Source organism: Pedococcus sp. NPDC057267 (assembly GCF_042668795.1).
Lineage (GTDB): Bacteria > Actinomycetota > Actinomycetes > Actinomycetales > Dermatophilaceae > Pedococcus.
Map to the genome: position 1 here is coordinate 1 of NZ_JBHUYG010000005.1, position 56,450 is coordinate 56,450.

Annotated in this window: 56 protein-coding genes and 1 tRNA gene; 31 read left to right on the plus strand and 26 right to left on the minus strand. The window is 68.8% G+C overall.

The window, feature by feature from the left end:
• Window positions 1-25 precede the first annotated feature (25 nt).
• The 5 genes from mscL to ACFUC1_RS02315 all read right to left on the minus strand — a co-directional run bounded on the left by mscL (window position 26) and on the right by ACFUC1_RS02315 (window position 4,272).
• Entirely contained in the window at window positions 26-385 is a 360-nt protein-coding gene (gene mscL / locus ACFUC1_RS02295) for a large conductance mechanosensitive channel protein MscL (protein WP_379116291.1), read from the minus strand.
• A 117-nt stretch (window positions 386-502) separates the two neighbouring features.
• Window positions 503-1,192, minus strand: coding sequence for an SAF domain-containing protein (locus tag ACFUC1_RS02300; RefSeq protein ID WP_379116293.1), 690 nt, complete (start codon window positions 1,190-1,192; stop codon window positions 503-505).
• Between the two features lie 10 nt (window positions 1,193-1,202).
• Window positions 1,203-2,051: an S-methyl-5'-thioadenosine phosphorylase gene (locus tag ACFUC1_RS02305; RefSeq protein ID WP_379116294.1), complete on the minus strand. Its 849-nt coding sequence runs from the start codon at window positions 2,049-2,051 to the stop codon at window positions 1,203-1,205.
• A gap of 108 nt (window positions 2,052-2,159) precedes the next feature.
• Complete coding sequence (locus ACFUC1_RS02310) at window positions 2,160-2,456, minus strand: FmdB family zinc ribbon protein (protein WP_379116295.1); 297 nt, start codon at window positions 2,454-2,456, stop codon at window positions 2,160-2,162.
• An 88-nt stretch (window positions 2,457-2,544) separates the two neighbouring features.
• Window positions 2,545-4,272 carry a potassium/proton antiporter gene (locus tag ACFUC1_RS02315; RefSeq protein ID WP_379116296.1) on the minus strand — a complete coding sequence of 576 codons (1,728 nt, stop codon included), beginning with the start codon at window positions 4,270-4,272 and terminating at the stop codon, window positions 2,545-2,547.
• A gap of 48 nt (window positions 4,273-4,320) precedes the next feature.
• On the opposite strand from ACFUC1_RS02315, the gene ACFUC1_RS02320 reads away from it, so the two are divergent.
• A complete protein-coding gene (locus ACFUC1_RS02320; RefSeq protein WP_379116297.1) occupies window positions 4,321-7,011 on the plus strand; it encodes a penicillin acylase family protein in 2,691 nt (896 codons plus the stop codon).
• A gap of 24 nt (window positions 7,012-7,035) precedes the next feature.
• Here ACFUC1_RS02320 and ACFUC1_RS02325 read toward each other — a convergent pair whose 3' ends face one another.
• Window positions 7,036-7,581: a 5-formyltetrahydrofolate cyclo-ligase gene (locus ACFUC1_RS02325; protein ID WP_379116298.1), complete on the minus strand. Its 546-nt coding sequence runs from the start codon at window positions 7,579-7,581 to the stop codon at window positions 7,036-7,038.
• Window positions 7,582-7,610: 29 nt separating this feature from the next.
• Between ACFUC1_RS02325 and ACFUC1_RS02330 the strand changes: the two genes are divergently transcribed.
• From ACFUC1_RS02330 to ACFUC1_RS02355, 6 genes are read left to right on the plus strand one after another with little or no spacing between them, the layout of a single operon-like run.
• Window positions 7,611-9,020 carry a UTP--glucose-1-phosphate uridylyltransferase gene (locus ACFUC1_RS02330; protein ID WP_379116299.1) on the plus strand — a complete coding sequence of 470 codons (1,410 nt, stop codon included), beginning with the start codon at window positions 7,611-7,613 and terminating at the stop codon, window positions 9,018-9,020.
• Window positions 9,017-10,237: a gephyrin-like molybdotransferase Glp gene (gene glp / locus ACFUC1_RS02335; RefSeq protein WP_379116300.1), complete on the plus strand. Its 1,221-nt coding sequence runs from the start codon at window positions 9,017-9,019 to the stop codon at window positions 10,235-10,237. The genes ACFUC1_RS02330 and glp overlap by 4 nt, the downstream gene beginning before the upstream one ends.
• Window positions 10,234-10,731 carry a cyclic pyranopterin monophosphate synthase MoaC gene (gene moaC / locus ACFUC1_RS02340; RefSeq protein WP_379116301.1) on the plus strand — a complete coding sequence of 166 codons (498 nt, stop codon included), beginning with the start codon at window positions 10,234-10,236 and terminating at the stop codon, window positions 10,729-10,731. Before glp ends, moaC begins: the two co-directional genes overlap by 4 nt.
• Entirely contained in the window at window positions 10,728-11,225 is a 498-nt protein-coding gene (locus ACFUC1_RS02345) for a molybdenum cofactor biosynthesis protein B (protein WP_379116302.1), read from the plus strand. Before moaC ends, ACFUC1_RS02345 begins: the two co-directional genes overlap by 4 nt.
• Entirely contained in the window at window positions 11,225-11,905 is a 681-nt protein-coding gene (locus tag ACFUC1_RS02350; RefSeq protein WP_379116303.1) for a GNAT family N-acetyltransferase, read from the plus strand. Before ACFUC1_RS02345 ends, ACFUC1_RS02350 begins: the two co-directional genes overlap by 1 nt.
• 10 nt (window positions 11,906-11,915) lie before the next feature.
• Window positions 11,916-13,022 carry a hypothetical protein gene (locus ACFUC1_RS02355; protein WP_379116304.1) on the plus strand — a complete coding sequence of 369 codons (1,107 nt, stop codon included), beginning with the start codon at window positions 11,916-11,918 and terminating at the stop codon, window positions 13,020-13,022.
• Window positions 13,023-13,147: 125 nt separating this feature from the next.
• Here ACFUC1_RS02355 and ACFUC1_RS02360 read toward each other — a convergent pair whose 3' ends face one another.
• Entirely contained in the window at window positions 13,148-13,594 is a 447-nt protein-coding gene (locus ACFUC1_RS02360; protein WP_379116305.1) for a DUF2231 domain-containing protein, read from the minus strand.
• A gap of 118 nt (window positions 13,595-13,712) precedes the next feature.
• Here ACFUC1_RS02360 and ACFUC1_RS02365 point away from each other — a divergent pair, with 118 nt between their 5' ends.
• The 3 genes from ACFUC1_RS02365 (at window position 13,713) to ACFUC1_RS02375 (ending at window position 15,307) form a co-directional block, all read left to right on the plus strand.
• Window positions 13,713-14,225 (plus strand): sigma-70 family RNA polymerase sigma factor, encoded by a 513-nt coding sequence (locus ACFUC1_RS02365; protein ID WP_379116306.1) that lies wholly within the window; start codon window positions 13,713-13,715, stop codon window positions 14,223-14,225.
• Entirely contained in the window at window positions 14,222-15,052 is an 831-nt protein-coding gene (locus ACFUC1_RS02370) for an anti-sigma factor family protein (RefSeq protein ID WP_379116307.1), read from the plus strand. The genes ACFUC1_RS02365 and ACFUC1_RS02370 overlap by 4 nt, the downstream gene beginning before the upstream one ends.
• A 182-nt stretch (window positions 15,053-15,234) precedes the next feature.
• Window positions 15,235-15,307: transfer RNA gene (locus tag ACFUC1_RS02375), tRNA-Ala, on the plus strand.
• 52 nt (window positions 15,308-15,359) lie between these two features.
• Here ACFUC1_RS02375 and ACFUC1_RS02380 read toward each other — a convergent pair.
• From ACFUC1_RS02380 to ACFUC1_RS02405, 6 genes are read right to left on the minus strand one after another with little or no spacing between them, the layout of a single operon-like run.
• Window positions 15,360-16,451: a tyrosine-type recombinase/integrase gene (locus tag ACFUC1_RS02380; RefSeq protein WP_379116308.1), complete on the minus strand. Its 1,092-nt coding sequence runs from the start codon at window positions 16,449-16,451 to the stop codon at window positions 15,360-15,362.
• Window positions 16,448-16,702 carry a helix-turn-helix transcriptional regulator gene (locus ACFUC1_RS02385; protein ID WP_379116309.1) on the minus strand — a complete coding sequence of 85 codons (255 nt, stop codon included), beginning with the start codon at window positions 16,700-16,702 and terminating at the stop codon, window positions 16,448-16,450. Before ACFUC1_RS02385 ends, ACFUC1_RS02380 begins: the two co-directional genes overlap by 4 nt.
• A 31-nt stretch (window positions 16,703-16,733) precedes the next feature.
• Window positions 16,734-18,146, minus strand: a complete 1,413-nt coding sequence (locus ACFUC1_RS02390) for a hypothetical protein (RefSeq protein ID WP_379116310.1) — start codon at window positions 18,144-18,146, stop codon at window positions 16,734-16,736.
• On the minus strand, window positions 18,143-18,472 hold the full coding sequence (locus ACFUC1_RS02395) for a hypothetical protein (protein ID WP_379116311.1): 330 nt from the start codon (window positions 18,470-18,472) through the stop codon (window positions 18,143-18,145). The genes ACFUC1_RS02390 and ACFUC1_RS02395 overlap by 4 nt, the downstream gene beginning before the upstream one ends.
• A gap of 16 nt (window positions 18,473-18,488) precedes the next feature.
• A complete protein-coding gene (locus tag ACFUC1_RS02400) occupies window positions 18,489-19,961 on the minus strand; it encodes a CHC2 zinc finger domain-containing protein (RefSeq protein ID WP_379116312.1) in 1,473 nt (490 codons plus the stop codon).
• The gene (locus ACFUC1_RS02405) at window positions 19,958-20,614 is read right to left on the minus strand and encodes a hypothetical protein (protein WP_379116313.1); all 657 of its coding nucleotides are present in this window, start codon (window positions 20,612-20,614) and stop codon (window positions 19,958-19,960) included. Before ACFUC1_RS02405 ends, ACFUC1_RS02400 begins: the two co-directional genes overlap by 4 nt.
• 400 nt (window positions 20,615-21,014) lie before the next feature.
• On the opposite strand from ACFUC1_RS02405, the gene ACFUC1_RS02410 reads away from it, so the two are divergent.
• The 7 genes from ACFUC1_RS02410 to ACFUC1_RS02440 all read left to right on the plus strand — a co-directional run bounded on the left by ACFUC1_RS02410 (window position 21,015) and on the right by ACFUC1_RS02440 (window position 26,239).
• Window positions 21,015-21,353 carry a hypothetical protein gene (locus tag ACFUC1_RS02410; RefSeq protein ID WP_379116314.1) on the plus strand — a complete coding sequence of 113 codons (339 nt, stop codon included), beginning with the start codon at window positions 21,015-21,017 and terminating at the stop codon, window positions 21,351-21,353.
• A gap of 6 nt (window positions 21,354-21,359) precedes the next feature.
• Complete coding sequence (locus tag ACFUC1_RS02415; RefSeq protein ID WP_379116315.1) at window positions 21,360-21,779, plus strand: hypothetical protein; 420 nt, start codon at window positions 21,360-21,362, stop codon at window positions 21,777-21,779.
• Between the two features lie 55 nt (window positions 21,780-21,834).
• Entirely contained in the window at window positions 21,835-22,284 is a 450-nt protein-coding gene (locus ACFUC1_RS02420; RefSeq protein ID WP_379116316.1) for a hypothetical protein, read from the plus strand.
• On the plus strand, window positions 22,281-23,903 hold the full coding sequence (locus ACFUC1_RS02425; protein WP_379116317.1) for a hypothetical protein: 1,623 nt from the start codon (window positions 22,281-22,283) through the stop codon (window positions 23,901-23,903). Before ACFUC1_RS02420 ends, ACFUC1_RS02425 begins: the two co-directional genes overlap by 4 nt.
• Before the next feature lie 62 nt (window positions 23,904-23,965).
• Window positions 23,966-24,550, plus strand: a complete 585-nt coding sequence (locus ACFUC1_RS02430; protein ID WP_379116318.1) for a sigma-70 family RNA polymerase sigma factor — start codon at window positions 23,966-23,968, stop codon at window positions 24,548-24,550.
• Complete coding sequence (locus ACFUC1_RS02435; RefSeq protein ID WP_379116319.1) at window positions 24,543-25,244, plus strand: helix-turn-helix domain-containing protein; 702 nt, start codon at window positions 24,543-24,545, stop codon at window positions 25,242-25,244. The genes ACFUC1_RS02430 and ACFUC1_RS02435 overlap by 8 nt, the downstream gene beginning before the upstream one ends.
• Window positions 25,241-26,239, plus strand: coding sequence for an ImmA/IrrE family metallo-endopeptidase (locus tag ACFUC1_RS02440; protein ID WP_379116320.1), 999 nt, complete (start codon window positions 25,241-25,243; stop codon window positions 26,237-26,239). Before ACFUC1_RS02435 ends, ACFUC1_RS02440 begins: the two co-directional genes overlap by 4 nt.
• Before the next feature lie 386 nt (window positions 26,240-26,625).
• On the opposite strand, the gene ACFUC1_RS02445 is transcribed toward ACFUC1_RS02440, so the two are convergent.
• Entirely contained in the window at window positions 26,626-27,447 is an 822-nt protein-coding gene (locus ACFUC1_RS02445) for a hypothetical protein (protein WP_379116321.1), read from the minus strand.
• A gap of 174 nt (window positions 27,448-27,621) precedes the next feature.
• Here ACFUC1_RS02445 and ACFUC1_RS02450 point away from each other — a divergent pair, with 174 nt between their 5' ends.
• Complete coding sequence (locus ACFUC1_RS02450) at window positions 27,622-28,167, plus strand: hypothetical protein (protein ID WP_379116322.1); 546 nt, start codon at window positions 27,622-27,624, stop codon at window positions 28,165-28,167.
• A gap of 193 nt (window positions 28,168-28,360) precedes the next feature.
• On the plus strand, window positions 28,361-28,696 hold the full coding sequence (locus ACFUC1_RS02455; protein ID WP_379116323.1) for an Lsr2 family protein: 336 nt from the start codon (window positions 28,361-28,363) through the stop codon (window positions 28,694-28,696).
• Window positions 28,697-29,547: 851 nt separating this feature from the next.
• Here ACFUC1_RS02455 and ACFUC1_RS02460 read toward each other — a convergent pair.
• The 7 genes from ACFUC1_RS02460 to ACFUC1_RS02490 all read right to left on the minus strand — a co-directional run bounded on the left by ACFUC1_RS02460 (window position 29,548) and on the right by ACFUC1_RS02490 (window position 37,680).
• Window positions 29,548-31,263, minus strand: coding sequence for a TraM recognition domain-containing protein (locus tag ACFUC1_RS02460; RefSeq protein ID WP_379116373.1), 1,716 nt, complete (start codon window positions 31,261-31,263; stop codon window positions 29,548-29,550).
• A gap of 134 nt (window positions 31,264-31,397) precedes the next feature.
• A complete protein-coding gene (locus ACFUC1_RS02465; protein WP_379116324.1) occupies window positions 31,398-32,627 on the minus strand; it encodes an ATP-binding protein in 1,230 nt (409 codons plus the stop codon).
• Window positions 32,628-32,781: 154 nt separating this feature from the next.
• Window positions 32,782-34,236 carry an SCO6880 family protein gene (locus ACFUC1_RS02470; RefSeq protein WP_379116325.1) on the minus strand — a complete coding sequence of 485 codons (1,455 nt, stop codon included), beginning with the start codon at window positions 34,234-34,236 and terminating at the stop codon, window positions 32,782-32,784.
• A complete protein-coding gene (locus ACFUC1_RS02475; RefSeq protein WP_379116326.1) occupies window positions 34,236-35,345 on the minus strand; it encodes a hypothetical protein in 1,110 nt (369 codons plus the stop codon). Before ACFUC1_RS02475 ends, ACFUC1_RS02470 begins: the two co-directional genes overlap by 1 nt.
• A gap of 74 nt (window positions 35,346-35,419) precedes the next feature.
• Entirely contained in the window at window positions 35,420-35,806 is a 387-nt protein-coding gene (locus ACFUC1_RS02480) for a hypothetical protein (RefSeq protein ID WP_379116327.1), read from the minus strand.
• 437 nt (window positions 35,807-36,243) lie between these two features.
• A complete protein-coding gene (locus tag ACFUC1_RS02485; protein WP_379116328.1) occupies window positions 36,244-36,528 on the minus strand; it encodes a DUF6112 family protein in 285 nt (94 codons plus the stop codon).
• 78 nt (window positions 36,529-36,606) lie between these two features.
• The gene (locus ACFUC1_RS02490; protein WP_379116329.1) at window positions 36,607-37,680 is read right to left on the minus strand and encodes a C40 family peptidase; all 1,074 of its coding nucleotides are present in this window, start codon (window positions 37,678-37,680) and stop codon (window positions 36,607-36,609) included.
• 98 nt (window positions 37,681-37,778) lie between these two features.
• Between ACFUC1_RS02490 and ACFUC1_RS02495 the strand changes: the two genes are divergently transcribed.
• Window positions 37,779-38,276, plus strand: a complete 498-nt coding sequence (locus ACFUC1_RS02495; protein ID WP_379116330.1) for a hypothetical protein — start codon at window positions 37,779-37,781, stop codon at window positions 38,274-38,276.
• Here the strand turns inward: ACFUC1_RS02495 and ACFUC1_RS02500 are convergent.
• Window positions 38,248-38,640: a hypothetical protein gene (locus tag ACFUC1_RS02500; RefSeq protein WP_379116331.1), complete on the minus strand. Its 393-nt coding sequence runs from the start codon at window positions 38,638-38,640 to the stop codon at window positions 38,248-38,250. The genes ACFUC1_RS02495 and ACFUC1_RS02500 overlap by 29 nt on opposite strands.
• Window positions 38,637-39,221, minus strand: a complete 585-nt coding sequence (locus ACFUC1_RS02505; protein ID WP_379116332.1) for a hypothetical protein — start codon at window positions 39,219-39,221, stop codon at window positions 38,637-38,639. The genes ACFUC1_RS02500 and ACFUC1_RS02505 overlap by 4 nt, the downstream gene beginning before the upstream one ends.
• A 140-nt stretch (window positions 39,222-39,361) precedes the next feature.
• Between ACFUC1_RS02505 and ACFUC1_RS02510 the strand changes: the two genes are divergently transcribed.
• Window positions 39,362-40,633, plus strand: coding sequence for a hypothetical protein (locus tag ACFUC1_RS02510; RefSeq protein ID WP_379116333.1), 1,272 nt, complete (start codon window positions 39,362-39,364; stop codon window positions 40,631-40,633).
• Between the two features lie 33 nt (window positions 40,634-40,666).
• Here the strand turns inward: ACFUC1_RS02510 and ACFUC1_RS02515 are convergent, their stop codons facing one another.
• Window positions 40,667-40,981, minus strand: coding sequence for a hypothetical protein (locus ACFUC1_RS02515; RefSeq protein ID WP_379116334.1), 315 nt, complete (start codon window positions 40,979-40,981; stop codon window positions 40,667-40,669).
• A gap of 511 nt (window positions 40,982-41,492) precedes the next feature.
• Here ACFUC1_RS02515 and mobF point away from each other — a divergent pair.
• A complete protein-coding gene (gene mobF, locus ACFUC1_RS02520) occupies window positions 41,493-44,711 on the plus strand; it encodes a MobF family relaxase (protein WP_379116335.1) in 3,219 nt (1,072 codons plus the stop codon).
• 486 nt (window positions 44,712-45,197) lie between these two features.
• Here the strand turns inward: mobF and ACFUC1_RS02525 are convergent, their stop codons facing one another.
• Entirely contained in the window at window positions 45,198-46,685 is a 1,488-nt protein-coding gene (locus ACFUC1_RS02525) for an NCS1 family nucleobase:cation symporter-1 (protein ID WP_379116336.1), read from the minus strand.
• Window positions 46,686-47,189: 504 nt separating this feature from the next.
• Between ACFUC1_RS02525 and ACFUC1_RS02530 the strand changes: the two genes are divergently transcribed.
• From ACFUC1_RS02530 to ACFUC1_RS02570, 9 genes are all read left to right on the plus strand, one after another.
• The gene (locus ACFUC1_RS02530; protein ID WP_379116337.1) at window positions 47,190-48,203 is read left to right on the plus strand and encodes a LacI family DNA-binding transcriptional regulator; all 1,014 of its coding nucleotides are present in this window, start codon (window positions 47,190-47,192) and stop codon (window positions 48,201-48,203) included.
• Window positions 48,204-48,292: 89 nt separating this feature from the next.
• On the plus strand, window positions 48,293-49,234 hold the full coding sequence (locus ACFUC1_RS02535; RefSeq protein WP_379116338.1) for an N-carbamoyl-D-amino-acid hydrolase: 942 nt from the start codon (window positions 48,293-48,295) through the stop codon (window positions 49,232-49,234).
• An 11-nt stretch (window positions 49,235-49,245) separates the two neighbouring features.
• The gene (locus tag ACFUC1_RS02540) at window positions 49,246-49,989 is read left to right on the plus strand and encodes an aspartate/glutamate racemase family protein (protein ID WP_379116339.1); all 744 of its coding nucleotides are present in this window, start codon (window positions 49,246-49,248) and stop codon (window positions 49,987-49,989) included.
• Between the two features lie 89 nt (window positions 49,990-50,078).
• Window positions 50,079-51,506, plus strand: a complete 1,428-nt coding sequence (gene hydA, locus ACFUC1_RS02545) for a dihydropyrimidinase (protein WP_379116340.1) — start codon at window positions 50,079-50,081, stop codon at window positions 51,504-51,506.
• The gene (locus ACFUC1_RS02550) at window positions 51,503-52,744 is read left to right on the plus strand and encodes a hydantoinase/carbamoylase family amidase (RefSeq protein WP_379116341.1); all 1,242 of its coding nucleotides are present in this window, start codon (window positions 51,503-51,505) and stop codon (window positions 52,742-52,744) included. Before hydA ends, ACFUC1_RS02550 begins: the two co-directional genes overlap by 4 nt.
• 9 nt (window positions 52,745-52,753) lie before the next feature.
• Complete coding sequence (locus tag ACFUC1_RS02555; RefSeq protein ID WP_379116343.1) at window positions 52,754-53,602, plus strand: nitrilase-related carbon-nitrogen hydrolase; 849 nt, start codon at window positions 52,754-52,756, stop codon at window positions 53,600-53,602.
• Entirely contained in the window at window positions 53,580-54,602 is a 1,023-nt protein-coding gene (locus ACFUC1_RS02560; RefSeq protein WP_379116345.1) for an asparaginase, read from the plus strand. Before ACFUC1_RS02555 ends, ACFUC1_RS02560 begins: the two co-directional genes overlap by 23 nt.
• 42 nt (window positions 54,603-54,644) lie before the next feature.
• A complete protein-coding gene (locus ACFUC1_RS02565; RefSeq protein ID WP_379116346.1) occupies window positions 54,645-55,526 on the plus strand; it encodes a polysaccharide deacetylase in 882 nt (293 codons plus the stop codon).
• 128 nt (window positions 55,527-55,654) lie between these two features.
• Entirely contained in the window at window positions 55,655-55,867 is a 213-nt protein-coding gene (locus tag ACFUC1_RS02570) for a hypothetical protein (protein WP_379116347.1), read from the plus strand.
• A 199-nt stretch (window positions 55,868-56,066) separates the two neighbouring features.
• Here the strand turns inward: ACFUC1_RS02570 and ACFUC1_RS02575 are convergent, their stop codons facing one another.
• Window positions 56,067-56,366, minus strand: a complete 300-nt coding sequence (locus ACFUC1_RS02575) for a putative quinol monooxygenase (protein WP_379116349.1) — start codon at window positions 56,364-56,366, stop codon at window positions 56,067-56,069.
• Between the last annotated feature and the right edge of the window lie 84 nt (window positions 56,367-56,450).

The following is a 56,450-nucleotide window of genomic DNA, read 5'->3' on the forward strand; positions in this document are numbered from 1 at the left end:
CGTCGGCGTTGGTTCGCGGGGAAGGTCAGATGCGCCGGGTCAGGGCGTCCCGGATCTCGCGGAGCAGCACGACCTCCTCGTCCGGTGCCGCGTCCTCCTCCTTGTGCGCGTAGCGCGCCTTGAATGCCTCGTACGGCTTGACGACGAAGAAGTAGACGACCGCGGCCATGATGAGGAAGGCCACCAGGGCGGTGAGGAACGGTCCCACGGGGACGCCGCCCGGGCGGTAGGTGTCGAAGTTCGGCTGGGTGAAGATCTTGCCGATCAGCGCGATCAGAAGGTCCGTGAAGCTCTTGACGACCGCGGCGAACGCCGTGGCGATGATGAAGGCAACCGCAAGCTCGATGAGGTTGCCCCGCATGATGAAGTCCTTGAAACCCTTCATGGGCCCCGACCTTTCGCTCTGGAGAGAAAGCCTGACCTCTGCACCGTAGCGACAGAGGCGGCTGATCTCGCGGTGGAACACCGGCGGGTATCTGGGCAACCAGCCACCGGTCGGCCGTCAGCGCCCCCTCAGCACCACCTGGAGCGCGGCCCGGCCGGACGCATCGAGGGGCGCGGCGGTGATCGCGCGGGCGGTGTCCTCGTCGGCGGCGACGACCAGGCCGGGGCCCTCGAGCGCGTACCCGCCGGAGGAGCCCTGACCCTGGATCACCGACCCGAAGTCGGTGCGCAGCGGCCGTTCCACCCGCAGCACGAGCACGTCCCGGGCCACCACCCGATCGACCCCGAGCAGGTCGATCCTGTCGCCCGACGTCACCATCGACACGGCACCGTCGTCGGCCACGGTGACGTGCACCGCGACCTCGCCTGCCGGTCGTCCCGCCAGCAGGGAGTGTGCGTTGAACCGGGACAGCGTCACGGACTCCCCGAGCCCGACCGGTGAGGCGAGCGGGCGCCCGACCACCTCGGCCAGGTCCTGGGCAGCGCCCGGCGGGACGAGTCGCTGCGGCCACGCGACGAGCCGCACAGAGGCAGCGGTCACGATCTCGCCGACCGCGAGTGGACGGGAGGCGACGACGACCGGGACGACGGGCTCGCCCGGCTGGCGGGCGACCGAGACGACGCCGACCACCGCGGCCGCGGCGCAGGCGGCCGCCATGCCCCGACGCAGCACCCTGCGACGCCACTCGCGCCGGCGACCGGGGCCGCGCACCCACGCGGTCACGGCGGCCAGCGGCGACGTCGGCACGGCTGCGGCCTCAGCCCGGCAGGGCGAACGGCAGCTCGATGCCGTCGAGCGCGCGACGGCACGGACAGGTCGCCTCGGCGTCGGGCTCCGGCGCCGGGAGAGCGGCCAGTGCCGAGCGCAGGACGGTCTTGAGGCCCTCGACGTTCTTCGCGAAGACGGCGAGCACCTCCTCGTGGGTCACCGCGTCGCCGCCGTCGACACCGGCGTCGAGGTCGGTGACGAGCGCGACCGTCGTGAAGCACATCGCCAGCTCGCGGGCGATCGCCGCCTCGGGCATGGCGGTCATGCCCACGATCGACCAGCCCGCGGCCTGGTGCCAGGCGGACTCGGCCTTGGACGAGAACCGCGGCCCGTTCACCACGACGAGGGTGCCGTCCTCGACGACCGGCAGCCCGGCGGCGCCCGCCGACTCGATGGCGACCGCCCGCCCCCGCGGGCAGTAGGGGTCGGCGAAGGAGACGTGCACGACCGGTCCCTCCTCGGCATACACCGTGTGCTCCCGGCCCCACGTGCGGTCCACGACCTGGTCGGGGACCACGACGGTGCCGGGGCCGTTCTCCGCCTTGAGCGAGCCGACCGCGCACGGCGCCAGCACCTGGCGCACGCCCACCGAGCGCAGCGCCCAGAGGTTGGCGCGGTAGTTGACCCGGTGCGGCGGGAAGCGGTGGCCCTGGCCGTGCCGGGCCAGGAACGCGACCCGCCGGCCGTCGACCTCACCGATGACGACGTCGTCGCTCGGGTCGCCGAACGGCGTCGACACGCGGACGCGCTCGGCACCCTCGAAGAACTCGTAGAAGCCGGAGCCGCCGATGAGCCCGAGGTCTGCCGGGCCGCCGTCGGGCAGGGGGGAGGAAGTCATGGCGGCAGCCTACGCACGGGCCGGGAGCGCCCGGCGTCCGCGCGACAGGGGCTGTGGAGGGGATCGGACGACGCCCGCCCCTGTGGACGGGGACGGGCGGGAGTCGCGTCAGGCGGCGGAGCCGTCCGCGGCCGCGGTCTTGGTCGCCGTGCTGGTCGAGGACGACGAGTCCGACTTCGAGCCGCCGGAGTCCGACGAGGTCGAGGCGGGCACGGACGAGGACGACCCGCTGCGCGAGTCGGTGCGGTAGAAGCCGCCACCCTTGAAGACGACCCCGACGGCGTTGAAGACCTTGCGGAGCTTCCCGCCGCACTCCGGGCAGACGGTCAGCGAGTCGTCGCTGAAGGACTGCACGATGTCGAAGCGGTGGTCGCACTCGGTGCAGGCGTAGGCGTACGTCGGCACTGTTCCTCCTGGACGGTCACAGGCCGCGCGCCCCCGCGCGGTCTGGCACTCGATCGGTTCGAGTGCCAACTATAAGGCCCCGAGCGCGCTACTTCTTCCCGTCGCGGGTCCGGACGCCCGATCCGCCGCTGCGCCAGCGGCCGCCGCTGACCCGCCAGCGGCTGCCCGCCGCGGGCGCACCCGTCTCCTCGCGTGCGACCGGCAGCCCGAAGCGCAGCCGCCCGCGCCGGGCGCCGCCACCCCTGGCACCCCCACCCCGGGCACCCTCGGCGCCACCCGCGTCGGGAGCGACCCGGTCGGTCCAGCCGGCCAGGCGCCCGTACCTGCTCACCGCCCGGACCCGCTTCTCCGCGCGGGTCCGGCTCGCGGCCGTCGCCACGATGAGCAGCTGGTCCCCGCGGCGGATCACCGTGTTCGAGGCGGGGACGAAGCCCTCCCCACCGCGGACGACGAGCGTGACGTTGGCCCCCTCGGGCAGGCGCAGCTCGAAGACGTCGACCCCGTGCAGCTTCGACGCTGGGCCCACGGTCACCTGGATCACCTCGGCGCCGAGCTCCTCCAGCGGGGTCGCCTCCACCGCGAGGTCCAGCGTGCTGAGGTCCTCGACGATCCCGAGGCGCTGGGCCACCCAGGGCAGGGTCGGCCCCTGGACCAGCGTGAAGATGACCACGAGCACGAACACCAGCTCGAAGATCCAGTCGACGCCCCGCGCCCCCATCGTGGCCGGGACCGTGGCGAGCACGACCGGCACCGCCCCGCGCAGCCCGGCCCACGACAGGAACACCTGGTCGCGCCAGCCCACCCTGAACGGCGCGACCGACACGAGCACCGACAGCGGCCGGGCGACGAGCAGCAGCACGAGGCCGATGACGACGGCCGGCAGCACCTGGGGCCCCATGTGCCCCGGCGCGGCCAGCAGGCCGAGCAGCACGAAGAGCCCGATCTGGGCCAGCCAGCCCAGCGCCGTCGACAGCCCCTGCACGGCCGGGCGGTGGGGGAGCTGCAGGTTGCCCAGCAGCAGGGCCGCCAGGTAGCAGGCGATGAAGCCGCTCGTGTGCACGCTGGCCGCCGCGGCATACGCGAGCACCGTGACGGCCACCACCCCGAGGCTGAACAGGCCCGAGGAGCCGGACGCGGCGCGGCGCATGAACTGCGCGCCCAGCCACCCCACAGCCAGCCCGATCGCGGCACCGACGGCGAGCTCGAAGGCGGCCAGCCCGAGCAGGTGCCACCACGGGTCCGCGGCACCGGGGTCGGCGCTGCGCGCCGCCAGGGCCGTCACGAGGATGACGACGGGTGCGTCGTTGAAGCCGGACTCCGCCTCGAGCATCCCGGTGATCCGCCGCGGCAGCGGCACCCGCCGCAGGACCGAGAACACGGCGGCGGCGTCGGTGGAGGACAGGATCGCGCCGACGAGCAGGGCGGTGTCCCAGTCGAGGTGCAGGACGTAGCGGGCGGAAAGCGCGACCACGAACACCGAGACGAGGACGCCGACCGTCGACAGGACCGCCGCGGGCGCCACCGCCCGGCGGATGCCCTCCCACCGGGTGCTCAGGCCGCCCTCACTGAGGATCAGGATGAGCGCCGAGTAGCCGAGGACCTGCGTCAGCTCGCCGGAGTCGAACCGGATGCCGAAGCCGGCCTCGCCGATGACCAGCCCTATCCCGAGGTAGAGCAGCAGCGACGGCAGGCCCGACTTGGTCGACAGCCGGACCGCCGCGACCGACACGAGGAGCACGATCGACCCCACCAGGAGGGCGGGGGTGAGCTCGTGCAGCGTGAAGGCCGCTCCGGCGCTGGGCAATCCGAACGGCACGGCCTGTCCCCTCCCTTCCCCTCGTGGCGGTGCGGATAGTCTCGCAGGGTGTCGAGCCTGAAACTCCTCCGCCGTGTGGCCGTCGCGCTGGCGGCCCTGCTGGTCGTCGTGATCGGCATCGTGGCGGTCCTCGCCGTGACCTGGGTCCGGCGCCCCTTCCCGGTCACGGACGGACAGGTCCAGGTGCCCGGCCTGTCCGGCAAGGTGACCGTGGTCCGGGGGGAGCACGGCATCCCGCAGATCTACGCGGACACCTCCGAGGACCTGTTCAAGGCCGAGGGGTTCGTCCACGCACAGGACCGCTTCTTCGAGATGGACCTGCGCCGGCACATCACCGCGGGCCGCCTCGCCGAGCTCGTCGGTGAGGGCGGCGTCGAGACCGACCGCGTCATCCGCACGCTGGGCTGGCGCCGGACCGCCGAGGCGGAGCTGCCGACGCTGAAGCCGGAGACCCGCCGCTACCTGCAGGCCTACGCCGACGGCGTCAACGCCTACATCCACCAGGCCGGCTCGCCGTCGAAGATGTCGCTCGAGTACGTCGTCCTCGGCCAGAAGGTCCCCGACTACCGCGTCGAGGACTGGACCCCGGCCGACTCCCTGGCCTGGCTCAAGGCGATGGCTTGGGACCTGCGCGGCGACTACTCGGACGAGCTCATGCGGGCGCGGCTCGCCAGCACCATGCCGATGAGCCAGATCGACGAGCTGTGGCCGCCGTACCAGTACGGCACCAACAAGCCGATCCTCTCCGCGCAGGACTGGTCGCCGGGCACGGCGGCCCCCTCCACCTCCAGCGCCGGGTCCGCCGTCCCGACCCTGGGTGCCAGGGCCGCCACCGCGCCGGCCAGGGCCGGCGTCGCGCCGGCCGGGTCGCAGCTCCCCGACCCCGGGGACAAGCAGGTGCAGCAGGCGTATGCCGAGGTGTCCCGCGCGCTCGCCGCGGTGCCGAAGACGCTCGGCCGGGGTGACGGCATCGGCTCCAACTCGTGGGTCGTCTCGGGCAGCCGCACCACGACGGGCAAGCCGCTGCTGGCGAACGACCCGCACCTCGGGGTCAGCGTGCCGGGCATCTGGTACCAGGTCGGCCTGCACTGCCGGTCGGTCGGCCCGAGCTGCCCGTTCGACGTGGCCGGCTACTCCTTCTCCGGCCTGCCCGGCATCGTCATCGGCCACAACCAGTCCATCGCGTGGGGCTTCACCAACCTCGGGCCCGACGTCACCGACTTCTTCCTCGAGCAGGTCAAGGGCCGCACCTACCTGCGCGACGGCAAGCAGGTGCCGCTCACGATGCGCACCGAGACGATCAAGATCGGCGGCGGGGGAGAGCAGACGATCACCGTCCGCTCCACGGTGCACGGGCCGATCCTGTCCGACGCCATCACCGGGGTGGACCAGGCCGGCGACTCGCCGCCGGTCAACGGGCGGCGCAGCCCCGGAGCGTACGAGGTCGCGCTCGACTGGACCGGCCTGCAGGTGGGCCAGACGGCCGACGCCATCTTCGGGCTCAACACCGCGCAGAACTTCCAGGAGTTCCGTGCGGCGGCCAAGCAGTTCGCCGTCCCCGCGCAGAACCTCATCTACGCCGACACCAAGGGCAACATCGGCTACCAGGCCCCCGGCGCGATCCCGATCCGCAGCCGCTACATGGACGCCCCCCCGGGGTACTGGATCCGCCCCGGCTGGGTGTCCTCGTGGGACTGGAAGGGCTGGGTGCCGTTCGACGAGATGCCGTGGACGTACAACCCGCCCGAGGGCTACATCGTGACGGCCAACCAGGCCGTCACCGCCAGCGGGACGCCGTTCCTCACGACCGAGTGGGACTACGGCTACCGGGCGCAGCGCATCCGCGACCTGCTCGCCAAGGACCCCAAGGTCAGTCCTGCCGACATGGCGCGGATCCAGATGGACACCCGCAACCAGTTCGCGCCGACCCTGGTCAAGGCGCTGCTGGGCATCGACCTCGGACACGACGACTTCACCAAGCAGGCGCAGGACCTGCTGCGCAGGTGGAACTTCACCCAGCCCGCCGACGACAGCGACTCGGCCGCCGCGGCCGCCTACTACAACGCCGTCTGGGCCAAGCTGCTCGACCTCACCTTCAACGACGAGCTGCCGCGCGACCTGCGCGCCGACGGCGGTGACCAGTGGATGGCTGCGGTCGCCTCGCTGCTGTCGCAGAAGGGCACCTCGGCCTGGTGGGACGACAAGCGGACCGCGGGCATCACCGAGGGCAAGTCGGAGATCCTGCGCAGGGCCCTCGTCGAGGCGCGCCTCGACCTGACCCGGCAGCTGGGCAAGAACCCCTCGGACTGGAAGTGGGGCCGGCTGCACCAGCTGACCCTGCGCCACCAGGTGCTCGGGGGCGACGACGTCCCCGGCATCGTGCGCTGGACCTTCAACCTGTCCGCGAAGGAGATGCCCGGGGGGTCGGCCATCGTCGACGCCAACGGCTGGAACGCCGCGTGCACGACGTCGCAGCCGCCCGACGGCTGCTTCAAGAACGACGCGTACGACGTCGACTGGGCCCCCTCGATGCGGATGGTCGTCGACCTGTCCGACCTCGACCGGTCGCGCTGGGTCAACCAGACCGGCAACAGCGGGCACGCCTGGAACGAGCACTACGACGACCAGACCGATGCCTGGGTCAAGGGTGAGCTGTTCGACTGGCCGTTCACCCGCAAGGCCGTCGACGCCGCCGGCGGCGACACCCTGACCCTCGTGCCGTCACCGTCCTCCAACTAGGAGGACCGCGCGGGACGGGGCCGCTCAGCCGGACAGGCGGACCACGCCGTGCTGGGCGGTGAGCGCCGCGTCGACCGGGCGGTCGTGCGGCTCCACCGGCAGGACCTCGTCCAGCACCTCCCACGGGTGGACCAGGGCGACGGTCCTGGCGGCGGTGCGGGCCAGCGCCCGGTCGTAGCAACCCTTGCCACGCCCGAGCCGCGTGCCGCCCCGGTCGACCGCCTGCGCAGGCAGGAACACCACCCGGGCGTCCGCCACCGCGTCGCGGCCCAGCAGCCGCTCGTCCCCGGCCTCGCGCCAGTCCAGGTCCCAGTCCGGCAGGGTCACCGGGACCATGACGCGGATGCCCCGCGCCGTGAGCGCCGCGACCAGGGACTGCGTGGGGGGCTCGCTCGCCAGCGACTCGTAGGCCGCGACCCAGTCCCCGGGACCCAGCCCCTCCGCATACGCCACCTCGAGGGCGCCGAGCTCGAGGGACTCGGCGTCCTTGGCCCGGTCGCGCCCGGGCACCCGTTCGCGCCGCAGCGCCGCGAGGCGCCGGCGCTCGCCGTCCTTGGTCGCACCAGCCATGCCCTGATCGTCGCACTAGGGTGGCTCGCATGAGCCAATCGGGACTGGCAGCAGCAGTGGAGCGGCTGGAGGAGCGCGGGGTCGACCAGCGCGCCATCCGCGTCTTCTCCCACTACTACGAGCAGCTCGAGCAGGGCACGACCGGCCTGATCGCCGAGTCGGACATCGAGCCGCTGAGCGAGGTGACCTCGCTCGAGCAGCTGCAGGCGACCGAGGACGAGCGTCGCGAGGCGCTCTCGAGGACGGCGGTGGTCAAGCTCAACGGCGGGCTCGGGACGAGCATGGGGCTCTCCGGCCCGAAGTCGCTGCTCGAGGTCCGCAACGGGCGCACGTTCCTCGACGTCATCGCGCGACAGGTGCTCGCGCTGCGGGAGCAGTACGACGTCGAGGTCCCCCTCCTGCTCATGAACTCGTTCCGCACCCGGGACGCCTCGCTCGAGGCGCTCGCGGCCTACCCGGAGCTCGAGGTCGACGGCCTGCCGCTCGACTTCCTGCAGAACGCCGAGCCCAAGCTGCGGGCCGACGACCTCACCCCCGTGGAGTGGCCCGACGACCCCGAGCTCGAGTGGTGCCCGCCGGGCCACGGCGACGTCTATGTCGCGATGCTGGCGAGTGGGGTGCTGCAGGCGTTGCGGGACAAGGGCTTCCGGTACGTCTTCCTCTCCAACTCGGACAACCTGGGCGCCACCTGCGACCCGACGGTGCCGGTGTGGATGGCCCGTGAGGGGATCCCGTACGTCTCGGAGGTCTGCGACCGGACCGCCAACGACCGCAAGGGCGGCCACCTCGCCATCCGCCGCTCCGACGGCCGGATCGTCCTGCGTGAGCGGTCCATGGTGTCCGAGGAGGACGACCGCTTCTTCCAGGACACCGAGCGCCACCCCCTGTTCCACGCCAACAACCTCTGGGTCGACCTCGACGCGCTCGACGCCAAGCTCACCGAGAGCGACGGCGTGCTCGGCCTGCCGATCATCGTCAACCGCAAGACCGTCGACCCCAGCCGCAAGGACTCGACGCCGGTGATCCAGGTCGAGTCGGCGATGGGGACGGCGATCGAGGTGTTCGCCGGGTCCCGCGCGCTGCGGATCCCGCGCAGCCGGTTCCGCCCCGTGAAGACGACGAACGAGCTGCTGCTGCTGCGCTCGGACCTGTTCGCGTTCGACGAGCTGTCCCGCGTGGTGGCCCAGACCGACCGGCGCGACCCGCGCGTCGACCTCGACGACCACTACACGCTCATCGGCGACTTCGACGAGCGGTTCCCGGCCGGGGCGCCGTCCCTGCTCGAGTGCACCTCGCTCGTCGTGCACGGCGACGTGACGTTCGGGGCCGGGGTGCGCTGCGTGGGCGACGTCGTCGTCGAGGCCGACGAGCCGCGGACGATCCCCGACGACTCCGTCCTGGGCAGCGACCACGAGGGGGCGCAGGGGGGCAGCCGGTGATCTCGGTCGAGCAGCACCTGTCGCGGATCATGGGGACCGTCAAGGTCATCCGCCCCTTCGAGCTCGGTGTGCTCGACGCCCAGGGGTGCGTCCTGGCCGAGGACGTCAGCGCCCGCGGCTCGCTGCCGGGCTTCACCAACTCCGCGATGGACGGGTATGCCGTGCATGCCGCCGACGTGGCGTCGGCGACCCCCGAGGACCCGGTCGTCCTGCCCGTGGTCAACGACATCGCGGCCGGCAACACCCACGCGCTCTCGCTCGCGCAGGGCCAGACCATGCGGATCATGACCGGTGCCCCCATGCCGCGCGGTGCCGACGCGGTCGTGCCGGTCGAGGCGACCGACGGCGGCGTCGTCCGCGTGCAGGTCCGCCAGCGCTCGGTCGTGGGCCAGCACGTCCGCGAGGCCGGCGAGGACGTCGAGGCGGGTGACGTCGTGCTCCGGCGCGGGACGTTGCTCGGCCCCGGCCAGATCGCCCTGCTGGCGGCGGCCGGCATCGCCCGGCTCAGGGTGGTCCCGCGACCGCGGGTGGTGGTGCTGTCGACGGGCGACGAGCTCGTGCAGGTCGGGTCGACCCCCGGGTTCGGGCAGGTCGTCGACTCGAACTCGGTGATGATCTCGGCGGCGGTGACGGCCGTGGGGGCGACGCCGTTCCGCGTCGGGGGAGTGCGGGACGACGCGCGCGAGCTCATGGACACCCTCGAGGGCCAGCTGGTCCGGGCCGACGCGATCATCACGACCGGGGGTGTGTCGATGGGCGCGTTCGACACGGTCAAGGAGGTGCTGTCGCGAGTCGGCACGGTGCAGTTCGACAAGGTCGCGATGCGGCCCGGGATGCCCCAGGGGTTCGGGCTGCTCGGCGACGAGCAGGTGCCGGTGTTCACGCTGCCCGGCAACCCGGTCAGCGCCCTCGTGTCCTTCCACGTGTTCGTCGCGCCGGCGCTGCGGGCGATGGCCGGCCGGCCCGAGCCGTCGTACCCGCCCGGTTACGTGCCGGCCGTGGCGGCCGAGCCCTTCACGTCCGTCCCCGGGAAGATGGAGTTCCTGCGGGTCGTCCTCGACGGCGACTCGGCCCGTCTCGCCGGGGGGCAGGGGTCGCACATGCTCGGCGCCCTGGCTGCGGCTGACGCCCTGGCCGTGATCCCCGAGGACGTCACCTCCGTCCGGGCCGGCGAGGGGATCGAGTGCCTGCCGCTGCTCGGCCGGGAGGGGCTGTGAGCCAGCAGCCGGCCGTGCCGGGCCCCGGGCTCACGCACGTCCGGGCCGACGGGTCGGCCCACATGGTCGACGTCTCCGCCAAGGCCGTGACGGCCCGCTCGGCGAGCGCCGCCGGTCGGGTGCTGCTGTCGCCGGCCGCGGTCGCCGCCCTGCGCGACGGTGAGGTGCCGAAGGGGGACGCCCTCGCGGTGGCCCGCATCGCAGGCATCCAGGCGGTCAAGCGCACCCCCGAGCTCATCCCGCTCGCCCACCCCATCGCCGTGCACGCGGTCGAGGTGGACCTTTCCGTGGCCGACGACGGCGTCGACATCGTGGCGACGGTGCGCACCGCCGACCGCACCGGCATCGAGATGGAGGCGCTGACCGCGGTCACCGTCGGCGCCCTGGCCCTGCTCGACATGGTCAAGGCCGTGGACAAGCACGCGCGGATCACCGACGTGCGTGTCACCGCGAAGTCGGGTGGGCGGTCCGGCGACTGGGTGGAGGAGCCGTGAGCGAGCAGGCGGCCGAGCCGTTCGGACGGGCCGTCGTCATCACGTGCTCGACCCGCGCCGCCGGCGGCGTCTACCCGGATCGCGGTGGCCCGCTGGTCGTGGAGGCGTTGCGGCAGTGGGGGTTCGAGGTGGCCGACCCTACGGTCGTGCCCGACGGACCCGAGGTCGCCGAGGCGCTCGCGGCGGCGCTGTCGTCCGGCGCCGACGTGGTCGTCACCACCGGCGGGACGGGGCTCTCGCCCACGGACGGGACTCCCGAGGCGACCCGGGCGGTCCTGGACCGCGAGGTGCCGGGCATGGCCGAGGCCATCCGCGCGGCCGGCATCGCCAAGGGGGTGCCCACGGCCATGCTGTCCCGGGGCGTCGCCGGGCTCGCCGGCCGGGCCCTGGTCGTGAACCTGCCGGGCTCGAGCGGCGGGGTCCGGGACGCGCTCGAGGTGCTGGAGCCCGTAGTGCGGCACGCGGTGTCGCAGGTCCGGGGCGGCGACCACTGATGTCGCGCTCGGCCTGGCCCGTCGAGCTGCACGGCCAGACGCCCGGCGGCCAGCCGCTCGTGCTGGACGCCCTGCGCCGCCGGGACAGGCACGAGTGGGTCGAGGTCCGGTCCCGGAACCGCGACTGGCTGGAGCCCTGGGAGGCGACCTCGCCGGAGGCCGAGCCGCAGCGGGTCTCCTTCGCCGGGCTGGTCCGCCACTACAACGGTGAGGCCCGGGCCGGGCGCATGGTGCCGCTGACGATCCGGCTCGACGGGCGCCTCGTGGGTCAGGTGGTCCTGTTCGGGATCGCCTGGGGCTCCCTGCTCTCCGCAGCCGCCGGCTACTGGGTGGACGAGCGGGTCGCCGGGTCCGGCGTGGCGCCGACGGCGCTGGCGCTCGCGGGCGACCACGCCATGCTGACCATGGGCCTGCACCGGGTCGAGGTGAACATCCGCCCGGAGAACGCCCGCAGCCTGGCCGTCGTGCGCAAATTGGGGTTCCGCGACGAGGGGACGCGTGCGGCATACCTGCACATCTCGGGGTCCTGGCGCGACCACCGGACCTTCGCGCTGACCACCGAGGACCTCGGTGGCCACACCCTCCTCGAGCGGTATCTGGAGCACTTTCACACTGATCACATCCGCCACATTGGCGACACACCGCCCCACCTCCCGGGCGGGGGGCCGAGCGAGACCTAACGTCGTCCCCGTGCAGCCAGGCGGTCTCAGCAGTCTCATCTTCGTGGTCATCATCGGTGTCTGGGCTGCCTACTTCATCCAGTACTGGGTCCGCCGGCGCGAGCACCTCGCGACGGCCCAGTCGGTCGACCAGTTCTCCGAGTCGATGCGCGTCCTCGAGCGCCGGAACCCGCAGCCCGTGACGGGCGCTGCCGGCGGCCCGGACGCGCAGGCGACCACGGCCCACGCGGCCTACAGCCAGCTGCTCCTGCGGCGGGCGGCGACGACCCAGGTGGCGGCGCCCTCCGGCCCCGCCGAGGACGTCGAGGCGGGTCGCCCCCGCGCGGGCGAGCCCGCCGGTCGACCTGCCGCGACGGCCCGGCGCACCCGTGCCCTCGTGATGCTCGGAGCGCTCTCCACCGCGGTGGTCACCTTCCCCCTGCTCGCCCTGTCGCTGCTGCCGCTGTGGACGCTGCTGGTCCCGGTGCTGTCGATCGCCGGCTCGTTCGCCTGGGCTCGTGCCTCGGCGCGGGCCGAGCAGCGCGCCCGTCGGGCCTCCGGCCGGCCGCAGCGGCGTGCCGGCGACGCCTCCGTCGGCCAAGCCGCACCCGAGCGCGTCGGTGCGCGACGCCAGCCCGAGCCCTCCGCTGCCTGGTACGCGGAGTCGTCAGAGACGAAGGCCGGACGACCCCGCCGTCATGCGGCCGACGAGCCCGTCGGCGCGCCTGCCGTCGCCGCGGGGGCTGCTGCCACTGGGTCCACGACCGCTGAGGCCAGTGCCGCTGTGGACGCCGAGGCCAGTGCCGCTGTGGACGCCGAGCGGACGCAGGAGCGCCCAGTCGCCCGTGGGTCCGAGCTGTACGACGTCCAGGCGGTCGAGGCCGCCCACACGACCCGGTCCGACCGGTCCGTCGAGGTCGCACCGGTCGAGGAGCTCGTCGTCCCGGCCCGGCCGCTGGTCGACGAGGACGACATCCCGCTGACCTGGGACCCGGTGCCGGTGCCGCGCCCGACCTACACGATGAAGGCCCGGGTCACCCGGCCCGCACCCACGTCGGCCGACCTCGTCGGCGACGCGGACACCGAGTACGCGCCCGTCGAGGACGAGCAGCCCGTCCGCCGCGCCGCCGGCGCCTGACGGACTGGCCGACGCCAGCCGTCTGGCGCCCGACGACTGACGCCCGACGGTCTCACCGGAGCCTGACGGTCTGACCGAGGCCTGCGTGTGGGCCGGCAGCTACCCGCCCGTCCGGGGCGGCTGCCCTAGCGGTTGCCCCACACGGCGCGCGCCCCGGAGTCCCCCGTGAGCACGACGATGACGACGGTGCCGACCGCGCTGACGACCACGGCCAGCCCCATCAGCACCCTGAGCGCGGTCGACGTGGTCGTCCGCGGCCGGCGCAGCACGAGCCACTGCAGCACCGTCGTCGCGGCGAGGGCGATGGCCCACGGGAGGACCTGGTTGCCGTAGTTCTGGTGCTGGGCGATGAACGGCGGGTTGCCGAAGTGGCGCGCCAAGTCGCGTCCGGCGCGGGTGGTCAGCGGGACGGCGAGCATGCCGACGACGGCACCGAGCGGCACGAGGAGACCGAGCTTGCGCTGCGCAGCGGGCAAGACGCTGACCAGGATGCCGCCGGCCGCGCTCAGCGGCAGGAGCACGACGACGAGGTGGACGAGCAGGGGGTGCGCCGGCAGGCCGTTGATCTCCATGCCGGGGGAACGTGGCGCGGCCCGATTCGGTTCACCGGTGAACCCCGGAGGCTGCCGTCTCGTCCTTCCCTGCGCGGTGCACCACCGCGACAATCGAGGCGAGGGTGAAGGAGAGGCGGTGGAACCGGACCAGCGGGAGACCGCGCTGCAGGGCCTGCACGACCGGCACGCCGCCGAGCTGTGGCGGTTCGCGCTGCGCCTGACCCGTGACCCCCAGGTCGCCGAGGACCTCGTGCAGGAGGCGCTGCTGCGGGCCTGGCGGGACCCCGGCCTGCTGGCGCGCACCGAGCCGCAGTCGCGGGCGTGGCTCTTCACCGTCGTGCGCCACCTCGTGGTGGACCGTTGGCGCAGCGCGGCCGCACGGCACGAGCTCACCGGCGCCGACCTGCTCGACCCGGGGGTGGCCGACCGGACCGGTGAGGTGCTGGACCGCTGGCTGGTCGCGGACGGCCTCGCGAGCCTGTCCCGCGACCACCGCCAGGTCATCACGGCCGCCTACTACGAGGGAAGGAGCGTGGCGGAGATCGCCGCCGAGCTGCGGGTGCCCGAGGGCACCGTGAAGTCCCGCCTCCACTACGGGCTGCGGAGCCTGCGCCTGGTGCTCCAGGAGAAGGGGGTGACGGGTTCGTGAGCGGCACCGACGCATACGCCGACTGGGACGCCGCCTACGTCCTCGGTGCAATGGGCGCTCCCGATCGCATGGAGTACGAGGCGCACCTGACCGGGTGCCCGCGGTGCCAGGCCGCGGTGGCCGAGCTCGCCGGGGTCCCGGGGCTGCTCGCCCAGGTGCCCCCGGGTGAGGCGCTGGCGCTGGACGAGGCCGAGGGGGAGGCGTGGCCGCAGCCACCGTCCTCGCTCATGCCCGTCCTGCCACGGGAGCCGTTGGCGGCCCGCGAGCGGCCCCGCGGGCTCCCGCGCGTGCTGCCGCACGCGGCACGTGGCCCGCGGTGGGTGGCGTTCGGGCTGGCCGCCGCCCTCGTGCTCGGCGCGCTCGCGGGGTATGCCGTGTCCGCCGTCCTCGGGGACCGCTCACCGGGGCCGGTCGCGACGGCGACCTCGACCGGTGGAGGCGGGGTGGCTGGCGGAGTGGCAGGGGGCGCAGATGCCACGCGCTTGGCCTTCTCCCCGGTGCAGCCGTCGCTCATGACGGCGGTGGTCGACGTGGTGCCGGTCGCGTCGGGCACGGAGCTGCGGGTCGAGTGCCAGTACGCGCGCTCCTCGGGAGGCTCCACCTCGGGCGGCACGGACGGCAGGTACCAGGGTGAGGACGGCGTCGCGTACGCGATCTGGGTCGTCGACCGGTCCGGTGCGGCCACGGAGCTGCACGCCTGGACTGCGCGGCCGGACCTCGTGATGCGGCCCGTGGGGCGTTCGGACCTGCCGGTCGGCCGCATCGGCGCCGTGGAGATCCGGCGGGTCACGGACGGGGCCACGGTCATGCGGGCGCGGCTCAGCTGAGGCCCGGTCCGGCTGTCCGGCTGTCGTCTCGGCTGTGGTCTCTTCGGTGCTCTGCGTTGCCCCGCAGGCTGGGGCAACGCAGAGTCCGCGTCCTCGCGACACGTCGGAGACCGCCCGGCGCGGCAGTGGCGGGCCGTTTTCTCCCCGGTGCCGGGCTGGTGTTACAGTTTCGTCCGCATCAAGGGGCTGTGGCGCAGTTGGTAGCGCGTCTCGTTCGCAATGAGAAGGTCAGGGGTTCGAATCCCCTCAGCTCCACCCGATGGGAACCCCGTCTGACCAGCGCAAACGCTGACAGTCAGACGGGGTTTCATTGTTGTGGTTCTGTATCCTGCCCAGAATTTGTGCCCCGGTTGTGCCCCAGGGCGTTCAGCCGGGCCAACCCGGCCTGATCGGCACCGGTTCCGAGGTGGTGCAGGTACAGGTTGGTCGTGGCGATCGAGGCGTGCCCCATCCACGTCTGGACGGTGACCGGGTCGACTCCCTTGGCAAGCCAGAGGCAGGCGGCGGTGTGCCGCAGGTCGTGGATGCGCCGGCCTTCGCCGACGCTGGACCAGTGCAAGGTGCGTTTGAAGGCTGAGGCGTGCAGCCGGTGACCCGAGGCGGTGACGAACAGCGGTTCGTCGGCCTGGCGGCCCGAGGCCATGGACCGGACCAACGGCAGGATGCGGTCGGCCACGGGCACGCGCCGGGAGCGGCCCGACTTCGTCGACTTGGTTTCGACGCCCTCGGGCTCGGCACGCTGCACCACCAGGGTCGGCATCGGCACCTCGATGAAGTCGCGCACCCGGATGGCGCGCAGCTCCGACCAGCGCAGGCCCGTCCACGCGGCAACCAAGAGGATGTCGGCCAGGCGCTCGTCGCGGTCACGGGCGGCCGCGTGGACCCGCTCGAGGTCGTCCTCACCGAAGGGGTACATCTCGGTTCGGAGGGCGCCTCGCGGTCTGGGCACACGAGTCGGCAGCACCGGGTTGGCCAAGATGAGCCGCTCACGCACCGCCCAGGCGAAGAAGGAGGACAGGGAGGCCCGGAAGCGGCGCACGGATGACTGAGCAAGACCTTGGCGACTGAGCGAGAGGAGGGCCCGCGACACCTCACGGTCGGTCACGGCGTTGACCGACAGCGCGCCGAGCGACGGTGGCACCAGCCGCAGGAGAGCCCTGTCGGAGATGTAGGTCTTGGCGGACACGGAGTCCTTGCGCTCCTCGAGCCACTGGGGCAGCAGGGAGCGGACCGAAGACCGCCCGGCACGCGGGTCCACGCCTCCGGCGATCGACGCACGCTCGCGCGCCAGCCACGCCTGGGCCTCTCGCTTGGTGTCGAACGTCTTGCCGGCCGCGTAACGGCGCCCCACCTTGAGGACGGCGTAGAACCGCCCCGATTTCTGCTTGCGAATCGTCACGACGCTTGGTGGCTGACCCACTCCAGGACGTCAGCCTTCTGGTAGCGGGGGATCTTCGCAGAGAGCCAGGTGACACGCGGACCACTGCCAGCCAGCCGCCAACGACAAACCGTGGACGGGTTGACTCGTAAGAGGCTTGCCACCTCCTCGGTCGTCAGGAAGGTGGGCAGCAGCTCGACGTCGCTCGCGGCACGGAGTTCGGCCGGTTCACGGGCGGTGGAGGCGGTTGTCATGGCGATCCCTTCATCCACTAGGTCAACGTCGATCAGGGGGCACCATCGGTCACCGCCCCAGCGCGATTCGGTGCTCTGGTGCGGGCGTGTCAGAGGGTGGCGGAACCGGGTGGCGGCGCGCCACGAGGAGGTGGGCGGTCAGATCGGCGGCGCGGGCAACGGGCTCCATGAGCCCGTGCGCCCGGCCAGTAGCGATGGGGAGGTACTCGCCGCGCACACGTGCTCGCAGGTGGTGGGCGCCGTTGTCTCTGCCTCTCGCGGGTGCGAACAGCAGTCCGCTGTTGACGCAGGCACCAGTGACCTCGCGGCTCTGCTCGATGAACCGCGACAGATCTCGGGTGCCGCGCTCGAGGGAGCGCAGGGAGGTCTCGATGTCGAACCCAGCCCGCAGCATCTTCTCCGGCTCGGTTGGGATGGCCATGACGGTGCGGAGCGTGTCAAAGAGCTCGAAGGAGGCGACGCCAAACGCCCGTCCCTGGCGCTGGAGGGTGGTGACAGTCCTCCAGGCGGCTTCGGCGCCCTTGAGCGCATCGGCAGCGCCGCGCAGGTCGCGAGTCAGAGTCACCAGCTCCGCGGGCGTGGTCGATGGGTGCATCCCGTACAGCCGGTGGGTGGTGGCCATCATGAGGCTGCCGACGCTGGCGATGTTGGCCATGACCTGGGTGGAGGGGATGGTTCGCTTCAGTTCCTCGGCCACTTCGACCGCCCAGCGGTGAAGGGCGCAGTCGAGCCGCTCACTGAGCCCCGTGCCTGTCGTCTCCGCGCGTGCGGAGATGGCCTCCAGCTGAACCGGCGCAGAGGCCGCACCGCCAAGGGCGTCGATGGCGCGCTCGGCATACTGGGCGACGGCCAGCGGGCGCGAGCCGTCGTCGATGGGGCCGTGGCGCAGCGCGTAGCGGCCCGCAACGGCGAGCCAGGTCACGACTCTTGCGGTGGCGTCACGGACCGCCTGGTCGCTGAGCCCGTCGACCGTGCCTGGGTGGCGTCGTTCTTCGCTGACCATGTCCGCGAGCACGCCGAGCGTGGTGGCCAGCCGGGCCAGCGGGTGTGGGTCGGTAGGGTCGGCGGGCACGATGTCGGATCGGGTGTCAAGGTCGGCCGAGCGGATCCGGCGCGGCCCGCCGCCGTCGGTAGCCGGCGGCCTCCCTGCTCGCAGTCGGGCAATGAACTCGTCCTTGTTGCTTCTGACGAATCGCCTTGCGGCCCTGGCGGAGAAATCGACGTCCAGCGGCGGACGCAGGGGAGTGGGGTAGGCGTGGATCACGTGCAGCAGGGTTGCCCTGCTGCTGGTGCAGGCGCCGGTGTCGTCGCGTCCTGGGCCGATGAGCTCGCGCACGAGGCGATAGGCGGTGGTGTCGAAGGACTCCCACAAGGGGGTATCGACGGGCAGGTCGCAGCGGGCCACCTCGCGGGCCAGCCGATCGGCGCGGTCAACGAGGTCGCGGCCCGTGGTGGTGGTCATGTCGCCATCTCCGCCGCGGTCCGCCGCAGCTGTTCGAGTTGCCAGCACCACAGCGCGACATCGGCCGGCCCGTGCCCGGGTGGCACCGCATCAAGAGCACCAATGGCCAGCTCCACATGGGTGAGCACGCCGGCCTGGTCAGCGACCTGCGAGGCCGCGCTTGGCTGGGCACTGAGCCCGTCGGCGGTCAGCTCGAGCTGACCGGCATAGGCGTGCCACGGCGAGAACGCGTCACCGAGGCTCTGCTTGGCGGCGTCGACGGCGGCCATGCGCAGATGGGCGGCCGCAAGCTCGAGCAGGTCGGCCGGGGTCTGGTGTGGGTGCACGGAGTCTCCCTTCCGTTCAGCGGTATGCAGCGGGGCCGGCTGCCAGCTCCACGCGTCGGCTCGCCGGTACTGGCTCAACGGGCCGACTCACGGGGGCGGCAACGTCACGCCGTTGGGCGGCGGCTACCGCGACGGCCTGCCGCAGGGTGTCGGTGAAGGTTCCTTTCGGGTTCCAGCCCTGACGGGTCATCTCATCGTCGGCCTGCGCGAACAGAACCCGGGCCGCTGCTCCGTCCACGCCCATGAGCACTGGGATGAGGTCGCGGATCGTGTCCCTGACCTGGTCATGCGCCGCAGCGAGCGCGGCCCGGACGAGCTCGCGCCCGGGTTGTACCGGGCGCGGGTCACCGACCTCCACGCCTGGGTCGAACGCGCTCAACCCATCGGGTCCATGCAGGGCCAGCCAGTCGGCGGGATCCAAGTTGCTCGGTAAGTGGGTGAGCATGGCCGGGTAGCGCTGCCCGCGGCATACGGCATCGACCCATCGCTGCGCACCCTCCGCGCCCGCAGCGTCCGCGTCGAGGGCGATCACCACCTTCGCGAGACCGCTGGTAGTGACCAGGTGCGCCTGCGCCGGCGACACGCTGACCCCATTGGCGGTGCACGCCCAGAACTGGTCCAGCCGTCCGCTGGTCGCGGCGGCTGCCGTGATGGCGAGGGCATCCAAAGGACCCTCGACCACGACCGCAACCGCGCCCATCGTGGGCCGTGTGGGGGAGTAGAGGGCGGTGGACTTGTCGAATGTCGCCGTGCGGGTCGGGTTGCGGTACTTCGGCGTGCGCGGGTCGTCCACGGTGGTGCGCCCGACCAACGCGGCGATCTGGCCCTCGGGGGAGTGGACCGGTACAACGAGCCGAGCGTGGAATGTGTCCATCAGCCGGCCGCTGTTGCTGCGCCGGGACAGGTCCATGGCGAGCAGCTCGTCCGCGCCCACCCCCTGGCCGAGTAGATGCCGAGTCATGCCGGACCAGTCGTTCCCGGTGTGCCCCACTAGTGCTGCGCCCAGCTGCGCTTCGAGGTCGCGGACGTCGATGCCGCGGTGGTGGCTCAGGTAGCTGACGGCGAACGCGTGCCGGACGGTGTTGGTGCAGTACTGCCAGGCCATGGTGTTGATCTGGTGTCCGCGGTGGGTGCTGACCAAGGGCCGCTGGCGCGGGACGGCCGGTGCGCGGGGAACCGCCGACGGACGTGCAGCCGGGCTGGGGGTGTGGTGGTCGAGGCGGTCGACGGCCTCCAGGAAGCCCAGCCCCTCGAGGCGGCGCACGAAGTCGATCACGTCGCCGGAGGCGCCACAGCCGAAGCAGTGGAACCGATCGGGGACACCGCCGACGGACAGCGACGGGGTGGCGTCGTCGTGGAACGGGCAGCAACCGACGAACCCGAGTCCTCGTGGGGTGAGCTCGATCCCGGCTGCGGCGACCACCTCGTGGATCGGGTGCGCGGCCCGGAGGGCGGCGATGTCGACGGGCCCGGCACTGGCGCCGGTCATGGCTCGATCACCCGTGTCGGCTCGTTGGCCGCGAGCGGTTGGATGGGGCTCATTCGCCCGAGAATCACCTGAGAGCGAACGACTTCACCGAACGCCCCGACATCCATGTGGATGTCGGAGTCCAGCGACTGCTTGAACGCAGCATCCACGGCCTGCCTAGGGACGTCGGTCCCCAGCACCTGGTACTCGTTCCAGAGCGGGTCGTAGGCGTACAGCAGGCCTCGGCTGGCGTCCAAGGGCGCACGCCAGGAGATTCGCTGATTACCCGTCTCGCCCCACCGCATCCCGTAGTCGCGGTCCACGCCCGGGACGTGCCCGTACTGCGCCCGGAACGCATGCGGCCCCAACCACTGCGGGGAGTCGTTGGTTGCGGCTGGAGCAGCCTCGATGGCCCGCGAGAGCAGGAAGTTGACGTCGTGCTCACCGTTGGACAAGGCGTCGGTGAGCCGGTCCGCGATCTCGAACGCGACTTGGTCGACGCCCCTGGCCGCAGAAAGGCCGAGAGCTTGCGCGTAGGCGTTGCGCTGTCCGAGCCGGTACCAGTAGTCCGCCGGGTCGTCCAGGTCCACATTCACCTGGGCATTGCGTGCCAGTGCGACGAGCTGCTCGCGCAGGTGGTGATCGGTATGCCGTTCGGCTGGCTGCGCAACCATGGTGGCCTTCCTCGCACGAGACGTTCTCGCGCTTCAGAAGGACAACCGGCTCAAGGGGGCACCATGCGCAGGTGATCGCTCACGGGGTCCGCGGATGAGTCATACGCCCACCGCCCCCACGGCTTTCCGCCCAGATTGACGTTGGCCTGGGTCCAATGGCTCGCAGCACGGGCCGGAGGTCGGCCGCTCGGCTACACCGGCCGTTCGCTGACCGTAATGCGGGACCGAGGCGTTCGACGGTGCCCGGTCTGCGGGTGACGCCTCCGTCGACGTTCCCACCGCGATCGCCCAAGAGACGCGGGAAGAGGCGTGTCGCGGAAATCTTCCTTCCGGAGGCTTTCACGGGCCCCTGCGACGACGTCTAACAGGCACAGCGGGCACAAACAGAAAGGAGCCCACAGTGAGCACTCACTCCGAGAGCGACACGACGTCCAAGCCGGGTCACGGCGACGACCACCCCTTCAAGGTGACCTTCCGGTCCCTGGCGGGGCACAGCGACAAGGTGACGGTCAAGCCGTCAAACACCATCGGCGAGGTCACCGACAAGGAGGTCAAGCAGTTCATCAACCAGGGCTGGCTGACCGCCGGCGACTACTCGCTGAGCCTGCCCCGCGTCTCCGACAACGAGCTCGACCCATCGGCCAACTTCGGCGACCTCGGAATCGTCGAGGGCGACGTCCTCGTGCTGATCAACCGCAAGCCCCAGGTCGACGGCGCCAGCGCCACCGTCACCAAGTAGCGGGCGGTGGCTCTCCACCCGGCTGTCCTGGCCGACCTCCTCGACGCGGAGGTCGGCCGGGCCCGCATGAAGCTCGGCGACCTGGCCGGCGACCTCCACCGGGAAGGGTCGAACGTTGTCATGACCCTGAAGCGAGACGACGGCTCATGGAACCTGCTGCTGGACGGCTCCCGCTACGACTCCGAGCCGTTCGACGCGACCCTCGTCGACGACGACGGCGAGATCCTGGCGTTGGGGCAGTGGATCCCTGGCTTTTGCCACGGCGTCCATCCCAGCCTCGGCGTTCCGTTCGTGTGCGTCAGCGGCACCCGCGGCTACTACGCCCACGAGAGCCACTTCACCGAACGCTGGGACTCCCACCGCTTCAGCATGCGGCTCGACTCCCTAATCGAATCCCTTCTCCGGAAGGCAGGCATCAATGCGTAATCACCACACCTCTCCAACACCTTCAACGACGCCACCGACCGAGGGAGCACCACTCGTGCTGACCTCGAGGGTCCTCCAGGACGCCCGCACCTTCTTCGAGAACCGCGGAACCCTCGGCCTCGAAGGCACCGCAATGATCAAGAAGGGCACGGGTCTCGAGCTGGTCATCCCACGGCAGAACGCGCACCGCTACGCCTTCGGAAGCGTCAACGTCGAAGTTCCCCGGGCAGGCCAGATGGACCTCGCTCTCGCACTGGGCCCTGACGAGTTGTACGTCGCGCGCATCCACAGCCACCCCGGTGACGCGTTCCACTCCCCGGCAGACGACGCCAACCCCGTCATCACCTTTGAGGGCGGCATCTCGATCGTCGTTCCGTACTTCGGCCTGGGCCTGCGTCGCGGCCTGGACGCCTGCGCCGTCTACCGCTTCCGCGACGGGTCCTGGGACGAGCTGATGGCTGGACCGGATCGCGACCGATGGATCGTCGCTGAGGAGTCGTCGTGAGCTCCTGGTCCGAGGACCCGCGGCTGCGGCTCCTCGGAAGCCAGACCGCCGGCGGCGTGCAGGAGCCGGCTATCCAGGTTCTGCAACGGCTCGATGAGACCGAAGTCTCCGTGACTGTGTCAGCAGAAGCCAATGACGCTGGGCGCGTCGCTGTCGCGGCGTTCGTGACGATGATTGCCCGTCTGGTGCCGCGCGCTGTTGTCTACGACCCGTCTGGCGACGGTCGCTTACCGAATAACTGGTGGCAGGCGGCATCGTGGGCTGACCTGCTCCACAGGCTGACGCCGGTGCGCCCAGTCACCGAACTGCCCGCCACCCGACGCATCTCGGTGGGTTTCGGCGTCGTCGAGCCTGGCTGCGATGTCTACGTCGGCGGCGGTGACTGGAACGTCGTTCTCGCCGACCGCCCCGTCTCTATGGAGATCGGCGCCATCCACGGCCTCGGACTTCATGCCGCAGGGTGCCTGGCGGTCAGCCAGGTCCTCATCAAGGTCCTCGCCGACCTGGGCTTCCCGGGCGTAGAGGTGACTGGGACGGTCGAAACCAACCTGATCGACCACCGTCTGCGCCTGGTCAACGACCAGGACCTCGCGGTCACTGACCCAGCGGGCGAATTCGAGGTTGGGCGAAGCGGGTTCCTGGGGGTCGGATCGGTGGGTACCAGCGCAATGGCCCTGCTTGCAACGGCGTGCTCGCCGGTGCTGAACGGGTCGCTGCCGGCAGCCGCGTGGTCCGCAGCACTGGAGGTGACCGCGGTCGACAAGGATGTATTCGACCCTGACCGTAACCCGTACCGTTACCCGGCCCTGCTGGGAGGCGAGACCGGCAAGAAGGCCACAGAGATGGTCAAGCGTCTCCAGCAGCTTGGGCTGACCGCCGAGGCTCACGACACGGACGTCGCCACCTGGAACACCACCAAGAAGGAGCCCGGCTGGCACGGCGTCGTGATCTCGAGCGTCGACACTCTTAGCGGGCGGCTCGACGTCGCCGACGTGCTCAGCAAGGCGACCTTGTCTGCGGGGGTGTTGGGCACCGAACTTCACGTTCAGTGGGAGCGGTTCGCCGACGGGTTCGGCTGCCCGTTCTGCGACTTCGTCCGCGCTGAACCGCCGCTCACCCAAGCCGGCGTGTATTCCCAGGTCACCGGCATCCCGATCCCGCGAGTGCTCGCTCTGCTCCAGGACGGAACCGTCTTGGAGCCCTCCGATGTCGACATGGCGATTGCTGCTGGCCGCGTTCCCGCGCCGCGACGTGATGCTCTGGTCAGCGCCCCGCTAAGCGACTTGATCCGTCAGGCGTACGCCGAGGCCGAGATGCGTTCCCACGCCGACGCCAGTGCCGATGTGGCGAACGGTGACCGCGAGGTCATCGCGGTGGCGTCGCCACAGGTGTCCTGGTTCGCCGGTGCTCTGATCGCCGCCGAGCTGGTGAAGCACATGCTCGGCCTACCCACCGTTGACCGGCGGGTCGACCTTGACGTCGCCGGCCTGCCAGCCGGGATTGTGCGCCGGCCGCCCGCCGACGCAACCGGCACGTGCATCTGCCATTCCGGCGTACGCCGACGCTGGTACCGGACGATGTATGGCGACAGCGCTGCGACGGAAGGCGGATGTGCCTGATTCCTCAGCGGATCGAGTCGAAACTCACCCGTCCCATCCGGTGCATCGCCGATACTTGAAGAATGACCGACGCGCTGGCCGACGACCCGGATGACCCGGGTGAGGGTGCGCGCGTCTGCACCCCATCCGACGTCGGCGCACAGTACCTGCAGCACCACGAGTGGCTGCGCGAGGTTGCGAACCGATTCTTCGACGGCAGGCGGCCCGACATGGCCGATGAGGCGATCGGCCTCGTGTTTGCCCACCTTCTAGAGCTGGTCGAGGAGCAGAAGCTCACCGACCGGGGCGAGGGGTGGCGCGGCTACCTCCGCAGGGCGGTCCTGAATCGGTGCGTCGATCTGGTGCGCAGCGAGAAGAAGACCCAGGAGCGGTTCCCTCCCGGCGACCCCGAACAACCCCGCGTTATCGACCACGACCCGCTCGGGGAGCACGTCGCGGCTGAGGACGTCGCGAGAGGACGGCAGGAGAGACTGAACACCGCTGTCGAGAAGCTGACCGAGCGGCAGGTCACGATCCTCCGGTACGTCTTGAACGGCACGACGAACAAGCAGATTGGCGAGGAACTCGGCATCACTGGTCAGGGAGTCGGCGACCAGCTCAAGACCATCATCAAGAAGTGCCATGAGGAGGTGACGAGGGATGACTAACCCAGACCACGAGAAGACGTCCTCCGCGACCGACCCGTTCGTCGAAGCACTGCTCGACACAGTGGCCGGGCACCCAACGTCGGCCGACCTCACCGACGACGAACGTGACTTGATCGCCGCCATCGCACAATGGGCACCTGGGCTTCCAGAAGCACTTGCCGAACTCGACGCCGATACGAATCAGACGGGCGCGGCACCCGTGCGAGTCGACGACCCGATTGCTCAGATGCTTGGCCTCGTGGAAGACCCAGGAGTTGTCATCAGCGGCCGCCAGGTCGCCGCCTTACGAAAGTCAGCTGGCCTCACTGTCGGCGACCTCGCACAGCGCCTGAAGCAACGGGGCTGGGACGTCACTGCGAACACTGTCTTCTCGTGGGAACGCGACAAGCTCAATGCACCACCAGCAACCATCAACGCAGTTGCCGAGGTCCTGAATGTCGACACTGATTCGATCTTGACGACCAATCCACAGCGCGCTCAGACCCTGGATGTCCTCTTCGACGACGAAATGATTGCCGCCTTCCTCGACCAATGGTCCCGGGAGAGCAACGTCCCCGTCGAACGACTCGCTGAGCATTCCAAGCGACTACTTGCCACCGCTGGCAAACGCAACGCCACGTCTGCGACGCCTCAGACCCTCTTGGCGATCCTTCAGCACTTCAAGAACCTGCCCGATTTCGAGCATCCGGCGTGAGCACCCGCCGCGACCACGCACGTCGCCTCGTCGACGCTATCGAGCCGGCGCAACGTGCCGCCATTGCCAAGCACCCCATCACCGGCATCGAGAGCCTGGGCTACACCGTGGTTGCCGAGCCGGCTCTCACGTCCAGGCGAGGCGCCGGCGGCTTATGCGACGGGCTGTCCTTCGCCGAGCACAACACCGTCATGTACTCGCCGACCCCAGGATCGAGAAAAGAGAACTTCACCCTCCTTCACGAGGTAGGGCACATTCTGGTCGAACGCGACGACGACGCCCTCAACTGGCTCGCCGACCGTGACGACCCGGACTCCGAGGTCGAGCGCCTCTGCGAGGAAGTCGCCGCGAATCTGGTGATTCCTGAGAGCCTGCTTGATGACGTTGTCGGCACCGGTCCCATCACGGGCGAAGACCTGAAGGCGCTTGTTGCCCGATCGGCCGCCAGTGGCCCTGCATGCGCAATCGCGCTGTCGAATCGCCTGTCTTCAGGAGCGGTGGTCATTATCGACCGCGCCGCGGGCCGGGTCGTCCACTCGGCGCTCCGTGGCGACAACCTCACGGTCTACCCGTGGAGCAACACCAACGTTCCAGTCAACCATCCGTTGCTGGCGTTGCAGCCAGGTGACACGGCGACGAGGAAGACGTTCTGGACCGACGAGTGGAAACGCCGCCAAGAGTATTACGTGAGCGCAATCGCGACCGAGAAGCGCCTCTATGCAGTCTTCAGCACCTCCGACCTCTGGGGCGTTGAAGTATTCCACGGAGGTCCCCTCCCACCCGCGAAGTCGGAGGCACCTCGCCTCGGACTCCGCTGCCATTGCGGGTACGTTGGTCGGGCCTTCGGGTGGCCTTGTGCGACATGCAAGCGCCAGTATTGCCCAAGGTGCGGCGAGTGCGACTGCCCACGACGTGACCGAGCCCAAGGCATATGTACCAAGTGCTTCCTGCAAGCGCCCGACCTGGAAAACGGCGTGTGCGGTGAATGCAGGTAGCGCAATCCCCAGGTGGATCGTTTTGCATTGGATGTATCCGACGCCCGCCCCGCCGTGCCTTGACTGTTGAGTAGTGGTGCGTCCTTCGCCGCCTGACGGCGGCTCCGCGTCTACGCGGTGGCCACGGGATCGGCTATCTCGGGCCGTCCAAGCTGAGTGGGGCCCCACGCGGTCGCTTTGCCTCTCTGGCCGTCAAAAGGCGACCGGCTGCTACGTCCGCTTCCATCGACATTGCGACGGGCTGCCCCTTCCCGTCGAGGAGGCAAGTAGGCATGCGTCCAGGGCGAGCTTCGGTGTCACCGCGCATCCGCGCGAGCGCAGCCCAGAGCTCGAGGAAATCGACTTCGCTCATGAACGGCTCGATGACGCATTCCGCTGTGCCTTCGTCAAACGTGATGTGCAGCTTGGATCCAGCCTGTTGGACGTCGTAGTCCCGTTCGCGGGTCACCCACATGGCGATCGCCGCGAACAGTGCAGCCAGTTCCTGAAACTGAGCCGGATGGAGCTGGAGGTGCCGCGCGGCGTCCAGATGCTTCGTCTCTTGAGCGAAGTGGACGAAGGGCCCCGAAGTCCTCCAATCCCGTGAAGAGCGCCACGCCGCCAATTCGCAGAGCCAAGAACGGCACGTGAGGGATGTCGAGGTAGTCCCAGTTCAGCGATGCGTGACTCGCTGTCGAAGTCTGTGCAGGCATGATCACGCATGACCCGGGCGTGCCCGCATGAAGCATGCTCACGTCAATGCCGCGGAGCCCCTGGAGCATCAGGTGAAGAAATCTGAAGCGACTTAAGTCCTCTGGCGTGACTATCGGACCGGCGGCAGGGTCGCGCTGATCGACCGGCAGGGTGAGGTTGCGGAAGAGCAGCCCGTAGTAGATCTTGACCATCCACAGGTAGAGTTCCGCGGATGGCAGTTCCACTAGGGCACTAGGGCCAATGGCAAAGGCAGCTTGGACGCGATTCTCGACGCCTGCGAGGTGCTCGTTGTTGCAACGCTGGCAACAGGGGATGACGAGCTGGCGGTACTTGATGACCGTGCCGTTGAGAAGCGTCAGCGGCTCATTCCAGAGGTCAAACCTATTCAGCAGCCACTTCGGGAAGACATGCTCTTTGCTGCCTGTGGTGTCATCGATGTCGTCGCCGCAAAGGAAGCAGCGGGTCGCCGAAGGCCGCAGTCCTTGCTCCAAGACATATGGGGTCTCGACTGCCATGCCTTGAGTATCGACGATTCCGGCACCCAGCGATGCCAGCGCCGCGCGACTGCTTGCCGCGTCACACCGCCGCTTGTCGGGAGCACGAGCCAAAGAGGCCTCGACAACTACTCCCTGAGGCAGGGAGGGCCATGCCGGCCGGACGATGTTGAGCTCACCGCCTACGGTGGGTGCGTGTCTCACTCGTTTCCCGTTATTGACTGGGGCTCTGTCCCCGATTGGATCGCCGGGCTCGGGACCGCGGCCGCACTCTTCTTTGCGTTCGCAGGTTGGCGAATTGCCGTGCAAGAACGCCACGCCTCGGCCGCAGCTCAGAGAGAGCAGAACAACAGAGACCGGCGTGCACACGCACAACAGTTCACGTGCTGGGCGGCTGGCGGCAGCTCGACAAATGTGGCAGGACAGATTCAGTACGGGGTTAGCGTGCATGTCCTGAACAACAGCCCGCACACCTTCCTGAATGTGGAGGTGAAGGCAACCGCCCGCGGGCCAGGGAGATGGCGCGAGGAAGCCTCGGTGCTGTGGCCGCGCTTGACGCCTAGTCCAATCGCCGTAGATGAGAGTCAGCAGGTAACGGTGTTGCACGACGACACGGGCGAGCGTCCGTTGGTGATGCCGACCTGGAATACAGAGGCGCTCTTCACGGACGTCAACGGAGTCAGATGGCGCTATAAGAACGGGGCGTTTGATGAGGCGACCGAGACGACGCCCGCGCGGTAGAGACCGCAGGGCGCGACACGTCTTATCGCCGCGAAGGTGGGCAGCGCCTGGTCGAATCGCCCGGGATTCCGACCAATCAGACAGTCGCATAGGGCGGCAATCATGAGCGCAGGCCACCCATTAGGTGCCTTCCTCTCCGAGCCCAATACCTGGAAGATTAGGGTTTCAGATCGGGAGGCGAGATGATTCCTCCATGGCGAAGCAGACGACGGTGACCATCACCGATGACCTCGACGGTTCGGCCAATGCGAAGGAGGTCTCGTTCAGCCTCGATGGCCGGTCTTGGGTGATCGATCTCAGCGCGAAGAACCGTGCCGCCCTCGAGAAGGCCCTCAAGCCCTACATTGCCAAGGCGACCGAGCAGCGCGGCGCGGGCCGTCGTGGCAAGAGCACTGGGTCTTCATCGCGATCGAAGCCCCGCACGGACCTTGCCGCCGTCCGCGAATGGGCGAAGGCCAACGGGCACAAGGTCAGTGATCGTGGCCGAATCAGTGCCGACGTTCTCGCGGCCTACGACTCCGCTCGCTAGACATCGCGGAAGCATTTCGGCGTGGACTGAAGAAGCACCGTCCGTGCCCTGTCCGCCGGTGACGGTCAAGGCGCCTGCCGAGCCCACTCCTGGATGTGACCCGAACGGTGTTCTTGGAGACTGCACTGAGTTAGCGCGGCGGACTGGGTGAGTCGAGCTTCGACCTCACGGAATGCCGCGAACCATTCGACCGCCGCGGTCAGTGGGGCGGTCTCGGCGTAGCTTGCACGCTCGTGGTCACGCAGGGCCTGCAGTGCTTCCACCATTCCGTTGTGCCTCTCCCAACAGGGTGGGATGACTCGGGTATCGATAGCGAATCTGCGCACAAGCTCGGGCACCCACTCCCGCAGCTGGGTCATGGCTCTGTCGCGTTCTCTCGCGGTGCGTGACGGCAGGTGCGTCGGGCCGTGCAACAGGTCAAAGTCCGGGTCGTCGGCGCTATCGCCGAGACGCAGGCACTGTTGGTCCTTCATGATGCCGGCGTCGAGTTGGTGGAAGGGGGACGTGCCGCTGATCGACCCTGGCGGAGGAGAGCGATGATGCCGATGCTCGCTTGTCGGCGGCCCAAGCGCCTCCATCCGGCATGCCGCTCGAGAATCTCGTGCAAGCGCCGATGGTGCGGGGCGCACAGTGGCACCAGGTCACGGTCGTCTTCATCGCCGATCCGCATGTAGGTCAGGTGGTGCAGGTGCCCGCTGCGGATGCTCCAGGCCCGGTCGCAGACCACGCACAGGGGCGGGGTGCCGTGCGAGGTCAGCCACGCGGCATACCAAGCTTTGCGTCGCGCCCGCCACGAGTGGGAAGCGAGGTACGCGTCGTATACGGCCCGGCGACGGATGCGGCCCCGTCGGTCACGATGCTCTGATGTGCGCACGGCAAATCGCCTCCTCGAGACCGTGACGGCTGGCCTGTAGGGCCTTGGCGTCCTTTCGCTGGATCCACGGATGCAGGGTCAGCATGATCGGTCGGGCCGATCGCAGCAGCAGGATCGCGGTGCCGAAGGGAAGGGTGCGTAGGCGGCCGGGATCGATGATTGGCACCTGATGAGTGCTGGTGGACGTGCTGCGTCGCCCGTCCGGACCGGTACTCGTGGAGGTCTGGCGGTCCGGGCGCTGGCCGATGAGCTTGGACAGATCCTCCAGGTCGCGGGCGTTGGAGCCGCCGCCGAGGACGACCTTGACGATGGCGGCGTCCCAGATGGCGTTGGCTTCGTGTTCGCCCCACACGGCGCGGGCTTGGGACAGCGACTGCAGGGCGACGATGGTGGAGATTCCTGTGCCGCCGCCTTCGGACATGAGCGACGGCAGGGAGGGCAGCGGGTAGTTCGCGGCCTCGTCGAGGATCAAGGCCAGCGGCGGGTCGAGGCGGGACCCGGGGGAGCGCGCCGCGAGTCGCCGGGCGGTTTCCACGACGTCCTCGACGAACGCACCGACGATGCCGGCGGTGGCCGCCGTACCGGTGGAGGTGCCAATCAGATAGACGGTGCCCTGCTCTCGCAGGAATCGTTCGGGGTCGAAGTGCTCGTGCGGCGCGGGCGAGAGGGCGTCGAGGACGCGGGGGTCGGCCATGGCGGAGAACGCGATGGTGACCATCGACCAGACTGAGTCCCGTTGGCGAGGGTCGGCGTTTGTGATCGACTCGAGGGCTTGCTTCCAGCCGGCGGCAGCGTGCGGGTGTTCAGACAAGGTCATGACGGCTTCGCGGGCGTGGGCCGACGACAGCGACCAGCGGTACAGCTCGGTGGCGGAGCATCCGGCCAATGCGGCGGCGTGGAGCAGGCACCGGACCGCCTGCTCGGCCGAGGCCTGCCAGAAGCTCGAGTCCGTTGTGCCCGAGGCCGTGCCAGACGTCAACGCCTTGGCGCGGACCATCGCGATGTGTGGATCCTCGCACCCGCGGATTGGCGACCACCGCGTGGCCGACGGTATGCCGTGTGCGAGCCCTTGTGGGTCGAACACCGCCACGGGCCCTTCGTGGGCACGGGCTTGCATCGTTGCGGTGAGGTTGTCCGGGCGAGTGCTCGTCGTGATCACCGCACCGGGGGAGTCGAGGATCATTGGAATGACCAGGTGCAGACCCTTGCCTGAGCGGGGCGGCCCGAGCAGGACTACGGAATCCTCGATCGAGGCGTAGCAGGAGTGGCCACCTGCCCGTCCCACCTCATGCCCGAGGTCGTGGACAGTGGCGTGGGCCTTTCCCGGCCGGAGGACCCCGCCCCGCTTGGTCAGCCGGCGATGCCCGGCGGCATGGGAGATCTCGCTGGATCGCGCGGTGCCGGGAAGGTAGGCCCCGCTGTTGGACGCCGGGCGCTCGATATGGCGCAGGACCAGCAGCCCAGCGGACATAGCAACCAGCACCACGCTCCCCGTGACAGACCAGTACACCCACGGCGGACCGACCGGCGTACCCCAAGCCCGCCCGGGATCGGACGCGTCGCTCAGGGCCGCGAACGGAGGGCCGAGCCGCGGCTGGAGCCAGCCGTGTCTGGACAAGGCAGTGCTCGCCGCCGCGGCTGACCAGAGGACACCCCACAGCACCCCGCCGGCCAGCACGAGGGTCACAAACATCGCGTCGGATGTGGCACCTGGACGCTCACGCATAATCGCTCCCTCCGGAAAGTCCGTCAGCGAGACAACGGGACGGAGGGGGCACCTTTGGTCGGTCAGGCTGGGTCAGGCGTACCAGCGGGTCAGCAGACGGATCACGTCGTTGCCTCCCGCACCATGCGGAGGTCGGTGTCGAAGACGGCCATCTCGCCGTTGGTTGCGGTGTGGCGTACGACGAAAGCCCGTTGGCCGACTCGCCAGAGTCCCTCTCCGCGTTGGAGATCCGGGAGCTGGGATCGCTCTGCGACTGAAAGCCCTAGCTCCCTTGCAGTCAGCGGCGACTCGGATACTTCCTGCTGGTAGATGATCTTGGTCGAGCAATCGCCAAGGAGTCCTCTGGCCAGGGCGCGAGCCTCCGAGCTGGCGTCGCCGACGGCGTCGAGATCCGATAGTCGGTGGACGATGAGCAAATTGGCGATGCCCAAGCCGCGAGAGAGCTTCCACTGTGACTGCATGCGGGCAAGCAGCGCCGGCTGGCGCATGAGTCGCCAGGCCTCGTCGTAGATGACCCATCGCTGTCCCGCGTTGGCGTCCGTGAGGGCAGCCTCCATCCAAGCGGAGGCGCAGGTCATGACCATGGCGAGCAACTGATTGGAACCTTGGACGCCAGAAAGGTCCAGCGAGATCATCGGCAGGTCAGGGTCGAACGGAACGGTGGAGGGTCCGTCGAACAAGCCGGCGAGGTCTCCAGTGACCAGTCGCCTTAGTGCGTGTCCGATGTCCCTACCGTCTCGGGTGAGCTCTTCGACTGTTGCGCCCACCAAGTCCTCGACCGGGCGGAGGAGTGCCTCGACCACTGCCGGCAAGGTGGGGTCCGTGTTCCAAGCCACGGCCTGGGCCAGTGCCGCATCCAGGGCGGTGTGTTCGACGGACGCGAGTGGTCGACCCAGAGCGGACTCAGTCAGTGAGCCGAGCAGTGCACGGCGGCGGGTGGCGACCACCTGACGCCATTCCTCGTCCTCGACGCCCTTGAGCCGAGGTCCGGGGTCGAGCGGGTTGAGCCGGTTGGGTGACCCGGGTCGTAGCTGGATGGCCGTCCCTCCCACGGCTTGGGCGACGGCGGACCACTCGCCCTTCGGATCCCCGGGCACATACACCTTGCGGCCGAAGGCGATGGACCGCGTTGCCATCGACTTGGCGAGGAAGGACTTGCCCTTGCCCACGACTCCGGCGAGCAGGCAGTTCGGATTGGTGATGACGCCTTGCCGGTACAGCTCCCACGGGTCGAAGCAAAACCCGCCACCGGACCAGGCGTCCTGGCCGATGAACACGCCTTCGTTCCCGAGGCCGGCCTCGGCCAGGAAGGGGTAGGCGCCGGCGAGCACGTCCGAGGTCGCCCGGTGTGGGCCAAGGCGTAGTCCGCGAAGCGGGCGGAGAGCCTCGGCGCCCGGTTCGCCGCGAGCCGGGAGTAGGGCGCGTGCTTCAGCGGCGTGGTGCCCCTGCGCGCCGCGCCTAACGCGGATCGTGGCGGCCCGCATGTCAGTTGACCCTCCGTGCGAGCGGCAGCGCCGCCGCGGCATACGCCCTGGCTTGTTGGCCGACCATGCGCCTGGTCTCGCAGCCGCACTGCACCGCAGCGCGTTCCATTTCGGCGAGCGCCGCGTCGAGCTCGTCGACGGATGCTGCGGTGACGGCGATGAGGCCACTGAACCGCATGTCAGCGTGTCCGTTGAGGAGCGCCCTCTCGCGGTCGAGCACGTCGGACCACTCGGCCGCGTCGGACAGGTCGGCCAAGGCCCCCAGGCGGGCCTTCTGCGACGCGTCAGTGGCGTACTCGACCTTTGATCGGCGGATGTCGCGCATCGCGGCGGCGGTGGGGACCGGGGAGGCGGTGATGGACAGTGTCTTGCGCACTCCGGGACGGAAGACCAGGGCATGCAGGAAGGAGGGCGGCGCGTCGACACGTGGCCACTCGTTGATCCACAGAACAGCCGAGTAGCCGCTGTCGTGGCGCAGGTGGTCCCAGCGTTCGTCGATGGCGACCGGCCCGGCGGTCCCCAGGGACCGCGCGGTCGCTGTCCACGGACCCGCTCCAGGGTCGTAGGTGGTGCGGATGGTGGTGGCGAGCTCGGATTCGTCGAGCCAGCAGGCCAGGTGGACCTCGGCGCTGCGCAGTCCGGCCTCGAACGCGATCATCTCCTGGCGCAGGGCAGCCGCCGCACCGCGCGTGCCGCGACCGTGGCGGCGGATGTATCCGCTGGCGGCCTTGAGGTCGAGGGACAGGGCGATCAAAGTGCGGTGGGTGGAGGCGGCCGGCGCACAGGTGCGCATGAGCTCCTCATACTCGCGTACGGCCCACTGAGCACTGTTCTTGCGTCCGGCTTGCTGCCACCATCCGGTGATGCCGGCGCCGGAGTCCGGGAGTGAAACCTCCAGGACCTGGATACGTGCGATCGAACCGGAGTTCGCGAGGGACGCAAGGGTGCGCCCCCACCCGTGGACCCGTCGGGCTTGTTCGTCCGGGGAGAGAAGCACGTACGCCGGGTGGCGGACCAGGGCGACGGCGGTAAGGGTCCCGGCATGGGCGTCGTGGACCATCGCGGTGCCGGTCTCGCCATCGATGTGGAATCGGAGCGCGGCTGCATCCCCGGGCAGCGCCATGGTGCCCGAAGGACGCGGATGGTCGGGCCGAACGCGGTGCCGTGTCTGGCCGTGCAGCCGTCGCCATGCAAAGTGTCCGGCAGTCGGAACGGTCTCGATGGCGGGACGCCCATGCCAGGGCGCGAACGCCAGTGACAAGAACGTGATCCACAGCGGGGCGGAGACTGCAGCGCCGGACGGGCCGAGCATGAAGAGCATGGGAATGGCGGTCGCGGCGGCTCCTGCTATGCACACTACCCGCGGGGCCGAGAAGCCAAGGAGCAGTCCGCGGCGGGGGAGTCTGCCGAACCTGACCGTGGCCGCAGCGGTCATAGTGGGTGCGGTGTCGGTCATCACTCTGCTCCAGTCGAATCCGAACGTGGGGGCTGTTGTGGGGAGGGGTTGACGGCCTTGGTGCCCTGCGCCCTGGCGAACTGGGCGCGCCCGAGGTCGAACCTGGGTGGCGCGGCTGGCGCGGCGCTCGCGGCCACAGCGCTCGAGGAGCTCCGTTGCGGGATGCCGGCCTGCGCCGATGGTGGTGGACCGATTCGGCCGGGGCGGCCCGCAGCGAGGCTGCCGAGCGAGCTGGCAGTCCACGCCATCGAAGACACCTTCTGGGGTGCGGCGATTGCGGCGTGTCCACCCGCGGTCACCTGGCCGACGCTGGCGTGGGCAGCGTGGAGGGTGTCGCCGGCGAAGGAGAACATCCGCATCGCCATCCAAGGCGCGAAGCCGCCCATCATGAGGATGAGGCAGCCTGCGGCGAGCTGCGTGGTGCCCTGACCGATTCCTCCCCCGTCCTGACCGGCGCCGTTGAAGACTGCCAAGCCGATGCTGAGGATGATCACTAGCAAGAGCTTGGAAACGACCATGGCGCAGACAAACTCGATCCAGCGGCGTACCCAGGCGCGGGTGATGTCCGCCGTCGCTCCGGCGAAGGCCAATGGGGCGAGGACCGCCGCGATGACCAGCACCATCTTCCGCACCATCATCGCTGCCCAGACGAGGACCACCGCGACGAGGACGAGGAGGGAGAGCAGCAACAGCGCGGCGGGTGATTGGACGTTGGCCATCTGCGTGAAGGCGAACTTCTGGCCGAGACCCTCGACATTGGTTCCCAGCATGTGTTGCACGTATCCGGCGCTGAGCGCGTCCACGACGCCCAAGAGTGTGCGCGTGACGCCGATGGCGAGTGCAGAGCCGAGGAAGCTCACGAGCAGACCGGAAAGCGCTCGTCCGAGGCCGCCAGGCTCGCGACGGAGAACAGAGGTGATCACCTGTATGACAAAGAGCGCCAGGCAGAGGACGCCGGCGATGGCGGCGGTCGTGGCGACCTCACGCAGCAGGTGCGGGTCGGCAAGGTTCAAGGTGGTCGCGTCGTTGATCTGCTTCCAGAGCCAAGTGGAGGCGTTCAAGGCGGCCTCGCTGAAGGAGTCCGCAACCCGGCCGAAGGCGCTGTCCACCGCGTTGCTGGCTTGTCCTCGGATGTACTGACCTGCTTGGCAGAGCGGGTCAAGCGCCTGAAGTCCATCGCACGTCATGACGTGCCCACCGGTATCGCGGTGTAAGTGACGGCGCCCACGAATCCCCAGGTGCTGCGAGTGGGCGGGCCCTCGAACTCGAGGCCGAGCTCGACACTGGTCCTTTCGGCCTCGGAGCGCCCGTCAACCGTGGTGGTGAGGGTGACCTCAGCGCTGACGATGCGTGCGGTGATGCCGGGGTCGGTGATGCGGCCGGCCTCGACTGCGTTGGTCCAGGTCATGGGTTCGGTGATGCGAAGGATGCGCACCGAAGTGCGGGCCTCCCTGGCGGCGAGCCTTGCCCACTCGTTGGTGGCAGGGATCGGTGCTGGCCCATCGTGAGCGTCGGTCACCGAGAACGCGGCCCACCGGTCGCGAAGGTCTGGGGGGACCAGACCGACCACGAGAGGCTCCTCAGTGCGGGCCGACTCTGCCTGGACCCAGGACACCCACTCCCCGCGGGGGCGCCGATAGTCCTGCTCAAGAAGCTGCGTGGTGAAAGCGGCCGCATAGAGGTCGGTTTGCTGGACCGCGTCGCCCGTGATCCGGGGGAGCGGTGACCTGGGGTCCGCCGTAGGCGTCGCGCGGAGCCGAGCGATCTCGGCGTTGAGCTCGGACTTCCGGACGCCCAACTCCTCAGCCGGGTTCGGGGGCTCGGCACTGGGGCTGCTCACCGACGAGGCGGTGGGCGACGGTGCAGGCTTCGCAGTGGCCGGGGTAGCTCGATGCCGTCCTCCCAGCACGGCGACGGTCATGACAGTGCTCGCCACCAGCAGCGTCAGGATGGCGGCTCCTGCGCCGATGAGGCGCAGTGGCGTCCTCGGGCGTGGGTGGCTGTGCATCAGTGAATCGCCGCGCCGGCGTCGTTGAAGAAGTTGACGAGGGTGTTTGCGGCCCCGATGAGCAGTGCGGCGGCTCCGGCGATCAGCACGCCGTTCTTGCCGCGGCCGGCGATGTGGGGGTTGGAGGAGTTGGAGCCGATGGCCCAGGTGATGGCTGCGATGGCCACACCGGCAACGGCGGCCACGAGGCCAAGGGTGAGCAGGGCGCCGGTCATGTGGCTCAAGGCCGAGATGCCGGGGAGCCCGTCCGTGTTGGGCTGGACGTCGATCTGGAGGAGTGCCATGACGATGCCTCTCGTGTCGCGGCAGGCTGGTCCCGCGCGGTGATTGGTCTACGGACCCGAGGGGGCAGCATTCGCGGTTCACGCGATGTGTCGCAGAGCCGAGATGCCGCCGGAAGCAAAGGCGGATAGCGGCGTGACCCTCACGACGTCGCCGGTCTTGGGGGCGTGGACGACGAGGCCACGGCCGATGTACATGCCCATGTGCGCGGGGGAGGCGAGGGAGCCTGCGCTGCCGGGGATGAGGACGAGGTCGCCCGGCTGAAGGGCCGCGATCGTGGTGGAAGCGCCGTCGCGCATCTGGTCCCAGGTCGTGCGGCCGAGGTGATAGCCCGCAAGGGACCAGGCGGACTGGGTCAGCCCTGAGCAATCGAACCGGTCGGGTCCGGTGGCTCCCCACAGGTAGGGCTTGCCACGCTGGGCGAGCGCGTAGGTCACGGCGATATGGGCTGCGCGGGACGCGGTTTCGGGGATGACGTAGCCGGAGGGGAGCCCGTGTCCTGGACCGGCCGCCGCAACGACCTCTGCTGCGTTGTCAAGGCCCCCACACGAATCTGTGGATGACGTCGTGCCGATGACGTCGACGACATGTTGGGCTCGTGTCAGCTGAGCCAGGTAGTTGCCGCCGTAGAGGTTCGATCCCTGGTTGGCGGCGGTTGGCCGACCGTCAAAGGCGGACCGTTGCACCTGCTGGGCAGCGACCCAAGGCGGCAGCGTCGACCAGCCGTTGAGCGCCATGAGCTGGTCAAGGAAGGCGTTCGTCGAGGTGACTGGGTCCATGCGGGCCGCTGCCGTGCCCCAGCCGGCGCGCTGCTGGAACAGTCCAACCGAGTCGTGATCGGTGCCGACGCCCTGACTGGCCAGCGTCGAGGCATCGGCCACCGCAGGGTTGCCCAACACGCGGAGGTCTGACTCCGTGATCGCGACGTCCATGGCGACCAGGGCGGCGCGCCTGCCTCCACGTGCGGAGGCCACGGACGTGATCGTGCGGGCGTTCTGCGCCTGGACGGCCGAGAGGCCCGCGACCGGACCGGAGGTCGTGCAGAGCGGCATTCGGTCCGTGTTGGGTCCGATGGCGCACACGAGAACGGCGACCGCTCCCAGGGAGGCGGTCAGGAGCGCCAGAGCGGCGGCAGCGATCTTGGCAAGGGTCACGTCCGGTCAACAGCAGTGACGGGGCAGCATCCGCGGGGGTTCCCGGCTGTCACCGTTAGGGGGCACAGTGGAGGAGTCCAGGAGTGCTGGGAGGAGTTATGCGGCTCAAGCGGCGGGTTGCCGAACCGGCGAACAGCCACGCCCTTGAAGCCAGCGATGACGCGCGCCATCTGGCGATGGAGATCGCCGGACTGCAACTGGCCCGAAGAGTCGACCCGGTGGGGATGAGGGTCGTACTCGAACCCGAGGAGTCTGCGTGGCGTCAGCTCGAGGATCTGTGGTTCCGGGTCATGGTGCACGGATTATGGAGTGAGGCCGCACCGGGAACGGCGCTGCTTACGAACCGACGCCTGCTGGTTCGGTTGCGCAGCGGAGAGGTGTTGTCGTTGTGGTGGGGCTCACTCGTGGGCTTTGATCCTGACCTGAGCCGCAGCCACGTCGTCCTCGACTACGGTGACGGCTCGCCGCGCGTGGTGACCGGGCCGGGCGCTGCCCAGGTCGCGGTCGCAGGCATCGCTAGCCTCTACGGTGTCGAGGCACTCACAACCCATCCGGCGCTGGACCCCATCAGGCGCATGGCGCCGACCGTGGGATGACGAGGTGGACCTGGCGTCGCACATACTCACGGCGGGCTGCGTCCAAAGGTGACCGCTCCGCATACAGCCTGATCAAACCGGGCCATCCGCTGGCGGACCCGGCCATGAGGCGGTGAATCACTCTCAGTTCGGCTCTGCTGTAGTCCAGGTGCGCGAGCATCCGGCGCGTGCAGGCGCGCGAGTTGCCACCCGCCCCCAGCGGAGAGATGGTCTCGAGTGGGTCGCCGGCGCCACGTGCGCGCGCCGCCTCGAGGCGCGACACGTACAGATCGAAGGCGGTGGCGAGCTTCAGCGCTTCAAACTCCTCGACGGCGATGCCGGTCCGGGTGACGGCCCAGTCCCTGAAGGTCAGATAGTCGTTCATGCGACATCGATCTCCTCCGGGCCGCTCCACGTGAGCCGCTGTCCTGCGGGCACCCCTGTGACGCCGTGCAGTAGGTCCGACTGGGCGGCACGAGCGGAGCCGTGGCCCGTCCTGGTCGCCACGCCGCGCAGCATGACGAACAGCCCGAGCGGCGAGAGGCTGCGGGCCCATTCCTCATGATTGGTGAGCCACGTCATCGCAATGATGAGTTCCTCGCTCGCCTGCTCGTCCGTGACCAGGTACGGCTTCTTGGACCCGAAGGGCCGGACCATCCTCCATCCCCGTGTGCACACTTCCTGTTGGACCGTGAGCCAAAGTGCCTCCCGCGCGGGTGTCTCCAGCTTGAGGTCGGGACAAGCGCGAAGGGTCGCGTGGATGGCACGGCCGGCGCGTTCCTGCTCGTCGCGCGGGATGTCGATCTCGTCGGCGTGCTCCTCAGGATCTGCGTAGAAGGCCTGAGCGACCGCGGCCGCCTCCTCAGAGTCCTCACGACCCACCGTGCTCGACTTGTCAAGGACTTCCGTTGCTACTCTGGTCGTCTCGCGGGTGATTGGATTCCGTTGTGGTGCTGGCGCGTTCATGGGTTCCCCCTGCTCTCGAGTGGGCTCTTTCTAGGCTTACTCTCGTGGCGAGCAGGATCGAACAAAAGGTACATACCTGGGGATAACTTTGATGTCCCCCATGTCCCCTGTGTGTTACCTTCGCAAATGACTCCATCCGCATGTATCTGCCAGAGCAGAAAGGGCGGTCGATGGCGTCACAGGACTGGTGGCAGCGGCTCAGGCGAGACCGCGAAGCCCGGGGGTTGTCCCAGCGACAGGCCGTCCGGGAGTTCATCGCTCATGCCGACCACTACATGCCTTCGGACCTTGAGTCGGTCCTGACCTCATGGAAGCGCTGGGAGCGCGGAGACATTGGGGTCCCTTCGGCGGAGAACCAGCAGGCGATCGCGGCGATGTTCGGGACGGCCGTGGATGCCTACTTCGGACCATCGCAGCCGGGCGGTCCGCCACCGCGGCTGAGTGATGACGAGACGCTCGAACTGGTGCAGCGGCTGCGTTCGTCGAGTGTCGACCCGGCCACCCTGGAGCTGGCGCAGGTCATGACCGATCGCCTGTGCACCGACTACGCCTCGAGGCCGGGAGAGGAGGTCCTCGATGAGGCGCAGAGGTGGCTCGCCGAGATCGCTGCCTTGAAGGACAAGCCGATGCGATACCAGCAGCTCGGGGAGGTCTACACGCTCGCCGGCTGGCTCTCCCTTCTGGTTGCGTGTCTCCACTACGACCAAGGGGACGAGCGAGCAGCCGAACAGGCACGCGCGGGCGCCATCATGCTCGCGAAGGAGATCGGGCACAGCGAGATCCTCGGATGGGCGCAGGAGATCCGCGCCTGGATGGCGCTGACCCGCGGTGACTACTACGGCGTGCTGGAAGCGGCCAAGGCTGGATTGCGAGAGACCAGGCGGCATTCCGTAGCGGTGCAGCTCGAGGCGCAGGCGGCCAAGGCATGGGCGCGCCTCGGCCGACGACGCGAGGTCGAACTGGCTCTTGATCGTGGTCGTGCCGCGTTGGACCAGCTGGACTATCCAGTCAACCCGCGCAATCACTTCCAGGTCGACCCCTCGAAGTTCGACTTCTATGCCATGGACTGTTATCGCGCAGTAGGCGACGACATGCTGGCGATGGCCATGGCGGAGGCGGTGCGCGCGACCAGCACATCGCCGGGCGGCGACGTCATCTCGCCGATGCGGCTCTCTGAGGCGGAGCTGACCAAGGCGACGGTGCTCGCTCGGGCTGGTGAGGTCGATCTGGCTACAGCCGCGGCCGAAGCAGGACTCGATGGCGACCGCCGCTCGCTGCCATCACTGCTGATGGTCGGCAGCGAGGTGGCGAACGAGCTGCGGCGGCTGCATCCCCGAAATGAGAACGCCCTCGAGTTCAGTCACCATATCTACCTGCTCGGCCACCCAAAGGCGAACGGTCACAGTGGCTGACTCAGGGTCCCGGCGGGTTGCGCCAGACGGTGCTTAGGTCTCGGGAGGCGAGTTCCGCGCAGTGCCGATGCCGGGGTTCCTTGGTTCCGTGGCAGCGTCGGCGCGCTTGACCCTTTGCCGCAGCTCACGCTCGTCGAGCTCGAGTAGGGATGCTGCACGACCGACGCCGGAGATCGAGGTCAACGTTGCCTGCGCTTCGGCGAGCTCGATGTCCACCGCGTTGACCCGCTCCTGGAGGGCCTCTTTGCGGCGTGCCACTGTCATGACGACCCGTAGTGCCTGCGATTCCGCACGTTGCGCGGCGAGCAGGCGTCGTCTGGCAGCCTCGTCCGTCTGGTGCCGGCTCATCGGAGATTCCTGAGGGTGTGCATGTCTGGACAACGGAGTCAGAGGGGCACCATGCGTGCAGCGGAGGTCCGTCGGTCCATGATCGGCGCGGTCTGCCGTGGATGGTCAAGGCCGTCGCAGGCGCCGGGCGATGCCAGGGCTCCAGTGGCTGACGCTCTAATCACCGGGCGGAACACTGCGGCGTGGGCGAGGCCAACACGTGAGCACGGCATCCACCAGCTCGGTGCGGTCCCGCCGCTGGGTGTCACCTCCGAAGCCGATGCGAGCACACCCCGGTCCATGCCCCTTCCCGACCACCGACTCACCTCGCGTCGCCCGCCCTCGCGACCACTCGCCGCCACACCCGACCCCGCCAACGTCTCCGACCACCCGGGCTCCGCTCCGAATGACAGCGTCTCCGACTCAACCGGAGCCACCCTTCCATCCGCGCCACACTTCAGGCACTGGAAGTGGACCGCGGCCGCCGGCGCGCCGGATGGTGCCCCATCGATCCCGTTGCCCGGGTGTGACGATGTCGATGCGGCGGATGACGCTGGGGGCCGGGTTCCGGTATCTGATGTCCTCGGTCGTTCGCTCGGACCGGCAGGGGCCGACGGCGGACCCTTTGACGGCGTACTACACCGCGGAGGGCACGCCGCCGGGCCGGTTCCTGGGCGCCGGGCTGGCCGGCCTGGATGGCGGGAAGGGCGTCGGGCCTGGGTCTGTGGTGAGCGAGGAGCACCTGTGGCGGATGCTCGGGATGCTGCAGGACCCGGTCACCGGCCAACCGTTGGGCAGGCCCCCCACGATCGAGCTGCCTGACGGCCTGAACACGGGCGGAAGGAATGGGCGTCGCGCGTCGCGAACCGTGGCGGGATTCGACCTGACCTTCTCGGTCCCCAAGTCGGTGTCGGTGGCGTGGGCGCTGGCCGACGGCCCCACCCGGGAGCGCATCTACGCGGCGCACGAGGCGGCGGTGGAGTTCGTCATCGGCTACGCCGAACGTGAGGTGGTCACGACCAGGACGGGCAAGGGCGGGGTCGTCTCCGAGCCGGTACGCGGCGTCGTGGCTGCGGGCTTCGACCACTGGGACTCCCGCGCCGGGGACCCGCAGCTGCACACCCACGTGGTCGTGCTCAACCGGGTCCAGGCCGCCTCCGACGGCGGGTGGCGCACTCTGGACTCCCGCGCGCTGTTCAAGGCCAACGTCGCCCTGTCGGAACTGTACAACGGTGCGCTGATGGACCTGCTCACCGCCGACCTCGGCTGGGCTTGGGAGGCCCAGCACCGTGCCCGGGCAACGTCCCCGACGTGGGAGGTGGCCGGTGTCGTCAAGGCGTTGCGGGAGGAGTTCTCCCGACGCTCGGCCTCGATCAACGACGCCACCACCGGTCTGATCGCCTCCTTCGTGGCCTCCCACGGGCGTCAACCGAGCGCGCCGGAGGTGATCCGGCTGCGGCAGCAGGCCACCTTGGCCACCCGCCCGGACAAGCAGCTGCACCCGCTGGCCGAACTGGTGCGCGTGTGGCGCCGCCGAGCCGAAACACACCTGGATGCCGAGCCCACCGCGTGGGTCGCGACCTTGGCGAACCGGTGCGACCTGCCCGCCCTGCACGCCGCGGACCTGAAGGAGGGGATGCTGCGCGACGCCGCGTGGGTGGTGGTCGATGCGGTGGCGACCCGCCGCGCCACGTTCACCCGCTCCAACGTCCTGGCCGAGGCACTGCGCCAACTTCACGGCATACGGTTCACCACCCCGCACGAGCGCACGACCGTGGCCGAACGCGTCACGGCTCTGAGCCTGGAGGCGTCGGTGCAGCTCACCCCTCCCGAACCCCCGATTCGCGTCCCGGAAGGCCTGCAACGCCCCGATGGGTCCACGCTGCTGCGCGCCCGGGACGCCACCATCTACACCACCACCGCCGTCCTGACGGCAGAGGAGCGCCTGCTCGAGGCTGGCCGCGCCACCGACGCGCCCACCGTCCCGCAGGAGATCGCCGCCGCCGTGACTACCGATCTGCTGCCCGGCCACGAAGGGCGCCGGCTCAGCGCCGAGCAGGCCGACGCGGTATGCCGCGTGGTCACCTCCGGGCGCGCTCTCGACGTGCTCGTCGGCGCCGCGGGAACAGGGAAGTCCACGGCCATGGCCGGCGTCCGTGCGGCCTGGGAGGAGGTGCACGGGCGGGGGAGCGTGCTCGGGTTGGCGCCGTCCGCGGCCGCCGCCGAGGTCCTGGCCGAGGCGGTCGGGGTGTCGACGGAGAACACCGCCAAGTGGCTGGTCGAACACGCCCGCACCGACTCCCGCCTGACCGAGCTCGCCTCCCTACGGGACAAGCTCCGCGGCGCATCACCGTCGCTGCGCACCCGGGCCCTGACCCGGCGGGCCCGGGAGGTCCACGCCGAGCTGAACCGGTGGCGGCTACGCCCCGGACAGCTGGTCATCGTCGACGAAGCCTCCATGGCCGGCACCCTCGAACTCGACCACCTCACCACCATCGCCCGCGAGTCCGGTGCCAAGCTCCTGCTCGTGGGCGACCCGGCGCAGCTGTCTCCGGTCGCAGCAGGAGGCGCGTTCCGGCTCCTGGTGACCGACCGGGGGGACGCCGCCGAGCTGGTCGACGTGCGCCGGTTCCGCAACGAATGGGAACGCGACGCCAGCCTCGCGTTGCGCGACGGGCGGCACGCCGCCGCAGTGCCCTACTTCGCCCACAACCGCGTCAGCGACGGCGATCGGGACACCATGATCGAGGCGCTCTATCAGGCGTGGCGCGCCGACAGCCGAGCCGGCCGCACCTCTCTTATGGTCGCCGCCGACGCAGCGACCGTGACCGAGCTCAACCAGCGCGCCCGGGCCGACAGAGCGGCCGCCGGAGACGTATCGGAGACGGGGGTCACCACGGGGGACGGTACGACGATCGGCGCCGGAGATCTGGTCGTCACCCGGCTCAACCAGAGGGACCTCCACGCCGCCAGCGGGTGGGTCAGGAACGGGGACCGGTGGAGCGTCAGCGCCGTCCACGACGATGGTTCGCTGACCGTCCACCGGCCTGGCAGGACCGCTACATTCACCCGGCTGCCCGCCGAGTACGTGCGCGACCATGTCGAGCTCGGGTACGCCACCACGGCCCACCGTGCCCAAGGCCGCACGGTCGACACCTGCCACGCCTACGTCAGCGCCGCCACCGTCCGCGAACCCCTCTACATCATGGCAACCAGAGGCAGGGAGACCAACCACCTGTACGTCGACACCAGCTACGACCCCGACACCGAAACCGCACACGCGGTCGTGGAACCGGCGACGCCCGAGGAGGTGCTCCGCAGGGTCCTTGAGACTTCCGGTGCCGACCTCTCCGCGACCGAGACTCGCACCGCGGAGATGCGTGCGGCCATGAGTCCGGCACGCCTCGAAGCCGAAGGGGCCGCCATCCAGAACCACCGACACCAACAGCGCTACACCAAACTGCTTTTGCAGGTAGGGGTCTCGCGCGACGAGATCACAGTTGCAAAGAAGGCGGACCGCTGGCGCCCTCTACTTGCCCAGATGCGCCATGCCGAAGGCCTGGGCCTCGACCTTGAGGCGGCAGTTCCGGTCATGCTGCGTGCTGACCCTTCTCGCTCACTAGTCGGATTCGAAGACGAAATACGGTCTTGGTGTTGTCGTCGTGAACGTAGTGGCCTCCCGGCCAACGGGATCGCACTCAGGGCAGTGCCAGTCGTCGAAGCTAGCCCAGGGCCGGGCCTTGAGCGGTGAACAGATCGGTGCGTCGTCCACCCCCCGGTGCACGGTGGGCCGCCGCGACTTTGGGCGCTGCCGACAAGGGCCTCCGTTGGCGGTTCCGCCACCTACAGGAGACCGACCCAACGACGTGCCTCCCGCCGTGACGGACCCTCACGCATCATCGACGACCTTGAACTGACAACCCCGTCTTGCATCCCCTCGTTCAACAACGAACGCCTGCACTCCACCCTCGACTATGTCCTACCCGAGCAGTTCGAGACCGCCTACCAGCGTCAGATCAACGCCCGACGGCACCGCTGCCGGGAGAACTGACCTGCCACTAATCCCGGGACGGTTCATAGCGCTTGCCACAGTGGCACGTACGTTGCGAACCGCGGCCACCACATGGGAGGCGACCGCCGAAGAGGCGCGGTGGTGGAGGTGGTTGCATTGGCGATGCAGCCGAGAGGGGCGATGGCCACGACCATCGCCCCTCTCATCTGTGCTCCCCCCGATGGGTCAGTCAGCAGCGACTACGGGAGCCGGGCTCTCTTGCTCGGTCGCCGCTCGAGTACGGGCAGGCTCTGATGCGCCCTGCCGATTCAGGGCGAAGCAGAGACCTCCACCCACGACCAGACCGATCGGCCAGGAGAAGTGTGCGAGTGAGGACAGAGCAGGCAGGTACGCCACTGCCAGCGCGACGGCCCCGGACACAACGAGGCAGATGATGGCCCGCCGGCTGAATCCGTTTTCGTAGTAGTACGGGGCCGTCGACTCCTCGCTGTACAGCGCGTCGACGTCGACGACTGTGCGACGCACCAAGTAGTAGTCGACCAGCATGATGCCGAGCAGTGGGCCCATGAGGGCGCCGACACCGCCGATGAAGTAGTTGACGGCAACGGGGTTCGCGTACAACTTCCAAGGCATCACCAGGAGCGATAGGACGGCTGTGATGAGGCCGCCTGTACGGAAGCTGATACGGCTTGGCCATACGTTAGAGAAGTCCAGCGCTGGGGACACGAAGTTGAGGATGATGTTGATGCCCACGGTGGCCACGGCGACCGCGATGATCGCGACCAGCAGCATCGCGACACTGTCGATGTCGGCAAGCAAATGCATCGGGTCGCTGACAGCCTTGCCATATACCTCGACTGACGCCAGAGCAATGATGACCGACACGACGCAGAAGGCGATGCCGTTGAGCAGCAGGCCAAGCTGGTTTCCGCGACGAACGTTTCTCTCGCTGGGCGCCAGTCGAGTGAAGTCTGCAAAGTTGAGCATGGGTCCGCCCATGTAAGCGCAGGTGAGAAAGACGGCTCCGAGGATTGCCACGAGCGACCCGCCGCCTGACAGCGGTGCCTTGACCTCTGCGTAGTTCCAATCGAGGGTCCAGTGGGCCTTGTTCAACACCCAGATGGCCAGAGCAGCCATCGCAACCCAAATCGTTGTCCCCGCGAAGTCAGACAACTTGCGGACAGCCTCCATGCCCCGCCAGAGGACGGCGAGCTGTGCTGCCCAAAGCGCGAGGAAACAAAGCCAACCCATGACCGAGAGGCCAAGAAACGTCGACGTGCCGAAGTGTGCGGTTCTTGGCGCCACCTTGAACAACAGCAGCATGACCGCTGCCGATGCCAGGTAGGTCTGGATGCCGTACCAGGCGACAGCCACGATGGCCCGCAAGATCGCAGGGATGTTGGCGCCATAGACACCGAAGGAGATGCGCGCAAAGACGGGGAAGGGCACACCCACACGTTGCCCGGCTACGCCCATGAGGTTACTGAACAGGTAGATGATGACCAGGCCGATACTGAGCCCCAGCGCCATCTGCCATCCTTGAAGGCCAAGGACTAAGAGCCCGACCGCCATGGTGTATCCGCCGAGGCTGTGCCAAGCCGACATCCACCATGAGAGTAGGTCGAGAGTCTTCCAATGCCCTGCGGTGGTACGAGGGGCAATGTCGTCGTTGTACAAGCGCGGGCTGCGCTGCGGAGCGTGGGGCATCAGCATTCCTCTTGGTTCACTCTGGGCTGGGACGGAACGTGGGAGCTGGGGATGGGCTCCTGCTGGGCTTCGCCGGAATGGGCGAGATGGCCACGGTGGGGGTCTACGCTAAGGCGAGGGGTGGTTCGCAAGACGGGCGCGCTGGCGCAAAGGCGTGCACCGTGGAGGCCAGTCCGGGCCGTCGCTCGGCGCTGAGGAGCGGTCACTAAAGGCGGCCTTCACCATCAACGGCATGCGGGCGTTTGTGGACGGCATGCCACTTCTAACGGGGCCGCGATGAGCGCCAACGCAGGTACTATCACGACGTCCTCCTTGACGTTACGCAATCGTTCGCGCGATCGATTGTTCGACGAGAGTACGAGCGGCACCTGCAGTCGTCAAGGGTCCGTGAGCCGCTCTCGGTCAGCGCAAGCCAGAACGCGGCGAATCCTCTGTTAGCGCTCATGCCCTGTGGGGGTACTGCGGCATGATGTGCCCATGCCACCCGAAGCTCAATCAACAAATGGGCCGGTGACCCTTGCTCTTCTAGCCGAGGAGCTTGGGGTCCATGTGTCGACTGTCTCCCGAGCGTTGAGCGAGGACCCGGTCGGCGTGGGTGGCGAGACCGTGGAGAAGATCCGCGACCTTGCGCGTCGCCGCGGCTACCGCCGCAACGTTGCTGCGCAGTCGCTGCGCACGGGGCGCACTCGAATGATTGGTGTAATGGTCCCGCGGCTGACGGACGTGGTCATGGCCACGATCTACGAGGGAATCGACCTTGCGGCCATCGACGCGGGCTACAACACGGTGGTCGTCAATACCCAGGACCGCCCCGAGCTGCAGCGCTCCCGACTGGACCTCATGTTGTCTCGAGGTGTGGACGGAATCATTGTCGCCGACTCTCGTTCGGACTCCAATCTGATCTCGCACCTGGAGCAGTGCGGGGTCCCCTACGTCTTGGTGGCGCGCCGGATGCCACGACAGCTGTCGGTCACGACGGACGACCTGCTTGGGGGCCGCTTAGCGGCCGAGCATCTACTAGCGATGGGACATCACACAGTCGGCGTCGTCGCCGGGGATCCTCACGCGAGCACTGGCGCGGAAAGGACGCTCGGATTCCGCCGGACATATGAGGCGGCAGGGCACCCTGTACCGGATGAGTACGTCGTTCCCTCCGGCTTCGACGTTGCGTCCGGTCGCAGCGCCGGCGAACAGCTCCTCACCCTCCCCCGGCGACCGACTGCGATCTTCGCAGCAAGTGACCTTGTGGCGGTAGGAGTGCTGGGGGCAATGCGGGACCTCGAACTGGCGGCGCCGAAAGACGTCGCAGTGGTCGGCTTCAACGACGTAGACCTTGCTGCCCAGTTGCCCGTGCCGTTAACGACCATCCACTCACCATTGGCCGAAATGGGCTCGAAGGCGATGCGCCTGCTGCTTGGACTTATGGAGGGTAAGCGAGTTCGCTCGAAGGTTCTCCGGCCGACTCTCCAGGTGCGCGAGTCCACAGCGGGTAGTCCCAGGCGCCAGCGCCGTCACGGCGCATAGAACGCTCCGCGGACGAGGGTTGACGGCCCAACGGGTGAGTCCGTAGCCTCCACGCAATCGTTATCGCGAACGTTTGCGTAAGGAGTGCCATGGACCGCAAATTCCACCTTGCCGTCGCCCAGGTCGGCGGCATCCAGCCCGACGAAGACCGTTCCACAGTGGTACGCCGACTCGTCGACCTGTTGGACGATGCGCACAGGCAGGCGGCATCTTTCGTCGTATTCCCTGAGCTGACGTTGACCACGTTCTTCCCGCGATACTGGGCCGAAGACCGAGACGACATGCACTCCTTCTTCGAGACGGAGATGCCCAGCGCCGAGGTCAAGTCGCTCTTCGACCGAGCTGCAGAGCTGGAGATCGGCTTCTACTTGGGCTACGCCGAGCTGACGGCCGACGGTAGGCGCTACAACACCTCCATCCTGGTCGACTCCAGCGGAGCTGTGGTGGGCAAGTACCGCAAGATCCACCTTCCCGGACATGCGGAAAGGATTGAGGGGTTGCGCGCTCAGCACCTCGAGAAGCGCTACTTCGAAGTCGGGGATCTCGGGTTCGGCGTCTTCGACGTCGACGGGGTCAAGTTCGGGATGTGCCTGTGCAACGACCGCCGCTGGCCCGAGGTCTACCGTGTGCTTGCCCTGCAGGGCGCGGACGTCGTCGTCCTCGGCTACAACACCCCAACCGAGGTCCCCGGATGGCGCGAGGAGCCCCACGCGAAGATGGAGACCCACCTTCTGTCTCTGCGCGCTGGCGCCTACCAGAACGCCGTCTGGGTGGCCGCCGCAGGCAAGTCCGGGGACGAGGACGGCGCGCACATGATCGGCGGGTCAGCCATCGTCGCCCCGTCTGGTGAGGTCCTCGCCAAGGCACGCACCGAGGACGACGAAGTAGTCGTTGCCGAAGTGGACCTTGACTACTCGCAGTCATACCGAGAGAGCGTCTTCAACTTCGAGGCACACCGCCGACCCGAGCACTACTCGCTCATCGTCGACCGAGTCGGTCGCGGCGAACCACTCCCTGTCTCCTTCGACTGAGCGAGGCGGACATGCGCATCCTGGTCATCAACCCCAACACCACAGACTCCATGACGGAGGCGATCGGGACGTCAGCCGCACAGTACGCGGCCGCGGGTACAGACGTGGACGCGATCTCCGCTCCCTGGGGGGCACGGTCCATCGAAGGGCACATGGAGGAGACGCTGGCCGCGGCAGCCGTGATCCAGACGGTTGCTGAGAACCGCGACGACTACGACGCCTTCGTCGTCGCCTGCTACGGCGACCCCGGACTCTACGCTGCCCGAGAGCTGGTCGAGGCCCCCGTCGTCGGTATCGCGGAAGCGTCCATGCTGATGGCCTGCACCGTTGCGCACCGATTCAGCGTCGTCACGGTCATCCCCAGAATCGTGCCCATGCTCACCGACCTCGTCCGCCGGTACGGTTTGGACAGCCGGTGCGCGTCGATCCGGTCGTCCGGCCTGGCCGTCCTCGAGATTGAGGACGACCTCGAGGCCGCCGGCGACGCGATCCTGGCCGAGGCGCAGCTGGCCATCCAGGAAGACGGGGCCGAGGCGATCGCTCTCGGCTGCGCCGGGATGGGTCCCCTCGACTCCTGGCTGCGCGAACGACTGCCCACCGTTCCCGTCATCGACGGCGTAGCAGCCGCGGTGAAGATGTCTGAGGCCCTGCACGGCTATGGCGTCACGACAAGCAAGGTCGGCGCCTTCGCGCATCCCGGCCCCAAGGAGCTCCTGGGAGCTGCGCCCGCGCTGCAGGCCACCATCGGACTCTGACGCTCACCGCAGTCCCACGCCCCAGTGGGGCGCCGCCAGCCCGCAGCACCCATCCATCGCCGACTCCAACCACGAAGAAGGTCCTAGACATGCGAAAGCTCATCACCGGTGGCCGTATCATCACCGCCGTCGACGACTATGTGGCGGACGTCCTCATCGAGGATGAGACCGTCGTCGCGATCGCCTCGCGCTTCGACGTCGAGGTCGATGAGGTGATCGATGCCTCAGGGCAGTACGTCCTCCCTGGCGGAGTCGACCCGCATGTGCACTTCCGTATGCCTTTCGCCGGCACCGAGACGGTCGACGACTTCACCAGCGGCACTGCGGCCGCGGTCCGCGGCGGCACGACGACCGTCATCGACTTCCCCCTCCAGTCGCGCGGGACGGGCCTGATCGAGACGCTCGACCGGTGGCACGGCCTCCTGGGGCAGGACCAGCCCATGATCGACGTCGGGTTCCACATGATCGTGAGCGACCTCTCCAACGGCAAACTCGACGAGGTGCCGCGACTCGTGGACGAGGGAGTGACCAGCTTCAAGCTGTTCATGGCCTACAAGGACTCGCTGATGGCCGACGACTCGACCATCTTCGAAGCGTTCTGCGCGTCAGCGGACCATGGACTGCTGACGATGATGCACGCCGAGAACGGTGGCGTCATCGACGTCCTGGTGAGGCGCGCCCTGGCTGCCGGTCGGACCAGCCCCAAGTACCACGAGGCCACCCGGCCCGCGAAGGCTGAGGCAGAAGCCGTGCACTCGGCCATCGCGATCGCCGAGATGGCGGGTGCACCCGTCTACATCGTCCACCTGTCCGCCGAAGAGTCGCTGCGTCATGTCGCTCAAGCCCGAGCCAACGGCATCGCAGCCTACGCAGAGACCTGCCCCCAGTACCTGTTCCTGGATAACTCCGTGTACGACCTGCCGGACTTCGAGGCGGCCAAGTACGTATTTACTCCTCCCGCACGGGCCAAGCACCATCAGGACGCCCTGTGGCGTGGCCTAGCGTTCGACGACCTGGCGGTCGTCTCGACCGACCACTGCCCGTTCTGCTTCGCTGACCAGAAGCGGATGGGGATTGACGACTTCAGCAAGATCCCCAACGGGGGCCCTGGCGTGGAAGCTCGCCTGCAGCTCGTTCACGACGGTGGCGTGCGGGCAGGCCGCATCACGCTGAACCGAATGGTCGACGTCCTGTCGACCACTCCCGCCAAACTGTTCGGCCTCTTTCCGAAGAAGGGCACCGTCGCCGTGGGCAGTGATGCGGACCTGGTCATCTTCGACCCCAACAAGCGCGAGACGCTGTCTGTGGAGTCACAGGTCTCCAAGGTGGACTACTCCAACTACGAAGGCCGTGAAGTGGTGGGTAGCCCCACGTGGGTCATCAGTCGCGGTGCGACGGTCGGCCGCAACGGCAAGGTCGTCGGCGCCCCCGGTCACGGCCGCTTCATCAAGCGGGCCCAGCACCTGCAGCCCCTGACTGGGAAGGTTGTCGACACCGTCATCCGGGTCCAGCCATGACCTCGACCGGGGCCGCTCAACGGCTGCAAGAGGACCTGCTCGAACTGGCCACCTACAGCCAGGGCGGGCCGGGCACCAGCAGGCGCCTTTTCAGCACCGCCTACCGCGACTCCAGGGAATGGGTGCGGCGATCGATGCTCGACGCTGGGTTGACCGTGGACTATGACGGCGCGGGCAACATCGTCGGGGTGCTCGAGGGCGCCAACCCCAACGCCGGCGCGCTCATGACCGGATCGCACACTGACACGGTGGACGGCGGTGGCGACTTTGACGGGGTCGTGGGAGTCCTGGGAGCCATCGAGGTGGCCCGGCAGCTGCGCGAGGAAGGACGCCGACTCGCTCACGACCTCGTCATCGTCGACTTCCTGGGTGAGGAGTCCAATGACCATGGACTCACGTGCCTGGGTTCGCGTGCCTTCGTCGGCGACCTGACGGCCAACGACCTCGAGCGCCTCGACGCCACTGGGGAGACGCTTGGTGAGCGATGCCGTTCCAACGGCCTGGATCCGAGCACGATGCTCACCGCGGGCCGCCGCTTCCGCCGGCCCCGCGCCTACGTCGAACTGCATATCGAGCAGGGCCCGGTGCTGGAGGAACGCCAATCCGACATCGGGGTCGTCACGGGTATCGTAGGTATTCAGCGACTCCTCGCAACGTTCACCGGACGGGCCGACCATGCCGGCACCACACCGATGGCTCGAAGGCGAGATGCGCTCGTGGCCGCAGCGTCGGCAGTCCTGGCGGTCCGCCAGACAGGCTGCGACTCCCACGAGCAAGGTGTCACGACCACGTCGGAGATCGCGGGCTACACCAGTGGTCCCAATGTGGTTCCACAGCGGACCCGGCTGCTGGCAGAGATGCGCAGCATCTCGCCCGTCTGGCTCAGCGAAGCCGAGCGCAGGCTGACGCAGGAGATCATCGATCTGGCCGCGACGTACGGCGTGCACGCAGAGCTCGAGTGGATCGCCGACAACGAGCCCAGGCCGATGGACACCTCCATCCAGCGCAGGATCGCAGGCGCGTCCGAGGCCCTAGGGCTGACCTGGGAAGCGATTCCCAGCGGGGCCACGCACGACGCCGTGCACCTCGCGCGCAAGTGCCCCACCGCGATGGTCTTCGTCCCATCCGTCGGGGGCCGGAGCCATTGCCCCGAAGAGAGCACCGCGACCGATGACCTCGTCAACGGCGTGGACGTGCTCAGAGAGACGCTCGTCAACCTCGACTCCACCAGCTCGTAAGGACACCACATGGACCAGGTCACCGTCGCACTCACGCAGGCCTTCTGGACCGGCGACAAGGACTCGATGATCGACAAGCACGTCGCCCTCATGCGTGAGGCGAGCGAGGCCGGCGCGAACATCATCTGCTTCCAGGAGCTCTTCTACGGGCCCTACTTCGGCATCGTGCAGGACCCGAAGTACTACGACTACGCCGAGAGCGTCCCCGGGCCCACCACCGATCGGTTTGCCGCCCTGGCCCGCGAGCTTTCCATGGTCGTGGTCCTCCCGGTCTACGAGGAGGAGCAGACCGGCGTCCTTTACAACACCGCCGCCGTGATCGATGCGGACGGCAGGTACCTCGGCAAGTACCGCAAGAACCACATCCCACACCTGGACCGGTTCTGGGAGAAGTTCTACTTCAAGCCGGGGAACCTCGGGTGGCCGGTCTTCGACACAGCTGTCGGCCGCGTCGGGTTGACGATCTGCTACGACCGTCACTTTCCGGAGGGTTGGCGGTCGCTGGGGCTCGGTGGCGCCGAGATCGTCTTCAACCCGAACGCCTCCAAGCCGGGTCAGTCCAACCGGCTGTGGGAGCTGGAGCAGCCTGCAGCGGCGGGAGACAACGGGTACTTCGTCTGCGTCCCCAACCGGGTCGGTCGTGAGACGAACGAGTTCGGACAGGCTGCCGTTGACTTCTACGGCACGTCTTACGTGGTCGACCCGATGGGCAACTTCGTCGGCGAGAAGGCTAGTTCCACGGACGAGGAGCTGCTGATCCGCCAGCTGGACATGACGATGATCCGGAGGACCCGCTACGACTGGCAGTTCTACCGCGACCGTCGCCCGGACACGTATGCACCCATTTCGGCACCGTGACCGAACCGACCTCGTCACGTGCGGAGCAGCGGTGAGGGTTCACCTCCTGGCGACGGGCGGGACGATCGCGAGCCGTCATACCGACGCCGGGGTCGTGGCATCCGCCAGCGGGGCCGAGCTGCTCAGCGGGCTGCCCCACAGGCTTCTGTCGGCCGATGTGCAGGTGAGCACCTCCGACGTCGGGATCCGGGGCAGTTACGCGTTCACCCTGGACGACATGAAGGCGATCGCGGACGCCGTGGTCGATGCCTGCGAGTCGGGAGCTGACGCTGTCGTCGTGACTCACGGCACCGACTCCATGGAGGAGACGGCATTCTTGACCGAGCTCCTGCATGAGGGCGACCAGCCCGTCATCTTCACCGGGGCGCAACGTCCTTTCGACGACCCCGACGGCGACGGCCTGAGGAACTTAGCGCTGGCAGTGGCAACGGCTGCGGATCCGAGCCGGCGTGGGACGGGTGTGCTTGTCGTGTTCGCTGACCTGGTGCTACCAGCCGTCGGGGTCAGGAAGGTTTCGACCGAGCGTCTCGCCGCGTTCGGCAACCCCCTGCGCGATCGCCCAGATCCAGAGCGCCGCGGGAGCCTCAAGGGTGCCTCCATGGCGTTGGCCCACCAGAATCTTGCGCCGGTGTCCGTCGTGGCTGCGGCACCCGGAGGGGACGGAACCGCCGTGCGAGATGCGTGCAGCCACGGCCCACGAGGACTCGTCCTGCAAGCCCTGGGCATCGGCAACGCATCGCTCGCTGACGCCCAAGCCGTGGCTGAGGCGACCACCGCGGGTATCCCTGTCCTCGTCACGAGCCGAGTCCAAGAAGGTCCGGTGAAGCCTGTCTACGGCAACGGGGGTGGGAAGGCGCTTGAGGATGCCGGTGCGGTCTTCGCTGGTCAACTGTCGACCTGGCAGGCCCGAATCCTGCTCTCCGTATGCCTGACGCTGTCCACCACCACAGGGTTGGATCTCGCAGTGTCCTGGATCCGGCGCCAGGCCACCCCCCACTGACACCACCACAAAGGCAGATACGATCCATCGGAAGGGCATGACATGACCAAGGACATCAAGGTTGCCTTCGGGACCGACGTCGACGCAGTTTGCGGCTGGTTGGGCTCCTACGGCGGAGAGAACTCTCCCGACGACATCTCTCGCGGGATCTTCGCCGGCGAGGTTGGAGTGCCACGCCTGCTCGAGCTCTTCCGCCGTCAGGGGCTCACCCAGACCTGGTTCTGGCCCGGCCACTCGATCGAGACCTTCCCCGCTGAGTTCCAGGCGTGTGTCGACGCCGGCCACGAGATCGGTGTGCACGGCTACTCCCACGAGAACCCGATCGCGATGAGTCGCCAGCAGGAGCAAGACGTCCTGGACCACTGCATCGAGCTGATCCAGAAGGCCTCCGGGCGTCGGCCGACCGGTTACGTCGCCCCGTGGTGGGAGTTCAGCACGGTCACGAACGAGCTCCTGCTGGAGCGCGGCATCAAGTACGATCACTCACTCATGCATCGCGACTTCGAGCCGTACTACGTCCGTGTGGGGGACAACTGGACCAAGATCGACTATGAAGCTGAGTCGGCGCACGACTGGATGAAGCCGTTGCAGCGCGGAGCCGAAACACCGCTGATCGAGATCCCGGCGAACTGGTACCTGGACGACCTGCCTCCGATGATGTTCATCAAGTCGAGCCCGAACAGCCACGGATTCGTCAACCCTCGAGACATCGAACAGATGTGGCGCGATCAGTTCGACTGGGTCTACCGCGAAATGGACTACGCGGCGTTCACCATGACGATCCACCCCGACGTGTCCGGCCGACCACAGGTACTCATGGCGCTGGAGCGGCTCATCGAGCACATCACCGCACACGAGGGAGTGTCCTGGTGCACATTCGACGAGATCGCCGACGACTTCGCTCGGCGCTCGAGCAAAGGCTGACTCGACGCAGGGGAGCCAGTCACACCTCAGCGCGCCTCCCGGTCGGTTAGGTACCGACGTCTCGCCCACTGTGCCGCGGCGCAGTTCGGCGGCGCTGACGACGTCGTACCCGTCCACGGGGTGGCTGGGTGGTCGCTCTGGTGGCCGGTTACCGCAAGACGTGGCACCTGCTGCGCCGCGAGGGTCAGCAGGTGCTGCGCTGCACCGGCGAGCGCCTGGTGCGCCAGGCCTGGCTGCGCGGCACGGTCCGTCGGCGGACTTGGAAGATCATGGTGCCCGACCCGTCCGCCGCCAGGCGGCCAAGAGACATGGCTGCGCGGCAGTTGGCCGCGCCGCGCTAGTAGAGGCACGTGAAGTGTCCCTCCAGGGAGGGTGCTTGGCGCGGGCGGCCCCCACAAGGGCGCGAGCCGAGCCGATGCTTGACGTCCGGGCTAGGGCACTGACGTGGAGCCCACCGCACTTGGATGAGTACGGGCGATGGTGCGGAAACACGAACCGTGGCGCCGCTGCCGACCGTCTGGCCCAAGAGCTCGGCCGCGCTTACCCCGGGACCTTGTCGGCGATAATGTCGATCTTCTCGATCTGCGGCTCCGAGAAGAGGACGCCGGTGTTCGGCCCGAGGGCTTGGCCGACACCACCTGCCAGGTGGGCGTCTCGGGCGTCGTCGTCGGGGAAGACGTCGTACACGCCGAAAGACGATGGCCCGAACTGGATGGCAAACCAGGCGACGGTGCCTGGCTCCTGCATAACGATCGACCGCGCTTTGGTGAGGAATTCTGAGAGTTCGGTCTCCTTGCCCGGCAGGGCCTCGAGACGCACGAGCAGAGCTTTGGTCAGCATTGGTCTGAGTCCTTCGCTTGCGTGGTCGAACGACGGCGGCCGCTCCTCAGCACCGTAGCAGCGCCCTGACGGGCTGGATAGGTC

What these genes read in the sequence shown, in the direction of transcription:
- ACFUC1_RS02550 (WP_379116341.1), top strand. Translation starts at nt 51,503, where the DNA reads ATGACCTCGACCGGGGCCGCTCAACGGCTGCAAGAGGACCTGCTCGAA.
- ACFUC1_RS02500 (WP_379116331.1), bottom strand. Translation starts at nt 38,640, where the DNA reads ATGAACGACTATCTGACCTTCAGGGACTGGGCCGTCACCCGGACCGGC.
- ACFUC1_RS02540 (WP_379116339.1), top strand. Translation starts at nt 49,246, where the DNA reads ATGCGCATCCTGGTCATCAACCCCAACACCACAGACTCCATGACGGAG.
- ACFUC1_RS02430 (WP_379116318.1), top strand. Translation starts at nt 23,966, where the DNA reads ATGACCGACGCGCTGGCCGACGACCCGGATGACCCGGGTGAGGGTGCG.
- hydA (WP_379116340.1), top strand. Translation starts at nt 50,079, where the DNA reads ATGCGAAAGCTCATCACCGGTGGCCGTATCATCACCGCCGTCGACGAC.
- ACFUC1_RS02525 (WP_379116336.1), bottom strand. Translation starts at nt 46,685, where the DNA reads ATGCTGATGCCCCACGCTCCGCAGCGCAGCCCGCGCTTGTACAACGAC.
- ACFUC1_RS02445 (WP_379116321.1), bottom strand. Translation starts at nt 27,447, where the DNA reads ATGGCAGTCGAGACCCCATATGTCTTGGAGCAAGGACTGCGGCCTTCG.
- ACFUC1_RS02360 (WP_379116305.1), bottom strand. Translation starts at nt 13,594, where the DNA reads ATGGAGATCAACGGCCTGCCGGCGCACCCCCTGCTCGTCCACCTCGTC.
- ACFUC1_RS02470 (WP_379116325.1), bottom strand. Translation starts at nt 34,236, where the DNA reads ATGACCGACACCGCACCCACTATGACCGCTGCGGCCACGGTCAGGTTC.
- ACFUC1_RS02575 (WP_379116349.1), bottom strand. Translation starts at nt 56,366, where the DNA reads ATGCTGACCAAAGCTCTGCTCGTGCGTCTCGAGGCCCTGCCGGGCAAG.
- ACFUC1_RS02560 (WP_379116345.1), top strand. Translation starts at nt 53,580, where the DNA reads ATGCACCCATTTCGGCACCGTGACCGAACCGACCTCGTCACGTGCGGA.
- ACFUC1_RS02555 (WP_379116343.1), top strand. Translation starts at nt 52,754, where the DNA reads ATGGACCAGGTCACCGTCGCACTCACGCAGGCCTTCTGGACCGGCGAC.
- ACFUC1_RS02400 (WP_379116312.1), bottom strand. Translation starts at nt 19,961, where the DNA reads ATGACCGGCGCCAGTGCCGGGCCCGTCGACATCGCCGCCCTCCGGGCC.
- ACFUC1_RS02505 (WP_379116332.1), bottom strand. Translation starts at nt 39,221, where the DNA reads ATGAACGCGCCAGCACCACAACGGAATCCAATCACCCGCGAGACGACC.
- ACFUC1_RS02330 (WP_379116299.1), top strand. Translation starts at nt 7,611, where the DNA reads ATGAGCCAATCGGGACTGGCAGCAGCAGTGGAGCGGCTGGAGGAGCGC.
- ACFUC1_RS02405 (WP_379116313.1), bottom strand. Translation starts at nt 20,614, where the DNA reads ATGGTTGCGCAGCCAGCCGAACGGCATACCGATCACCACCTGCGCGAG.
- ACFUC1_RS02485 (WP_379116328.1), bottom strand. Translation starts at nt 36,528, where the DNA reads ATGGCACTCCTCCAGATCGACGTCCAGCCCAACACGGACGGGCTCCCC.
- ACFUC1_RS02325 (WP_379116298.1), bottom strand. Translation starts at nt 7,581, where the DNA reads ATGGCTGGTGCGACCAAGGACGGCGAGCGCCGGCGCCTCGCGGCGCTG.
- mscL (WP_379116291.1), bottom strand. Translation starts at nt 385, where the DNA reads ATGAAGGGTTTCAAGGACTTCATCATGCGGGGCAACCTCATCGAGCTT.
- ACFUC1_RS02390 (WP_379116310.1), bottom strand. Translation starts at nt 18,146, where the DNA reads ATGACCACCACCACGGGCCGCGACCTCGTTGACCGCGCCGATCGGCTG.
- ACFUC1_RS02460 (WP_379116373.1), bottom strand. Translation starts at nt 31,263, where the DNA reads ATGTTTGTGACCCTCGTGCTGGCCGGCGGGGTGCTGTGGGGTGTCCTC.
- ACFUC1_RS02565 (WP_379116346.1), top strand. Translation starts at nt 54,645, where the DNA reads ATGACCAAGGACATCAAGGTTGCCTTCGGGACCGACGTCGACGCAGTT.
- ACFUC1_RS02455 (WP_379116323.1), top strand. Translation starts at nt 28,361, where the DNA reads ATGGCGAAGCAGACGACGGTGACCATCACCGATGACCTCGACGGTTCG.
- ACFUC1_RS02350 (WP_379116303.1), top strand. Translation starts at nt 11,225, where the DNA reads ATGTCGCGCTCGGCCTGGCCCGTCGAGCTGCACGGCCAGACGCCCGGC.
- ACFUC1_RS02435 (WP_379116319.1), top strand. Translation starts at nt 24,543, where the DNA reads ATGACTAACCCAGACCACGAGAAGACGTCCTCCGCGACCGACCCGTTC.
- ACFUC1_RS02510 (WP_379116333.1), top strand. Translation starts at nt 39,362, where the DNA reads ATGTATCTGCCAGAGCAGAAAGGGCGGTCGATGGCGTCACAGGACTGG.
- ACFUC1_RS02535 (WP_379116338.1), top strand. Translation starts at nt 48,293, where the DNA reads ATGGACCGCAAATTCCACCTTGCCGTCGCCCAGGTCGGCGGCATCCAG.
- ACFUC1_RS02515 (WP_379116334.1), bottom strand. Translation starts at nt 40,981, where the DNA reads ATGAGCCGGCACCAGACGGACGAGGCTGCCAGACGACGCCTGCTCGCC.
- mobF (WP_379116335.1), top strand. Translation starts at nt 41,493, where the DNA reads ATGTCGATGCGGCGGATGACGCTGGGGGCCGGGTTCCGGTATCTGATG.
- ACFUC1_RS02305 (WP_379116294.1), bottom strand. Translation starts at nt 2,051, where the DNA reads ATGACTTCCTCCCCCCTGCCCGACGGCGGCCCGGCAGACCTCGGGCTC.
- ACFUC1_RS02495 (WP_379116330.1), top strand. Translation starts at nt 37,779, where the DNA reads ATGCGGCTCAAGCGGCGGGTTGCCGAACCGGCGAACAGCCACGCCCTT.